Source organism: Streptomyces sp. S.PB5 (genome assembly GCF_030403745.1).
GTDB lineage: Bacteria > Actinomycetota > Actinomycetes > Streptomycetales > Streptomycetaceae > Streptomyces.
Window position 1 is genome coordinate 114,066 of the sequence record NZ_JAQMWP010000016.1, and the last position, 55,514, is coordinate 169,579.

60 protein-coding genes and 4 pseudogenes (1 of these 64 only partly in view) are annotated in these 55,514 nt (G+C 69.8%); 33 read left to right on the forward strand and 31 right to left on the reverse strand.

Translation table 11 applies throughout. The features are described 5' to 3' along the window. Positions 1-557: 557 nt before the first annotated feature. From PH203_RS35410 to PH203_RS35425, 4 genes are all read left to right on the forward strand, one after another. The gene (locus PH203_RS35410) at positions 558-809 is read left to right on the forward strand and encodes a DUF2933 domain-containing protein (RefSeq protein WP_289925458.1); all 252 of its coding nucleotides are present in this window, start codon (positions 558-560) and stop codon (positions 807-809) included. 201 nt (positions 810-1,010) lie between these two features. After that, the gene (locus PH203_RS35415) at positions 1,011-1,712 is read left to right on the forward strand and encodes an isoprenylcysteine carboxylmethyltransferase family protein (protein WP_289925460.1); all 702 of its coding nucleotides are present in this window, start codon (positions 1,011-1,013) and stop codon (positions 1,710-1,712) included. Positions 1,713-2,155: 443 nt separating this feature from the next. Beyond that, complete coding sequence (locus tag PH203_RS35420) at positions 2,156-2,317, forward strand: ATP-binding cassette domain-containing protein (RefSeq protein WP_289925461.1); 162 nt, start codon at positions 2,156-2,158, stop codon at positions 2,315-2,317. Between the two features lie 33 nt (positions 2,318-2,350). Next, complete coding sequence (locus PH203_RS35425; protein WP_289925463.1) at positions 2,351-2,644, forward strand: hypothetical protein; 294 nt, start codon at positions 2,351-2,353, stop codon at positions 2,642-2,644. On the opposite strand, the gene PH203_RS35430 is transcribed toward PH203_RS35425, so the two are convergent. Both PH203_RS35430 and PH203_RS35435 read right to left on the reverse strand, forming a co-directional pair. After that, positions 2,638-4,119, reverse strand: a complete 1,482-nt coding sequence (locus tag PH203_RS35430) for an MFS transporter (RefSeq protein ID WP_289925465.1) — start codon at positions 4,117-4,119, stop codon at positions 2,638-2,640. The two genes, PH203_RS35425 and PH203_RS35430, sit on opposite strands and share 7 nt — an antisense overlap. Then, positions 4,116-5,689: pseudogene (locus PH203_RS35435) on the reverse strand (MFS transporter). Before PH203_RS35435 ends, PH203_RS35430 begins: the two are co-directional and overlap by 4 nt. A 47-nt stretch (positions 5,690-5,736) precedes the next feature. Between PH203_RS35435 and PH203_RS35445 the strand changes: the two are divergent. After that, positions 5,737-6,402, forward strand: a complete 666-nt coding sequence (locus PH203_RS35445) for a TetR/AcrR family transcriptional regulator (protein WP_289925469.1) — start codon at positions 5,737-5,739, stop codon at positions 6,400-6,402. Positions 6,403-6,550: 148 nt separating this feature from the next. Then, on the forward strand, positions 6,551-7,243 hold the full coding sequence (locus PH203_RS35450) for a transposase family protein (RefSeq protein WP_289925471.1): 693 nt from the start codon (positions 6,551-6,553) through the stop codon (positions 7,241-7,243). A gap of 31 nt (positions 7,244-7,274) precedes the next feature. Here PH203_RS35450 and PH203_RS35455 read toward each other — a convergent pair whose 3' ends face one another. Further along, positions 7,275-7,952 carry a DUF2202 domain-containing protein gene (locus PH203_RS35455; RefSeq protein WP_289925473.1) on the reverse strand — a complete coding sequence of 226 codons (678 nt, stop codon included), beginning with the start codon at positions 7,950-7,952 and terminating at the stop codon, positions 7,275-7,277. Between the two features lie 174 nt (positions 7,953-8,126). Here PH203_RS35455 and PH203_RS35460 point away from each other — a divergent pair, with 174 nt between their 5' ends. The 10 genes from PH203_RS35460 (at position 8,127) to PH203_RS35505 (ending at position 16,696) form a co-directional block, all read left to right on the forward strand. Next, the gene (locus PH203_RS35460) at positions 8,127-8,822 is read left to right on the forward strand and encodes a response regulator transcription factor (RefSeq protein WP_289925474.1); all 696 of its coding nucleotides are present in this window, start codon (positions 8,127-8,129) and stop codon (positions 8,820-8,822) included. Beyond that, positions 8,812-10,299: a HAMP domain-containing sensor histidine kinase gene (locus tag PH203_RS35465; protein WP_289925475.1), complete on the forward strand. Its 1,488-nt coding sequence runs from the start codon at positions 8,812-8,814 to the stop codon at positions 10,297-10,299. Before PH203_RS35460 ends, PH203_RS35465 begins: the two co-directional genes overlap by 11 nt. A 68-nt stretch (positions 10,300-10,367) precedes the next feature. After that, a complete protein-coding gene (locus PH203_RS35470; RefSeq protein WP_289925476.1) occupies positions 10,368-10,694 on the forward strand; it encodes a rhodanese-like domain-containing protein in 327 nt (108 codons plus the stop codon). Positions 10,695-10,741: 47 nt separating this feature from the next. Then, positions 10,742-11,971, forward strand: coding sequence for an FAD/NAD(P)-binding oxidoreductase (locus PH203_RS35475; RefSeq protein ID WP_289925477.1), 1,230 nt, complete (start codon positions 10,742-10,744; stop codon positions 11,969-11,971). A 125-nt stretch (positions 11,972-12,096) separates the two neighbouring features. After that, entirely contained in the window at positions 12,097-13,482 is a 1,386-nt protein-coding gene (locus PH203_RS35480) for an MBL fold metallo-hydrolase (protein ID WP_289925480.1), read from the forward strand. 86 nt (positions 13,483-13,568) lie between these two features. After that, positions 13,569-14,150: a rhodanese-like domain-containing protein gene (locus PH203_RS35485; RefSeq protein ID WP_289925483.1), complete on the forward strand. Its 582-nt coding sequence runs from the start codon at positions 13,569-13,571 to the stop codon at positions 14,148-14,150. Further along, complete coding sequence (locus tag PH203_RS35490) at positions 14,147-15,067, forward strand: sulfite exporter TauE/SafE family protein (RefSeq protein WP_289925484.1); 921 nt, start codon at positions 14,147-14,149, stop codon at positions 15,065-15,067. Before PH203_RS35485 ends, PH203_RS35490 begins: the two co-directional genes overlap by 4 nt. 262 nt (positions 15,068-15,329) lie before the next feature. Then, on the forward strand, positions 15,330-15,590 hold the full coding sequence (locus PH203_RS35495) for a three-helix bundle dimerization domain-containing protein (RefSeq protein WP_289925485.1): 261 nt from the start codon (positions 15,330-15,332) through the stop codon (positions 15,588-15,590). A 94-nt stretch (positions 15,591-15,684) separates the two neighbouring features. Beyond that, positions 15,685-16,290: a class I SAM-dependent methyltransferase gene (locus PH203_RS35500; protein ID WP_289925486.1), complete on the forward strand. Its 606-nt coding sequence runs from the start codon at positions 15,685-15,687 to the stop codon at positions 16,288-16,290. A 115-nt stretch (positions 16,291-16,405) separates the two neighbouring features. Continuing rightward, positions 16,406-16,696, forward strand: coding sequence for a hypothetical protein (locus tag PH203_RS35505; RefSeq protein WP_289925488.1), 291 nt, complete (start codon positions 16,406-16,408; stop codon positions 16,694-16,696). On the opposite strand, the gene PH203_RS49770 is transcribed toward PH203_RS35505, so the two are convergent. From PH203_RS49770 to PH203_RS35520, 4 genes are read right to left on the reverse strand one after another with little or no spacing between them, the layout of a single operon-like run. Further along, on the reverse strand, positions 16,584-17,078 hold the full coding sequence (locus PH203_RS49770) for a PIG-L family deacetylase (protein WP_354671292.1): 495 nt from the start codon (positions 17,076-17,078) through the stop codon (positions 16,584-16,586). The genes PH203_RS35505 and PH203_RS49770 overlap by 113 nt on opposite strands. A gap of 1 nt (position 17,079) precedes the next feature. After that, positions 17,080-17,553 (reverse strand): DsrE/DsrF/DrsH-like family protein, encoded by a 474-nt coding sequence (locus PH203_RS35510; protein WP_282703837.1) that lies wholly within the window; start codon positions 17,551-17,553, stop codon positions 17,080-17,082. A gap of 30 nt (positions 17,554-17,583) precedes the next feature. Next, positions 17,584-17,901 (reverse strand): TusE/DsrC/DsvC family sulfur relay protein, encoded by a 318-nt coding sequence (locus PH203_RS35515; protein WP_289925490.1) that lies wholly within the window; start codon positions 17,899-17,901, stop codon positions 17,584-17,586. Between the two features lie 17 nt (positions 17,902-17,918). After that, complete coding sequence (locus PH203_RS35520) at positions 17,919-19,160, reverse strand: FAD/NAD(P)-binding oxidoreductase (RefSeq protein WP_289925491.1); 1,242 nt, start codon at positions 19,158-19,160, stop codon at positions 17,919-17,921. Positions 19,161-19,435: 275 nt separating this feature from the next. On the opposite strand from PH203_RS35520, the gene PH203_RS35525 reads away from it, so the two are divergent. From PH203_RS35525 to trxA, 3 genes are read left to right on the forward strand one after another with little or no spacing between them, the layout of a single operon-like run. After that, complete coding sequence (locus PH203_RS35525; RefSeq protein WP_289925492.1) at positions 19,436-19,888, forward strand: OsmC family protein; 453 nt, start codon at positions 19,436-19,438, stop codon at positions 19,886-19,888. After that, entirely contained in the window at positions 19,885-21,591 is a 1,707-nt protein-coding gene (locus tag PH203_RS35530) for an aminotransferase class V-fold PLP-dependent enzyme (RefSeq protein WP_289925493.1), read from the forward strand. Before PH203_RS35525 ends, PH203_RS35530 begins: the two co-directional genes overlap by 4 nt. Positions 21,592-21,642: 51 nt before the next feature. Then, positions 21,643-22,014 carry a thioredoxin gene (gene trxA, locus PH203_RS35535; RefSeq protein ID WP_289925494.1) on the forward strand — a complete coding sequence of 124 codons (372 nt, stop codon included), beginning with the start codon at positions 21,643-21,645 and terminating at the stop codon, positions 22,012-22,014. A gap of 51 nt (positions 22,015-22,065) precedes the next feature. Here the strand turns inward: trxA and PH203_RS35540 are convergent, their stop codons facing one another. Further along, a complete protein-coding gene (locus PH203_RS35540; protein ID WP_289925495.1) occupies positions 22,066-22,653 on the reverse strand; it encodes a rhodanese-like domain-containing protein in 588 nt (195 codons plus the stop codon). A gap of 81 nt (positions 22,654-22,734) precedes the next feature. Between PH203_RS35540 and PH203_RS35545 the strand changes: the two genes are divergently transcribed. Further along, positions 22,735-23,022 carry a metal-sensitive transcriptional regulator gene (locus tag PH203_RS35545; RefSeq protein WP_289925496.1) on the forward strand — a complete coding sequence of 96 codons (288 nt, stop codon included), beginning with the start codon at positions 22,735-22,737 and terminating at the stop codon, positions 23,020-23,022. 18 nt (positions 23,023-23,040) lie between these two features. Here the strand turns inward: PH203_RS35545 and PH203_RS35550 are convergent, their stop codons facing one another. The 3 genes from PH203_RS35550 to PH203_RS35560 form a co-directional block, all read right to left on the reverse strand. Next, the gene (locus tag PH203_RS35550) at positions 23,041-23,787 is read right to left on the reverse strand and encodes a sulfite exporter TauE/SafE family protein (protein ID WP_289925498.1); all 747 of its coding nucleotides are present in this window, start codon (positions 23,785-23,787) and stop codon (positions 23,041-23,043) included. After that, a complete protein-coding gene (locus PH203_RS35555; protein WP_289925499.1) occupies positions 23,784-24,176 on the reverse strand; it encodes a rhodanese-like domain-containing protein in 393 nt (130 codons plus the stop codon). The genes PH203_RS35550 and PH203_RS35555 overlap by 4 nt, the downstream gene beginning before the upstream one ends. Before the next feature lie 69 nt (positions 24,177-24,245). Continuing rightward, positions 24,246-25,607, reverse strand: a complete 1,362-nt coding sequence (locus PH203_RS35560) for an MBL fold metallo-hydrolase (RefSeq protein WP_289925500.1) — start codon at positions 25,605-25,607, stop codon at positions 24,246-24,248. A gap of 171 nt (positions 25,608-25,778) precedes the next feature. On the opposite strand from PH203_RS35560, the gene PH203_RS35565 reads away from it, so the two are divergent. Then, entirely contained in the window at positions 25,779-26,192 is a 414-nt protein-coding gene (locus tag PH203_RS35565; RefSeq protein ID WP_289925501.1) for a DUF302 domain-containing protein, read from the forward strand. Positions 26,193-26,349: 157 nt separating this feature from the next. Here the strand turns inward: PH203_RS35565 and PH203_RS35570 are convergent, their stop codons facing one another. The 11 genes and pseudogenes from PH203_RS35570 to PH203_RS35620 form a co-directional block, all read right to left on the reverse strand. Then, entirely contained in the window at positions 26,350-26,553 is a 204-nt protein-coding gene (locus PH203_RS35570) for a hypothetical protein (protein ID WP_289925502.1), read from the reverse strand. A gap of 8 nt (positions 26,554-26,561) precedes the next feature. Next, positions 26,562-27,494, reverse strand: coding sequence for an ornithine cyclodeaminase family protein (locus PH203_RS35575; protein ID WP_289925503.1), 933 nt, complete (start codon positions 27,492-27,494; stop codon positions 26,562-26,564). Next, a complete protein-coding gene (locus tag PH203_RS35580; protein ID WP_289925504.1) occupies positions 27,491-28,618 on the reverse strand; it encodes an aminotransferase class I/II-fold pyridoxal phosphate-dependent enzyme in 1,128 nt (375 codons plus the stop codon). The genes PH203_RS35575 and PH203_RS35580 overlap by 4 nt, the downstream gene beginning before the upstream one ends. A gap of 45 nt (positions 28,619-28,663) precedes the next feature. After that, the gene (locus tag PH203_RS35585; RefSeq protein WP_289925505.1) at positions 28,664-29,653 is read right to left on the reverse strand and encodes an aldo/keto reductase family protein; all 990 of its coding nucleotides are present in this window, start codon (positions 29,651-29,653) and stop codon (positions 28,664-28,666) included. Further along, positions 29,650-31,737, reverse strand: coding sequence for a molybdopterin-dependent oxidoreductase (locus PH203_RS35590; protein WP_289925506.1), 2,088 nt, complete (start codon positions 31,735-31,737; stop codon positions 29,650-29,652). Before PH203_RS35590 ends, PH203_RS35585 begins: the two co-directional genes overlap by 4 nt. Then, positions 31,734-32,657: a diaminopimelate epimerase gene (gene dapF, locus PH203_RS35595; RefSeq protein ID WP_289925507.1), complete on the reverse strand. Its 924-nt coding sequence runs from the start codon at positions 32,655-32,657 to the stop codon at positions 31,734-31,736. Before dapF ends, PH203_RS35590 begins: the two co-directional genes overlap by 4 nt. A gap of 20 nt (positions 32,658-32,677) precedes the next feature. Further along, positions 32,678-33,379, reverse strand: a complete 702-nt coding sequence (locus PH203_RS35600) for a 2OG-Fe dioxygenase family protein (protein WP_289925508.1) — start codon at positions 33,377-33,379, stop codon at positions 32,678-32,680. Between the two features lie 27 nt (positions 33,380-33,406). Next, on the reverse strand, positions 33,407-34,453 hold the full coding sequence (locus PH203_RS35605) for an iron-containing redox enzyme family protein (protein WP_289925509.1): 1,047 nt from the start codon (positions 34,451-34,453) through the stop codon (positions 33,407-33,409). Between the two features lie 256 nt (positions 34,454-34,709). Beyond that, complete coding sequence (locus PH203_RS35610; protein ID WP_289925510.1) at positions 34,710-35,723, reverse strand: EamA family transporter; 1,014 nt, start codon at positions 35,721-35,723, stop codon at positions 34,710-34,712. Positions 35,724-35,964: 241 nt separating this feature from the next. Further along, on the reverse strand, positions 35,965-36,306 hold the full coding sequence (locus PH203_RS35615) for a Tn3 family transposase (RefSeq protein WP_289925512.1): 342 nt from the start codon (positions 36,304-36,306) through the stop codon (positions 35,965-35,967). Further along, positions 36,296-37,021, reverse strand: a pseudogene (locus tag PH203_RS35620) (RNA-guided endonuclease TnpB family protein); the annotation flags it as partial. The gene PH203_RS35615 and the pseudogene PH203_RS35620, both read right to left, overlap by 11 nt. A gap of 2 nt (positions 37,022-37,023) precedes the next feature. Here PH203_RS35620 and tnpA point away from each other — a divergent pair. The 4 genes and pseudogenes from tnpA to PH203_RS35640 all read left to right on the forward strand — a co-directional run. Beyond that, positions 37,024-37,346 (forward strand): annotated as a pseudogene (tnpA, locus tag PH203_RS35625) (IS200/IS605 family transposase); the annotation flags it as partial. Between the two features lie 789 nt (positions 37,347-38,135). After that, complete coding sequence (locus PH203_RS35630) at positions 38,136-38,327, forward strand: hypothetical protein (protein WP_289925513.1); 192 nt, start codon at positions 38,136-38,138, stop codon at positions 38,325-38,327. Positions 38,328-38,329: 2 nt separating this feature from the next. Beyond that, positions 38,330-38,605, forward strand: coding sequence for a hypothetical protein (locus tag PH203_RS35635; RefSeq protein WP_289925514.1), 276 nt, complete (start codon positions 38,330-38,332; stop codon positions 38,603-38,605). Next, positions 38,602-38,799 (forward strand): hypothetical protein, encoded by a 198-nt coding sequence (locus tag PH203_RS35640; RefSeq protein WP_289925515.1) that lies wholly within the window; start codon positions 38,602-38,604, stop codon positions 38,797-38,799. Before PH203_RS35635 ends, PH203_RS35640 begins: the two co-directional genes overlap by 4 nt. A gap of 226 nt (positions 38,800-39,025) precedes the next feature. Here PH203_RS35640 and PH203_RS35645 read toward each other — a convergent pair whose 3' ends face one another. Next, the gene (locus PH203_RS35645; protein WP_289925516.1) at positions 39,026-43,498 is read right to left on the reverse strand and encodes a CHAT domain-containing protein; all 4,473 of its coding nucleotides are present in this window, start codon (positions 43,496-43,498) and stop codon (positions 39,026-39,028) included. Positions 43,499-43,972: 474 nt separating this feature from the next. On the opposite strand from PH203_RS35645, the gene PH203_RS35650 reads away from it, so the two are divergent. After that, positions 43,973-44,824 carry a hypothetical protein gene (locus tag PH203_RS35650; protein WP_289925517.1) on the forward strand — a complete coding sequence of 284 codons (852 nt, stop codon included), beginning with the start codon at positions 43,973-43,975 and terminating at the stop codon, positions 44,822-44,824. 15 nt (positions 44,825-44,839) lie between these two features. On the opposite strand, the pseudogene PH203_RS35655 reads toward PH203_RS35650, so the two are convergent. After that, positions 44,840-44,980 (reverse strand): annotated as a pseudogene (locus tag PH203_RS35655) (IS5/IS1182 family transposase); the annotation flags it as partial. A 267-nt stretch (positions 44,981-45,247) separates the two neighbouring features. Between PH203_RS35655 and PH203_RS35660 the strand changes: the two are divergent. From PH203_RS35660 to PH203_RS35685, 6 genes are all read left to right on the forward strand, one after another. Beyond that, the gene (locus tag PH203_RS35660) at positions 45,248-45,427 is read left to right on the forward strand and encodes a hypothetical protein (RefSeq protein WP_289925518.1); all 180 of its coding nucleotides are present in this window, start codon (positions 45,248-45,250) and stop codon (positions 45,425-45,427) included. 5 nt (positions 45,428-45,432) lie between these two features. Beyond that, positions 45,433-45,771, forward strand: a complete 339-nt coding sequence (locus tag PH203_RS35665; RefSeq protein ID WP_289925520.1) for a metalloregulator ArsR/SmtB family transcription factor — start codon at positions 45,433-45,435, stop codon at positions 45,769-45,771. Further along, positions 45,768-46,244: an ATP-binding protein gene (locus tag PH203_RS35670; RefSeq protein WP_289925522.1), complete on the forward strand. Its 477-nt coding sequence runs from the start codon at positions 45,768-45,770 to the stop codon at positions 46,242-46,244. Before PH203_RS35665 ends, PH203_RS35670 begins: the two co-directional genes overlap by 4 nt. A 32-nt stretch (positions 46,245-46,276) precedes the next feature. Next, entirely contained in the window at positions 46,277-46,432 is a 156-nt protein-coding gene (locus PH203_RS35675) for a DUF6126 family protein (RefSeq protein ID WP_289925524.1), read from the forward strand. Between the two features lie 231 nt (positions 46,433-46,663). Further along, positions 46,664-47,161 (forward strand): hypothetical protein, encoded by a 498-nt coding sequence (locus PH203_RS35680; RefSeq protein ID WP_289925525.1) that lies wholly within the window; start codon positions 46,664-46,666, stop codon positions 47,159-47,161. 19 nt (positions 47,162-47,180) lie between these two features. After that, positions 47,181-47,435: a pyridoxamine 5'-phosphate oxidase family protein gene (locus tag PH203_RS35685; RefSeq protein WP_289925527.1), complete on the forward strand. Its 255-nt coding sequence runs from the start codon at positions 47,181-47,183 to the stop codon at positions 47,433-47,435. Here the strand turns inward: PH203_RS35685 and PH203_RS35690 are convergent. From PH203_RS35690 to PH203_RS35720, 7 genes are all read right to left on the reverse strand, one after another. Beyond that, entirely contained in the window at positions 47,414-48,898 is a 1,485-nt protein-coding gene (locus PH203_RS35690) for an NADH-quinone oxidoreductase subunit C (protein WP_289925529.1), read from the reverse strand. The two genes, PH203_RS35685 and PH203_RS35690, sit on opposite strands and share 22 nt — an antisense overlap. Positions 48,899-48,902: 4 nt before the next feature. Next, the gene (locus PH203_RS35695; protein WP_289925532.1) at positions 48,903-50,465 is read right to left on the reverse strand and encodes a proton-conducting transporter membrane subunit; all 1,563 of its coding nucleotides are present in this window, start codon (positions 50,463-50,465) and stop codon (positions 48,903-48,905) included. Next, a complete protein-coding gene (locus PH203_RS35700; RefSeq protein ID WP_289925534.1) occupies positions 50,465-51,145 on the reverse strand; it encodes a hypothetical protein in 681 nt (226 codons plus the stop codon). Before PH203_RS35700 ends, PH203_RS35695 begins: the two co-directional genes overlap by 1 nt. Continuing rightward, a complete protein-coding gene (locus tag PH203_RS35705) occupies positions 51,142-52,098 on the reverse strand; it encodes an NADH-quinone oxidoreductase subunit H (protein ID WP_289925536.1) in 957 nt (318 codons plus the stop codon). Before PH203_RS35705 ends, PH203_RS35700 begins: the two co-directional genes overlap by 4 nt. Next, the gene (locus PH203_RS35710; protein WP_289925539.1) at positions 52,098-54,125 is read right to left on the reverse strand and encodes a proton-conducting transporter membrane subunit; all 2,028 of its coding nucleotides are present in this window, start codon (positions 54,123-54,125) and stop codon (positions 52,098-52,100) included. Before PH203_RS35710 ends, PH203_RS35705 begins: the two co-directional genes overlap by 1 nt. Then, entirely contained in the window at positions 54,122-54,604 is a 483-nt protein-coding gene (locus PH203_RS35715; RefSeq protein WP_289925541.1) for an oxidoreductase, read from the reverse strand. Before PH203_RS35715 ends, PH203_RS35710 begins: the two co-directional genes overlap by 4 nt. A 182-nt stretch (positions 54,605-54,786) precedes the next feature. Continuing rightward, on the reverse strand, positions 54,787-55,137 hold the full coding sequence (locus PH203_RS35720; RefSeq protein ID WP_289925542.1) for a metalloregulator ArsR/SmtB family transcription factor: 351 nt from the start codon (positions 55,135-55,137) through the stop codon (positions 54,787-54,789). Positions 55,138-55,352: 215 nt separating this feature from the next. Here PH203_RS35720 and PH203_RS35725 point away from each other — a divergent pair, with 215 nt between their 5' ends. Next, positions 55,353-55,514, forward strand: partial view of a hypothetical protein gene (locus PH203_RS35725; RefSeq protein ID WP_289925543.1) — the 5' portion only. It continues 24 nt past the right edge of the window; only the first 162 of its 186 coding nucleotides appear in the window; the start codon lies at positions 55,353-55,355; the stop codon falls past the right edge of the window.

Below are 55,514 nucleotides of genomic sequence, written 5' to 3' on the forward strand. Positions count from 1 at the left end.
AGGGGGGCCGGAACGTCCATGACCACATGCCGGGCATGTCGTCGGGCATGCCCGTGTCGGACGGATGGGCTGAGGCCAGCGGCAGCGCCACCTTCGTGCGTGCAGCGGCCGTGGCCGTGCGCGGGTGGCGAAGCTGACTCCGTTCTTGGTTCCGGTGGCGAACGTCCCGACCTCCGGGGCCGAGGGCAGCCTGCCGCCGAAGGAGTCCGGCAGCAGTGTGCGGGCCCGGTCGTCGGCTGCCGTGCTGGGGCCCGGTCGCTCGATGGCGGCGAGGGCTTGACGGACCGTCACCAGGTCCTGCCGCCCCTGTCCCTGCCGGCCCAGAACCCGCCCCCGCGGCGCCAATGCCCAGCTGTGCCCAACCGACCGCGCAGGCGCTGCCGGCGAGCGGGCCCCAGGGGTGGGCCGAACAGCCCTGGACGAAGGGACCCCCGGCAAGCCAGAGGCCCGCTCGGCCCCTGCCCACGCAGCACCCGCAGGAGCAGGCTCAGCAGTATCCACAGATACCCGGTGGAGGTATACAAACAACCCGGTAACGGGCATCCAAGGAGGACGCCATGCAGCACAGGAACTTCGGCCTGTACGTGATCGCCGCGGCGATCCTCGTCGTGGGACTCGTCGCGCTGGGGGCACCTCTGAGCACCCTGCTGTTCCTGGCCGTCTTCGCCGCCTGCCCGCTGATGATGATGTTCATGATGCGCGGCATGCACGGAGGCGACGGCCACGACCAGCACAGCGGCCACGAAGGTCACCAGCACGACGACCGCCCCACCGACGACAGCCAGGACCGGCTGCACAAGCGCCTGTGACCGGCCCTCGCGCCGGGCCCGGGCCAGGGAGGCGGTGAGGTGCGATCACCACGCTGATCGGCGCGCTGCTGTTCGTACTGGTGATGGCCGGTCTCGTCCACGACACGGTGCGACTGCTGACCGGCCGGATCGACGCCGTCACCCACCGCCGTCGAATGACCGGCCTCGTTCACCGCACGCCCCCCTCTCAGGGAGTTCGTCATGGCTGACGCCGCCTACGGCCTCTGGCCGCTGGTGATCCTCAACACCATCCTGTTCATCGTCTTCGCCGCCAGTCTGTTCCACCCCAAGACCAAGCGGGACTGGCGGGCCATGGGCGCCTATTCGGCGTTCCTGGTCGCCCTGTTCACCGAGATGTACGGCACCCCGCTGACCATCTATCTGCTGGGCAGCTGGCTCGGCTCTCAGTTCCCGCTCCTCAAGGACACCCACGCGGGCGGCCACCTGTGGAACGACCTGATCAACTGGCAGGGCGACCCGCACCTGAGCCCCTTCCACCTGGCCTCTTACGTCGGGATCGGTGTCGGCTTCTGGCTCATCGCCACGGCCTGGAAGGTCCTGCACGAAGCCTCCCAGCACAACCGCCTCGCCACCACCGGCCCGTACGCCTGGGTGCGTCACCCTCAGTACGACGGCTTCCTGCTCATCATGATCGGCTTCCTGCTGCAGTGGCCGACCATCCCCACCGTGATCATGTTCCCGGTCCTGGTGGTGGTCTACGTTCGTCTGGCCCGCAGCGAGGAACGTGAGGTCGCCAAGGAGTTCGGCGACGACTGGGCCGCCTACGCCGTTCACACACCCGCCTTCTGGCCCCGCTTCCGCCGCCTCGACCAGCCGCACCACCGCCCCACCGGTACGTCCGCCCATAGGCCCGGCATCCGCCCGCCGACGGCCCGAAGGTGACCTGTCATGCAACCCCTGGCCTGGACCCTGGTCACGGCGCAGATCCTCACCACCGTCGCCTGCGCCATGCACCTGACGCGGCGCCACCGGAACGCTCCCACCGAGTTCCCGCGCACGATTCACCGCACGGCCCCGGTCCTGCTCCTCACAGGCATGCTGCCACTCCCCGCTCTCCTCCCCATCGACGCACCCGCCCTGCTCTGGGCACTGTGGGGTGCCGGTTACACCACCGCCGCCCTGGTCCATACCGCCGCGGACACCCACCGCGACCTCCCCCATGCGCAGGCAGCACAGCCCGGTCACCCGGCACGACGAGCATGCGAGAAGAGAGGCGAGCCGCATGAACGCCGACACACTCTCGGGCACAGGCTCCACATCAGCCGCAACCACCGGCGGCGCGCTCCTGGAAGCCCTCGGGATCGAGAAGGCGTATCCGCGTTGGAGTGTGGCCGTGGCGCCGCCGGGCCGAGGTGCTGCGCGGCGCCGACGTGCCCCTTGCACCCGGCGAGGTCGTGAGGCTGGTCGGTGAGAACGGCTCCGGCGAAAGCACCCTGATGAAGATCCTCGTCGGCGCGCTGGCCGCGGACGCCGGCAGCGTGTCGTAGGCCGGGCGGCCGGGCTACTGCCCGCAGGAACCCGTGGTCTACGGACGGCTCACCTGCGACGACCACTTCGAACTCTTCGGCCGCGCCTACGGAATGACGGGCGAGACCGCGCGCGAAGCCCGCAGGGGCCTGTACGCGGCGCTCGGCTTCGAGCGTTACGCGGCCACCCGCGCCGACCAGTTGTCGGGCGGCACCCTCTCCAAGCTCAACCTGGGCCTGCCGCTGCTGGCCGATCCCGACGTGCTGCTCCCCGCCAAGGCAGGGCGCCCGGACACTTCCGGCCGCCCTCACCGACCGCGTCCTGGTGAGGGCGGCCGTCGTCAGTGAGCCATGACCGGCCCCTGCGCCGGGTCCGGGCGCCCCTTCGGCAGGAGCAGCGCGCCGAGGGCGGCGGTCACCGCCGCGATGACCGCGCAGGCGGTGAAGGCGTTGTCGAAGCCGCTGGTCCCGGCCCCCGGGCCAGCCGCGCCGCCCTCCAGGCTCGCCCCGGCGATGGTGGAGATGACGGCGACGCCGAGCGCCGCGCCCAGCTCGTGCGAGGTGCTGACCAGTCCGGACGCGAGCCCCATGTCCTGGTGCGGCAGCCCGTTCATCGCGGCCGTGGTGGCACAGACGAAGGCGGTACCCAGTGCCAGCGACAGCAGCGCGAACCCGGGCACGAGGTCGGTCCAGACGCCGCTGTCGGCGTCCAGGCGGGTCAGCAGTGCCGCCCCTGCAGCGGTCAGGGCGAAGGCGAGAACGCCGACGGGCCGCCAGCCGAGCCGGGCGACCAGGTGAGAAGCGGCGTGCGCGCCGAGGGTGATGGCCACGGCCACCGGCAGGAACACGAGCCCCGTCTTCAACGCGCTGAACCCCAGGACGTGTTGGATGTAGAAGGAACTGAGGAAGAAGCTCGCGATCAGCAGACCAGACGCTGCCAGCATCACCACGCTGCCCCCGACGAGCGAGCGGCGCGCGAACAACGCCAGGCGTACGAGGGGTTCGCGCACCCTCCGTTCGATCGCGATGAAGCCGGCTGCCGCGAGCGCGGCACCGATCAGCGGGAGCCAGGAGCCGACCGCGTCGAAGCCGTCATCGCGGGCCTGCACGAGGCCGTAGATCAACAGGCCTGGCGCGGCGGTGAGGGTGAGCGCACCCGGAAGGTCGAGCGAAGAGCCCGTACCCGAAGGGGAAGACAGGGAGGGCGCGTTGCCCAGCAGAGCCGGTACGCCGAAGAGCGCGACCAGCCCCACGGGAACGTTGATGAAGAACACCCACTCCCAGCCCGGCCCGGACACGAAGACCCCACCTAGCAGCACACCCACGGCGGAGCCGGCGCCTCCGATCGCGGCCCACGCGCCGAGGGCCTTGTTGCGGTCGGGGCCGTGGAAGAGGGCCGTGACGATGGCCATCGCCGCCGGTGACATCAGCGCCGCGCCGGCGCCTTGGGCCGAGCGGGCCGCGATGAGCATGCCCCCGCCCACGGCGAGTCCGGAGGCTATGGAGGCGGCGGTGAACACCGTGAGCCCGGCGAGGAAGGCGCGCGGTTTCCCGATCGTGTCCGCGAGCCGTCCGCCGAGCAGCAGCAGACTGCCGAAGAAGAGGGTGTATGCGGTGACGACCCAGGTGAGTCCCGAGCCGGTCAGGTCGAGGTCCTCACCGATGGTCGGCAGGGCGACGTTGATGACGGTCACGTCCGCGATCAGCATGAACTGGGCGAGGCAGAGCAGGGCCAACAGCCGCCACCGGTGGGGGTGTTCGGCGGAGGCGGGCGGCTCGTGCGGGTGCGGATCCGAGTGGGCTGTTCCCGGTGCGTGGCTCATGACTGGTCTCCCGAGTCGTCGGAGTGGATACGGCGTGGCGCGAGGACGAGGACGCTCAAGGCGCCGAGCAGGGCTATCGAGGCGGTGGTGAACATGGCCGGGCCGAGTCCCGCGGTGAACGCGTCCCGGGCAGCGCGTGCGACGGCGGCTCCCGCCTGCTCCGGCAGCCGTCCGGCACCAGTGAGTGCCGCCCCGAGCGAGTCGTGCGCGGCCGCCTCCTCACCCGGACCGAGCGCGCTGCGGGCGAGTTCGCTGCGATAGCGGTCGGCAAGCACACTGCCGGTGACTGCGCCCCCGAGCGCCGCGCCGAACTGAATGGCGGTGCTGTCGACCGCCGGTCCCACGCCCAGAGCACGCCCCGGCAGCGTGCCCACGATGGCGTCGGAGGTGGATGTGATGACGAATCCGGCGCCGGCGCCCAGCACCACGACCGCTACGAGAACCCGGCCGTAACCGTCACCGGTGTTCGTCGTGGCGAACACGGCCAAGGCCGCGGCCACCAAGACGAGTCCGGCGGCTGCGACGTACCTCAGTCCCAGCCGCTGCACGAGCGCCCCTGCCATCGGCCCGGCCACCAAGAGGGCCAACGCCATGGGTCCGAGCCGCCAACCGGTCTGCGCGGCCGAGTAGCCGAGGTTGAAGTGCAGATGCTGCACAAGGACGAAGAGCGTCCCGATCATCGCGAACGCCCCCAGCATGATCAGCGCCGCCCCGACGGTCAGACCGCGATGGCAAAGGATTCCCAGCGGCAGCAAGGGACTGGCGGCACGCCGCTCCCACCGCACGAACACCACGACAAGCACAGTGGCCGTGCCAAAAGTGCCGAGAACCAGTGGATCGGTCCACCCCTCGCCCGGCGCCCAGATGATCGCCCACAACAAGAAGGCGGGCCCCGCGACGGACAGCAGCGCGCCCAACAGGTCGAGCCTGCGCCCACGCACGGCGGGTACGGCAGGAACCAGCAAGGCTCCGGCGACCAGCCCGGCGGCGCCGATGGGCAGGTTCACCAGAAAGACCGAGCCCCACCAGAAGTGGTCCAGAAGGCACGCGGCCGGCGCGGGGTCGATGACGGTGGCGACGCCCACGGCGGCCGACCAGACACCGATCGCCTCGGTGCGCTCGGCGCTGTCCGTGAAGACGGTTGCGACGATCGCGAGCGTGGCAGGCATGATCAGCGCCTCGCCGATCCCCATGGCACCGCGAGCCACCAGTAACTGGGTGACCGATCCGGCGTAGGAGGCCCCACCGAGGCCCCGGTGAACAGCAGCAGCCCGGCCAGGAAAACCCGCTTGCGGCCGAGCCGGTCGGCGAGCCCGCCGCAGAAGAGCATCAGCACGCCGGCGAGAAGGGCGTAGATGCCGACGATCCACTGCAACTGACCTGCCGAGGCCCCGAGTTCACCCACGAGCGCGGGCAGCGCGACGTTGAGGACCGTGGTGTCGAGTCCGACGACGAGGAGGCTCACGCCGAGGACGGCCAGGACCAGCCAGCGCCTACGCGACGCCGGCGCAGGGGGCGGGATGGACGGGCGGACGACGACATCACTCATGAACTGCACAGTACAGTTCATCTAATCTGAACTCAACTGTTCAGTTCACTTGAGGCTACGATACGTCCATGGATCACGAGGCAGCCGCCAGCAGACGCCCTCCCTCCGGAGTGCGAGCCGAGCAGAAGCGCGCCGCGATCGTCGAGGCCGCGCGCAAGACCTTCCTCAAGGAGGGATTCGCCGCCGGCGTGGACCTCATCGCCGCCAACGCGGGCGTGTCCAAGGTGACGATCTACAACCACTTCGGCAGCAAGGAAGCCCTGTTCACCGCCGTCATCGCGGACGCTCTCGACGCACCGCTCGGCGCGACGGTGGTGGCCGCGATCGACCGTCTCGCCGACGCAGACGACCTGCGCCAGGCCCTCACCGAAGCGGCCCAGGCCTGGGTCAAAGGTGTTCGGGACAACCCCGACGTCCTGGCCATGCGCAACCTCGTCACTCGGGAACTGCCGCGCTTCCCCGAGCTCGGCAAGGCCTGGCAGCATCAGGCCCCCGGGGGTCATCACCCAGCCCTGGCCGCCGCGCTGCGGCAGTTGGAGGCCAAGGGCCGGCTCACCATCCCCGATCTGGAGGTGGCGATCATTCAGCTCTACTCACTGATGCTGTATCCCCACCTGGTCTTCAGCGCATACGGCACCGAGCTCGACGCGAACCTGAGCGACCGGTTGATCGCGCATGGCGTGGAGATGTTCCTGAGCCACTACGCGCCAAGTGATCCGAGCCCGGTCCGCTGACTCGGGCACGGTACCCATGGGGGATGTTCACCCAGGCCGCCGATTCACCGGTGATGATGAGGATTCTTGGAAACGGGTCTGGCGACATCTCGTGACGGTCACGATCGACACCGGGTAGCGATCGCTGCGGAGCGGGAATGCCCTGGTCATGCGGGACTTATCCGTACTGAAGGAGGCTCTGCTGCCGGAGGCGGTGGGGCTGATGCTCGACCGGTTCACCGACACGGACGGGCTGGTCGTGGTCGAAGCCCACAGTTCTGTCGGGGAGGTGGCGTGTCCCGACTGTGCGGAGGCCTCCCGGCGGGTGCACAGCCGGTATCAGCGCCGCCTCGCTGAACTGCCCGTCGGCGGGCGGCGGTTGGTAGTCCGGCTGATGGTACGCCGGTTCTTCTGTGACACCGCGGACTGCCCGCGCCGTACGTTCGTCGCGCAGGTCGAGGGCCTGACCTCGAAGTATGCCCGTGCCGGGCCTGGAGTGAAGGGGTGGTGGCGGGCCGTCGCGCTTGCGGTGGGCGGCCGTCCGGGGACGCGGTTATGCCGCGTCCTGGCGGCGCCGACCGGACGGGCCCGGCTGTTCGGGCAGCTGCAGGCACCAGCCGTTCCGTCTCACAGTCCGCGGGTGCTTGGCATCGACGACTTCGCATTCCGCCGGTCCCGGACGCATGGGACCACCATCTTGGACGTCGAGCAGTCCACGGTCATCGACGTACTGCCGGACCGCGCCAGCGAGACCCTTGCCGCCTGGCTGACCGCACACCCCGGGCCCGGATCGTGTGCAACCGGTTTCCGACGACACGCGACGAGCGCGGCCGACCACACCCGGCCGGACGACCCGGTCTGAACACCACACATACGAACCCGACATCACCTCCCTATTCCGCGGCGATCCAGTGCTCGAACGCCGCCAGGTGCCGCTCGGAGGCGGCGAGCAGGTTGGTGTACACCTGGCGCGTGTCCGGGGCGGTCAGCCCGGACAGCGCCTTTTTCAGAGCGGCGATGTCCTCGGTCTCGACCGTGCGCCCGGCCTTGAGGGCCCCGGACAGGCTGTCCTCGCCCTGCTTCAACAGCCGGTCGTAGGTGGCCTGCACGGCCGGGTCGGTGAACTCACCGGCCGGCTTGCCGGCGGTCGGGTCGGTGACGTCGTAGCGGTCCAGCAGGGTGCGCACGGCGCTCAGGTGGCTGGTCTCTGCCGCAGCGATCCGTTCGAAGACATGTACGTCGTAGCGTGCGGCGAACGCGGTGTAGAGGTCGTGCGCGAGTTTCTCCTCTTCCGCCATGTCCGCCAGCGTGGTCTTCTGGGCCGCGGTCAGGGTGCCCTGCGCGGCGAGGGCGGTGTAGCCGGTGCAGCTCCCGTCGTGGCGGGCATCGTGCATGCCCTCACCGTGCCGTTCGGCGTGGTGCTGACGGCCCGTCATCGTCTGCTGCTGCATGGTGGTGCCCGGCGCCGGGGTGTCGTCGGTGCCCGCCGCCACCGCGCCGCCGGCCAGCACTCCGCCGATGGCGAGCATGCCCGCGGTGACAGCCGTCGCGATCCTGACGTTGCGCTTCATGGCGAACCTCCTCGAATCCGCGGGAGCGTCCTTGCGTTCCCGCACCGTCACCGTCGCGCCCGGTCCTGCAGTCGTCGTGCGCTGCGTGTGGAGACGGGATGGAGACGACCGCCGGGCGGGTTGGGGCTGTTCGGCCCCTCGCGGGGGCGGACACAGGACGCGTAGATGTGGGACATGGCCGCCACCGTGCTCGTCGTCGAGGACGAGAGGGAGATCCGTGACCTGCTGCGCCGCTACCTGGAGCGCGCGGGGTACGGGGTGCTGACGACCGGCTCGGGTGCGGAGGCGGTGCGGCTGCTCGGTGAGCCGGGGATCGATCTGACGCTGCTGGATCTGGGGCTGCCGGACGTGGACGGGGACGAGGTGCTGCGCGAGGCGCGCGAGCGCGGCCGGGTGCCGGTGGTGGTGCTGACCGCGCGTACGACCGTCGAGGATCGTATCCACGGGCTGCGGCTGGGCGCCGACGACTATGTGACCAAGCCGTTCAGTCCCACCGAGGTGGTGCTGCGAGTGGGTGCGGTGCTGCAGCGGGTCGGAGGTACGGCGACGACGGCGGCATCCGTCGTGTCGTACGGCGACGGACGGCTGCGGATCGACGAGGCGCGGCACGAGGCGGTACTGGATGGCTGTTCCCTGGAGTTGACGCCCACCGAGTGGGGTCTGCTGACCGCGCTGGCTTCGGTGCCCGGTCGGGTGTTCTCGCGCTATGAGCTGGTCAACCGGGTGCGCGGCTATGAGTTCGCCGGGTACGAGCGGACGATCGACTCGCATGTGAAGAATCTGCGGCACAAGCTCGGGGAGGCCGGCACCGACCTGGTGGTGACTGTGCTGGGCGTGGGCTATCGGCTGGGGTGGTCCCGTGACCCGTGAGCCCGGGTCGCCGCGCTCCGGCGTTCGGCCGGCCGGCGGGCTCGGCCCGCTCGGGCGACGCCTGTTCGCCGCGTTCGCCGTGGTGGCGCTGGCCTCCGTGGCGCTGCTGACGGCCGCGGCGCTCGTCGGAACCGACCGCGGGCTGAGCAGCGCCCACCAAGCCGACCGGCAGCGCACCGCCGACCGGGTGGCCGCGGCGGCAGCCGACGCCTACCGGACCGGGGGCAACTGGTCGACGGCCGACCTGTCGGCGGCGCGATCCCTCGCCGCGGGCGCAGGGGCGGTGCTCACGGTGCGCAACGCGGACGACGAGACGATCTCCGGCGGCTCCGGATCCGAGTCCCGGGACGAGCACGGCATGCCCGGTTCGGGGCAGGGGCAGCACGGGCAGGGCATGGGCTCGGGCCCCGGTGCGAACGCGCTCGTGGTGGTCGGCGGCCGCACCGTAGGCTCCGTGCACCTGGCCTTTTCGGCCGGCTCCGGGTCGGCGGGTCTGTCCGTCGCCTGGGGCTGGGTGGCCGCGGCCGCCGTCGGTGCGCTGGCTCTGGCGCTGGGCGTGAGCTGGTTCGTCACCCGGCGCCTGACGGCTCCGGTCGTCCGGGTCGCCGCGACCGCGCGTGCGCTGGCCGCCGGGGACCGCAGCGCCCGGGCCCGGATCGACGCGCCCGGTGAACTGGGCGACCTCGCCCGCGCCTTCGACGCCATGGCCGACGACGTGGGCCACGCGGAGCAGGCCCGCCACCGCCTCGCCTCAGATGTCGCCCACGAACTGCGCACGCCCCTGGCCTCGTTGCAGGCGGGGCTGGAGGAATTGCGCGACGGCTACACCGAGCCGGCCCCGGACCGTCTGGCCTCGCTCCACGACCAGACCCTGCGGCTGGGCCGCATCGTCGACGACCTCGGGAAACTCGCCGAGGCCGAGTCCGCCCGGCTGTCCCTGCACCTGGCCGAGGTGGATCTGACGGCCCTGGCCGAGGCCGCCGTGGCCGAACGGGAGGCCGAACTGCGCACCGCCGGGCTGACCGTGCACACGGTCCCCGGCCCCGCTCCCCTGCCGGTGCGCGCCGACGCCGACCGGCTGCACCAGGCGCTCGGCAACCTGCTCAGCAACACCGCCCGCCACTGCCGTCCCGGCGACACCGTCACCGTCACGACGTCCGCCACGCCCACCGAAGCTCTCGTCGAGGTAGCCGACACCGGCCCCGGCATCCCCGCCGACGAGCTGCCGCACGTCTTCGACCGGCTGTGGCGCGGGGCCCGCGCTCGTGCCGGAGGCGGCAGCGGCATCGGTCTGGCCGTGGTCAAGGAGCTGGTCACCGCCCACGGCGGCACGGTCACCGCGGTCTGCGGACCGGGCGGCGGGACACGGATGACCCTCCGGCTGCCCAGGCCCGCGTCGCGGGGATCCCGACTCGGTCCGGGCTCCGTCGACGAGCCGCGAGTTGCCTCTCGGGCAAATACCCCCAGGGGTATTTGACGCCGCTCTCCGGACCGCCGTACTCTCGGCGACAAGATACCCCCGGGGGTAATTGAGGAGGCAATGAAGTGGCTCGTGAAGTGACACAGGAAGCGTTCGTGGCGGACTGGGCCGACGGCGCACTCGTCATCGACGTACGGGAGGCGGACGAATACGCGGCCGGGCACGTGCCCGGCGCGCGCCTGATGCCGCTGCGCACCGTGCCCGCCCGCTGCGGCGAACTGCCCACCGACCGGCCGGTGTTCGTGATCTGCGCCAGCGGCAACCGCAGCAAGACGGCCGCCGACCAGATGACCTCCCGCGGCATCGACGCCTACTCCGTCGTCGGCGGCACCGGCGCCTGGGCCCGCGCCGGACGTCCGGTCGCGGCCGGTTCGCACGAGCACGCCGCCTGATCCCCGTCCGACACCCGCACACCGGCCAGCCGGAAAGGAGCCCCGCCTTGGCCGCCACCCCCTCTCCCGCCAACTCCCCGATCTCCGGCCGTCACCGTGTCGCCGTCATCGGCGGCGGCAGCGCCGGCATCAGCGTCGCCGCCCGCCTGCGCCGCGCCGGCGTCAGCGACATCACCCTGATCGAACCGTCCGACACGCACTGGTACCAGCCGCTGTGGACCCTGGTCGGCGGCGGCCAGGCACCTCTGCGCAGCACCCGCCGCCCCGAAGGGTCGGTCATCCCGGACGGCGTCCGGTGGATCCGCCGCCGCGCCGTGGCCGTCGACCCGGAGGCCCGCACAGTGAGCCTCTCCGGCGGCACCGAACTCACCTACGAACACCTGGTGACGGCACCGGGTCTCCAGCTCGACTGGGACGGCGTCCCCGGCCTCGGCGAGGCCGTGGGCCACGACCGGGTGAGCAGCAACTACGCGCCCGAGTACGCCCCGCGCACCTGGGAGCTGATCCGGCAGATGCGCTCGGGCACGGCCGTCTTCACGCACCCGGCGACACCGCTGAAGTGCGGCGGGGCCCCGCAGAAGATCGCCTACCTGGCCGCCGACCACTGGCGCAAGCGGAAGGTCCTGGACCAGATCCGCATCGTTCTCGTCATCCCCGATCCGGCGATGTTCAAGGTGCCCGCCTGGTCACAGGTCCTGGAGAAGGTGGCCGCCCGGTACGGCATCGAGGTGCGGCTACGCGCCGAGATGACCGCCGTCGACGGCGACGCCCGCGAGCTCACCGTCACCGACCATGCGAACGGCACCAAGGAGACCATCGGCTACGACCTGCTGCACGCCGTGCCGCCGCAGAGCGCACCCGACTGGGTCAAGACGAGCCCGCTCGCCGACCCGGCCAGCCCGCAGGGCTTCGTCGCGGCCGACAAGCACACCCTCCAACACCCGTCGTACGACAACGTCTTCGCGCTCGGCGACGTGGCGAACCTGCCCACCTCGAAGACCGGCGCCGCGGTACGCAAGCAGGCCCCGGTGGTCGCGGCGAATCTCCTCGACGTCATGAACGGCCGTTCCCCGTCGCACCGGTACGACGGCTACACGTCCTGCCCGCTGGTGACCGCCCGCGACCGGATGCTGCTCGCCGAGTTCGACTACGACCTGAATCCCACCCCGTCGTTCCCGCTGCTCGACCCGTTCAAGGAGCGGCGCACGATGTGGCTGCTCAAGCGGTACGGCCTGCCGCCGATCTACTGGCACGGCATGCTCACCGGCCGCCTCTGACCGGTCGGCCCGGGCATCCCCCGACCCGGGCCGACCACTCCCCCTGCCCCCGACAAGGGCGGACCACAACCTTCTACATACCCCCTGGGGTATATAGCCCCGACCGACATGGAGGTCACCCGACCATGCTCTTCGCCCAGTACTACCTCGACTGCCTCTCCCAGGCGTCCTACATGATCGCCGACGAGAGCACCGGCAAGGCCGTCGTCGTCGACCCGCGCCGCGACGTCTCCGAGTACCTCACCGACGCCGCCGAGCACGGCTTCACCATCGAGGCCGTCATCAACACCCACTTCCACGCCGACTTCCTCGCCGGCCACCTCGAACTCGCCGACCGCACCGGCGCCTGGATCGGCTACGGACAGCGCGCCGAGGCCGAGTACCCCATCCGCAAACTGACCGACGGCGAACGCATCAGCCTCGGCGACGTGCAGCTGCAGATCCTCGAAACCCCCGGGCACACCCCGGAGTCGATCAGCGTCCTGGTGTACGAGCACACAGGCGACACCGTCCCCTACGGCGTCCTCACCGGCGACGCGCTGTTCATCGGCGACGTCGGCCGGCCCGACCTGCTCGCCTCGATCGGCGTCACCGCCGACGAACTCGGCCGCATGCTCTACGACACCATCCAGCACAAACTGATGGACCTCCCGGACGCCGTCCGCGTCTTCCCCGCCCACGGCGCCGGCTCCGCCTGCGGCAAGAACCTCTCCACCCAGCGCCAGTCCACCATCGGCGAACAGCGCGCCACCAACTACGCCTGCCGTCCCATGAGTGAGGAGAAGTTCGTCCAGCTGGTGACGGAGGGCCAGCCGTCCGCACCCGCCTACTTCGTCTACGACGCCATCCTCAACCGCAAGGAACACGGCCTGTTCGACGCGGCCGCCGCACCCCGGCCCCTGTCGGTGGAGGAGTTCATGAAGCGGCGTGCGGCCGGAGCCGTCGTGGTCGACGCCCGTTCCCCGCAGGACTTCGCACCCGGGTACCTGCGCGGCTCGGTCAACGTGCCCGCTGACGGCCGCTTCGCCGAGCAGGCCGGCATGGTCGTCGCCCCCGAACAGGACGTCGTCGTCATCGCACCGCAGGACCGCGAGGAGGAGGTCGTCACCCGACTCGCCCGGATCGGCTTCGACAAGGTCGGCGGCTACCTGCGCGAACCCGAGGGCGCCTTCCCGGCCCTGGCCCACGAGATGGAGCAGGCCAGCCGGCTGACCGCCGACGAGCTGCGCCGCCTGCTGGACGGCGACGAACCTCCGCTCGTGCTGGACGTGCGCAACACCGCCGAGCGCGAAGAGGGCTTCATCGAGGGCTCACTGCACATCCCGCTGGCCGAACTCGCCCGCCACGCCGACGAGATCCCGGCCGACCGGCCCCTGGTCGTGCACTGCGCGGGCGGCCACCGCTCCTCCATCGCCGCCAGCCTGCTGCGCCACCAGGGCCGCACCGACGTCTCCGACCTGCTCGGCGGTTACGGCGCCTGGCTCGCCCTGCCCGCGTCCGCCGACGTCTGAACCACCGCGCCCCTCACTCCGGGCGGCGGCAGACGGGAATCGGCCGCCGCCCGCCCCAACCCGGACACACACCAAGGAACCCAGCGATGACCATCCATGCCGACAAGCCACGACTCGATCCCGCCGCCCTGCGCGACCTCACCCGGGACGGGGAGGGCCCGCGTCTGCTGGACGTGCGCACGCCCGGCGAGTTCCGCACCGCGCACATCCCCGGCTCCTACAACGTCCCCCTCGACACCCTGCGCGAACACCGCGCCGAACTGCGCCACCACCTCGACGAGGACGTCATACTCATCTGCCGCTCCGGTGCCCGCGCCGCCCAGGCCGAACAGGCCCTCGCCGAAGCCGGACTGCCCAACCTGCGCGTCCTCGACGGCGGCGTCATGGCCTGGGAGTCCGCGGGCGGCCCGCTCACCCGAGGGCCTGAGCGCTGGGATCTGGAGCGCCAGGTGCGGCTCGTCGCCGGAGTTCTCGTCCTGGTGACCGGCCTCGCGGGCGTGTTCGTACCCGGACTGCACCTGATCGGTACCGCCGTCGGCGGCGGGCTGACCGTCGCCGCGCTCACCAACACCTGTGCCATGGGCATGCTGCTGTCGAAGCTGCCCTACAACCGCGGCCCGCGCACCGACCTCGACACCGTCGTCGCCGTCCTGCAAGGCACTCCATGATCGCCGCCATCATCGCCGCGTCCCTGCTCATCGGGGTCAGCCTCGGCATCCTTGGGGGCGGCGGGTCCATCCTGACCGTGCCCATCCTGGTCTACCTGGCCGGCATGGAGACCAAGCAGGCCATCGCCACCTCCCTGTTCGTCGTCGGCGTCACCAGTGCCGCCGGGGTCGTCTCCCACGCCCGTGCCGGACGCGTCCGCTGGCGTACCGGGCTGCTGTTCGGCCTGGCCGGCATGACCGGCGCCTACGCGGGCGGACGGCTCGCCGAGTTCATCCCCGGCAGCATCCTCCTGCTCGCGTTCGCCCTCATGATGATCGCCACGGCCATCGCCATGATCCGGGGACGGAGGCGGGCGCCGAAGAAGGTCCACCACGAACTCCCCATCCTGCACGTGCTGTTGGACGGCATCGTCGTGGGCCTGGTGACCGGACTGGTCGGCGCCGGCGGAGGCTTCCTCGTCGTTCCCGCGCTCGCCCTGCTCGGCGGGCTGCCGATGACCGTCGCGGTCGGCACCTCTCTGCTGGTCATCTCCATGAAGTCCTTCGCGGGCCTGGCCGGTTACCTCGCCAGCGTGCACATCGAGTGGGGCCTGGCGGCCCTCGTCACGGCGACGGCCGTCGTCGGCAGTCTGCTCGGCGGCCTGCTCGCCGGGCGCATCCCGCAGGACGCGCTGCGCAAGTCCTTCGGCTGGTTCGTCGCCGTCATGGGCATCTTCGTCCTCAGCCGGCAGACCGGCTCCGACCTGCGCCACACCCTGCTCACCAGTCCCTGGACCTGGGCCTCCGCAGCCGCGGCGGCGGGCATCGCCTTCAGCTGGTACATGCTCAGGCGCTCCGACCGAACACCGGAGCAGCCGGGCGACGCCTCGGCCGTGCCGGGCGACGAAAGCCCGGACCTCCTCGCCACCCGTCCGTGAGGACGGGAGGTGAAAGCCATGGACGAGAGAACGGACTCGTGAGTCGAGGCGCTCGTTCGGCTACGGCGGGCCCAAGGACAGCTGGCCGCGGTCTCCCACGCCCTGGACCGGGCCGGCTTGAAGACAGTCGCGGACGGCATTCGCCAGTGCCTCACCGAACGGCAGCGGGGGCACGTCCCGCCGCTGAGCGAGGCCGAACCGGAGAAACTGTTCCTGACGCTCGCCTGAACAGAACCCCGTAGCCCATTCCCGGGGGCGCAAGGTGATCTCCCGCGCCAACAACACCGACTGGGTCGGCCGGCCGGGCAGCCACTGCCCCGACACCGCCCGCGAGGGCGTCCGGACGCGGCTCATCCGCCCGTTCCCGGGCATCCCGTCCGAGACACTGGCGAAGGCGGAGGCGTTCACGTGCTTCGCGGACGCCCACGTACGGCACTACGTTCCGGTTCTGGCCTTCAAACGCGCCGCGGAGCAGTTGTCCCTCTGCCTCCCCACCCGGGGCGAGGCAGAGGGTGAGCCATGAGACGTATCTGCTCGGCGGGACGATCCAGAGGACCAGGACGACGGCGACAGCACGGGCAAGAATTCAACCCACGCACAAGAGTGAGGTGCACTCGATGGACGCAGCGGGCTGGGACGAGCGGTACCGCGGCAGCGAACTGGTCTGGAAGGCCGAACCCAACCGCTTCGTCGAGCAGGAGCTGGCCGGTCAGGAGCCGTCCGGGCGGGCGGTGGACCTCGCCGCCGGAGAAGGACGCAACGCCGTCTGGCTCGCGGAGCGCGGCTGGGAGGTGGACGCCGTCGACTTCTCCGCCGTAGCGCTGGAGAAGGCCGAGCGGCTGGCCGCCGAACGTGGTGTGCGGCTGCGTACCGTCCACGCCGATCTGACGCTCTGGACGGCCCCGAAGGCGATGTACGACCTGGCCCTGATCGCATATCTGCATCTGCCCTGGCCGGAGATGACCGAGGTACTGCTCCGGGCAGCCACGGCCGTGCGCGGGGGCGGGACCCTGCTGCTCGTCGGCCATCACGCGGCCAACCCCGAGCGTGGGTACGGCGGCCCGCAGGATCCGCACGTGCTGTACACCGCCGAGCAGGTTGCCGACCTGTGGCGGCCCTACGCCGACATCCTGCGAGCCGAGACGGTCACCCGGCCGGTGACCGACGCCGAGGGCAACAGCCACACGGCCCTCGACACGCTCGTCCACGCCGTACGGCGATGACCCGGGGGAACAACGCTGCGCCGCGAGACGCTGTCACTTATACCCCTCTGGGTATTCAAATCGCAGTCGATACCCGCTGGGGCTGTTACCGACCCAGCCGAGGAGCGTGAGGACGATGGCGACGGCAGGACGTGGCCGGCCCTCCACGGGCGAGGACAGCCGCCTCGTGACCGGCTGCGGGCGCAGGATCGCCGTGCGGTGCCTGCGGCTCGCGCCCGCGGAGCGGCCCATCAGCCGGGTCGCCCTCGACGTGGGCCCCGACCAGGGCGGCGAACCGGGCGTGTGGGCGGCACTCACCGCCGACGAGGCACGTGACCTGGCCCGCCTGCTCCTCCTGCACGCCGACCTGGCCGAGCGCGGCACCGAGCCCGCCGGGCCGACGCGCGAGGACTCCCCCTCCACCTGACTGGCATGACAGGCGATCGCACGGCGCTGCCGCTAGCGCGGCACCGGTTCGCCACGTGCCGCGGCAGGGTCCACGCCACTACGGCGGCCCCTGCCCCGCGGGCGGCGAACAGCGCGGCTCTCATGGCTCGTTGATGATCCCGGTGCCCGGTCACACCCCCTGTGTCGAGCACCAGCAGGTGGGTGGGGCACTGCTCGCCGATGAGGCGGGTCACCTCCGCAGCGAGCCGGGGCACGGGGACGTTGTCGAGAGCGCCGTCCAGGTGACCGGCCAGTTCCACTCGCTCGACACCCAGTTCCCGTGCCGCGCAGGCGAGTTCGCCCGCCGGCACGCGCCGTATCCCGTCCGGCAAGCCACGCCCGGCAGCTGTGCTGCCGGCCATCTCAGGTGTAGATGATCTGGCCGCCGGCCGCGTGCTCGTAGAACTCTCCGACGGTGATGATGCCCTGGACCTGCTCGACGAGGTCGTCCTTGTCGAGTTCGAACAGGTCGACGGACGCCTTGCAGGCGTAGATGCCCGCACCGGTGTCGGCGATCATCTCGATGAACTCGGGGATCGGCGGGATGTCGAGCTTGTCCATCTTGCGTTCCATGTAGCGGGTGACGAGGTCGGGGACGCCCGGCATGCCGCCCAGCAGGGTCGGCAGGTGCAGGCCGGGGTTGCCCACGGTGGCGAGCTTGATGTGCTCCCAGCGCTTCTTCGTGATCGCGTCCAGGCCGAAGAAGGTGAAGAACAGATCGGCCTCGATACCCTCGGCGCGGGCGCCGTTGGCCATGATCAGGGCCGGGTAGATCCCTTCCAGGGACCCCTTGGAGACGATGATGGAGACCTTCTCGATCGTGGCGGTGTCAGCCATGACGGCACGCACTCCTTCGTATCAGGCGTATCAGATGCAGCCGCGGGGCTTGGGAATGCCGGCGATCTTCGCGGCGGTCTTCGCCGGGCCCTTGGGGAAGAGCTGGTAGAGCTCCTTGACGCCGACGCCGGAGGTCTTGCCCAGCACCCGCACGGTGGGGCCGGTGCCCTTGGCCGCGTACTGGGCGCGCATGAAGCGGATGACGATCCAGTGCCGGTCGGTCAGGGTGTCGATACCGAGTTCCTTGGCGATCTGTTCGGCCATGGGCTCGCTCCACCGGCCGGGCTCGGTGAAGAAGCCTTCCTCGTCGACCGGGACGGGGGTGCCGTCGTAGGTGGCGGTGGGCATGACGGTGCTCCTTCGGTTCAGGCGTGGGTGTGGTGCTTGCCGTGCTCGGGCATGGCCGAGCTGATGCCGGGCAACTCCCGGCCGGGCAGCAGGCTGTGCCAGTACAGCCACTCGAAGGCGAGCTTGCCGAGGTGGTTGGCGTGCGACTCCTTGAGCAGCGGCAGGCCGACGGCGGCCGGGAAGTGGCCGGGCAGCGGTTCGGTGTCGTAGTTGAAGTCGATGAGCAGGGCCTTGTGGAAGCCGGTCTCCACGAAGCAGTTGGCGTGCCCGTCGTAGGAGGCGTCCAGCGGCTGTCCGGCCAGGAACCGGCCGATGTTGTGCACCAGTACCTCGCCCTCGAAGTGGGCCACGGACCCGGCCTTGGAGGCCGGCAGGCCCGCCGCGTCACCGATCGCGAACGCCTCGGGGTGGTCGGGGTGTTGGAGGGTGTGCGGGTCGACGGGGACGAAGTCCAGCTCGTCGCCCAGGCCCTCGGAGCGTGCGACGTACTCGGCGCCGCCGTGCAGTGGGACGACGACCGCCAGGTCGAAGGGCACCTCGCGTTCGTCGTACGACACGAGCCGGCCGCCCGGGCCGTCGACCTCGCCGAGCGTGAACTCGGTGACCAGCTCGATGCCCTTCTCCTTCAACAGCCCGCCCAGTGCCTTCGCGGCGACCGGCTTGGTGAACGCGCCGTCGAGCGGCGTGGCGTACGTCAGCTCGACCCGCTCCCGGATGCCGAGTCGCTGGAAATACCAGTCGGCTAGGAACACGAACTCCAGTGGTGCGACCGGGCACTTGAGGGGCAGGTCGGCCACGTCGATCACGAGCCGGCCGCCGTCGAAGCGCTCCAGCGCATGGTGCAGACCGACGGCGCCGGGCAGGTCGTAGAAGGTGAAGACCTTCTCGCCCCAGCCGGGCCCGGTCAGTCCCTCGGTCTCCTGCGGCAACAGCCGGGCTCCGGTGGCGACCACGAGGACGTCGTAGGACAGCCGGATGCCATCGGCGAGGTGCACTGTGTGCGCGTCCAGGTCGACCCGCTCGATGCGGGCCTGCTTGTAGTCGACGGCGGTGTTCAGCTGCCGCGGGCGGGAGCGGACGAGGTGATGCGGCTGGGCCAGCCCGAAGGGGACGAACAGCAGTCCGGGCTGGTAGACGTGGTCGTCGTCCTGGTCGACGACCGTGATCCGGAAATCCCGCTCGTCGTACGTGCGTTGCAGGCGGTTGGCCGTCATGGTGCCGGCGGTGCCGCTTCCGAGGATCACGATGTGTTTGCCCATGCCTCCACTGTCATGCGGGAAGTGGGGGCGAGGCATGGGCCGCTGGTCCCCGGCCGAGTACCCACCGGGGTATGTCTTCGGCCGGACTCACTGGCCTCAGGACTCATTTGCCCGCCGTGAACGCCCTGATAAAATACCCAGCAGGGTATACGGCCGCGAAGCCAGGTACGAGGGCCGAGCGGCCCCCGCGCACCCCGTCGGCCCCTCACCCCGCCCCCGCACTCAGCGGTCGACTGGAATCCGGAGCAGCCGACACGAGCGAGAGGGGCTCGGCCATGACCGGCAGCACACCGCAGACGCTCGGCACGAACCGCCCGCACCCCATGGACGTGCATCGCCTCGAGGTCATCCACGTCGACCGGGGCGCCTGCACGGTGGATGTCCGCGAACACCGCCTCCGGGTCGACCAGCCCGCCGAGGCGGGCGGCACGGACACCGCGCCCACCCCCACCGAGCTCTTCGCGGCGTCGCCGGCTACCTGCGTGGCGTTCTACGCGGGCCGCTACCTGCACCGGCACGGTCCGCCCCGCGCCGGCCTGCGCGTCCGTACGGAGTTCGTCACGGCCACCGACCGCCCGGCGCGTGTCGCCTCCGTGCGCCTTGTGATCGTTCCGCCGCCGGAGCTGCCCGAGCAGCGCCGCGCGGGCCTGCCGGCCGTGGCCTCGCACCGCACGGTCCACAACACCCTCCACCAGCCGCCCGAGATCGACATCGAGCTGGAGCCATGAGTACGACCTCCCTGCCGGCCGTGTCGGCGCTGCTGGAACGCATTCGCGGCGGTCTGATCGGCGACGATGAGGTGCTGGACGGTCCCTATGGCCCGATGCGCATCGTCTACGCCGACTACACCGCTTCCGGCCGCTCACTGGACTTCGTCGAGGACTTCGTCGAGGACTTCGTCCGCGAGCAGGTGCTGCCGCGCTACGGCAACACACACACGGAAAGCTCCAGCACCGGGCTGCAGACGACCCGGCTGCGCGAGGACGCCCGCCGGATCATCCGCGACGCGGTCGGCGGCACCGAGGACGATCTGGTGATCTTCTGCGGTTCCGGTGCCACCGCCGCGGTGAACAAATTGGTGGGCATCCTGGAGCTGCGCCGCCCGGACCGGCCGCCGCCGAACGAACGACCGGTGGTGTTCGTGGGCCCCTACGAGCACCACTCCAACGAGCTGCCCTGGCGTGAGTCGGTCGCCGACGTCGTGGTCATCGACGAGGACCCGGACGGCCACATCGACCTTGCCCGGCTCGAGGCGGAACTGCGGCGGTACGCCGAGCGCCCGCTGCTGATCGGCAGCTTCTCCGCCGCCTCCAACGTCACCGGCATCCTCACCGACGCCGACCGCGTCGCGCGGCTGCTGCACGCGTACGGCGCCCTGTCCTTCTGGGACTACGCCGCGGCGGCACCGTACGTCCCGATCCGGACGGCCGAGAGTGCTCCGGGCGCCGGGGACCACAAGGACGCGCTGTTCCTGTCCCCGCACAAGTTCGTCGGCGGCCCGCAGACCCCGGGCGTGCTCGTCGTCCGGCGGGAACTGGTGCGCAACCCGGTGCCCACTGCGCCCGGCGGCGGCACGGTCTCCTTCGTCGATCCGCTCGGCCACCGCTATCTCGACGACCTGGTGGCCCGCGAGGAGGGCGGCACCCCGGCGATCGTCGAATCCATCCGGGCCGGGCTCGTCTTCGCCCTCAAGCAGGCGGTCGGCACCGACACCATCCAGGCCGCCGAGGAGCGCCACTGGCGCCGCGCCCTCGCGGCCTGGGAGGGCAGCCCCGGCATCGAGATCCTCGGCAACCACCACGCCCGCCGCCTGTCCATCGTCTCCTTCCGCATCCGTCACGGCGCACGCTCCTACCTGCATCACAACTACGTCGTCGCCCTGCTCAACGACCTGTTCGGCATCCAGGCCCGCGGCGGCTGCTCCTGCGCGGGCCCCTACGGCCACCGCCTGCTCGCGATCGACTCCCCCACCTCCCACGCCCTGCGCGACGAGGTCGTCCATGGCTGCGACGGCATCAAACCGGGCTGGGCCCGGGTGAACTTCAACTACTTCATCAGCGACACCGTCCGCGACTACCTCATCGACGCCGTCGAACTGATCGCCACGCACGGCCACCGGCTGCTTCCCGACTACCGCTTCGATGCGCACACCGGACAGTGGCGCCACCACAGCGGCCCCGCCCAACCCCCGCTGCGTCTGACCGACGTGCGCTTCGGCACCGACGGCCGGATCACCGCCCCGGCCGTCGGACACCGCCGGCTGGGCGAGGCGGCACTGGCCGGCCAACTCGCCCGTGCCCGTGCGGTGCTGGCGGCCGGTCCCGACCACCTGGACGACGGCCCCACCGGACTGCCGGCCGACTTCGAGCGCATGCGCTGGTTCCCGCTGCCGCCCGTCTGCCTGGAACAAACCCGCACCGGGTCCGGTTGAACCGAGCAGACGAAGATACCCCACCGGGTATATGAGAGGAGAGGGAACCCCATGTCGACCGTCGAACTGACCAAGGACAACTTCGAGGAGACCGTCACCGGCTCCGACATCCTGCTGATCGACTTCTGGGCCGCCTGGTGCGGACCGTGCCGGATGTTCGGCCCCGTGTACGAGAAGGCGTCAGAGCGCCACCCGGACATCGTCTTCGGCAAGGTCGACACCGAGGCACAGCCCGAACTGGCGGAAGCCTTCCAGATCTCGTCCATCCCCACGCTGATGGCCGTCCGCGAGCGGACCGTCCTGTACGCGCAGCCGGGCGCGCTGCCGCCGCAGGCGCTGGAGGAGCTCATCGGGAAGATCCGGGCCGTCGACATGGAGGACGTGCGGCAGAAAACCGCCGCGGGCTCGGCGGAAGCGAACTGAGAGCTCGGGGCACCCGCGGCGCCTGTGCGGGTGCCCGGGACCGTGAGGGGTTCAGCGGCTGCGGAGAGCCGTGAGTGCGGCGTCGAGATCGGCCGCGCGCGGGCGGTTGTGCGGCAGCCTGCCGAGCACGGCCGCCATGCCGCAGGTGTCGGTGAGGGCGGAGAAGACCAGACCCCCCGCGACACCGGCGCAGACGAGCAGGAGGGCCGGATGCACCAGCAGGCCGAGGACCAGGCCGAGGAGCACCAGGGCGCCGGCCGTGAACCGGACCTGGCGCTCCATGCTCCAGCCGGCCCGCGTGTCGCAGGCCGCTGGTGTGTGCAGGTCGTGCCCCTCGGCGGCCCAGGCGCCGGTGCCGCCGGCGAGGGTCGTCGTGGTGATGCCCTGCTCGGCCAGGAGCTTGCAGGCGTTCTCGGAGCGGGCGCCGGAAGCGCACACGACGAGGACGTCGCCGCGCTCGGCGGCGTGCCGTATCTCCGGCAGCGCCCGTCGGACGTGGTCCAGGGGGATGTTGAGGGCGCCGGGCAGGTGGCCGGAGGCGTACTCGGCGGGTGTGCGCACGTCGATGACGGTCAGCTCGTGCAGCCGCGTGCGGGCCTGCTCGGTGCCGAAAGCAACAGGGGCGGGGGTGTCGGTCATGACAGATGTGATCCTTAATGGTCGCCGCCGTCCCGAACCGGGACGTACAGTACCCCTAGGGGTATTTTTCGAGGAGTGATCGTGGAACTGGAACTTGAGGGTGCGGACCTGAAGGCCGTACTGAACCGGCTGCGGCGCGCGCAGGGTCAGATCTCCGGCGTGATCCGGATGATCGAGGAGGGACGCGACTGCGAGGACGTCGTCACGCAGCTTGCCGCCGCCTCGCGCGCCCTGGACCGGGCCGGCTTCGCGATCATCGCGACGGGCCTGCAGCAGTGCGTGACCGACATGGAGTCCGGGCGCAAGAACGGCGAGGACCCGCAGGCGATGCGCGCCCGCCTGGAGAAGCTGTTCCTGTCCCTGGCCTGACGTTGCCCGCCGCGGCCTTCACAGCACCGCGTCGATCAGCATGAAGGCCGCGACCGCCAGCAGCACCAGGGCGAAGATCCGCTGAAGTGTGTGCCCGGAGACCTTCAAGGCCAGCCGCTTGCCGTCCCAGGCACCGAGAATCGCGGCCCCGATGAACGGGCCGACGACGGCCCAGTCGAGCCCCTCGACCGTGCCGGCCCGCATCGTCAGCGCGGCCAGCGAGTTGACGGTGATCACCAGCAGGCTGGTGCCCACCGCATTGCGCATCCGCATACCCAGCGCACCCACCAGCGCCGGCACGGCGAGGAAGCCGCCGCCGACACCGAGGACACCGGTGACCGCGCCCAGCCCGGCTCCGGCCCCCGCTGCCCGCCCCGGACGCACCGTCACCGCATCCTCCACGGCCGGCCGGGAGCGCAGCATGCGCAAGGCGGCCACTCCCGCGACCACGGCGAACCCCGCCGTCAGCACGGCCTCCGGGATACGTCCGGCGAGCGCGCCGCCGAGCATCGCCGGACCGATCCCGGCCGCCGCGAACAGCAGCCCCGTACGCCCGCGCACATTGCCGTCGCGGGCGTGCGCGACGAGAGCGGTGACCGAGGTCAGCGCGACGATGACCAGGCTCGCGGTCGTCGCCCCGACCGGACTGAAGCCGAGCAGGTAGATCAGTGCCGGCACGGCCAGAACACTGCCGCCGCCCCCGAGCGCGCCGAGCGCCAGGCCGATCACGGCCCCGGCGCCCAGGGCGAGGACGACAGCGCTCACGTGACCGTGCCGTTCTGTCCGCGCCCGTCCACCACCGGCAACCCCACTCGGACCCAGTCCCGCATCCCGCCGATCACATCCACGGCCTGCGAGCCGCGGGCAACGAGCAGTTCGGCGGCCTGCCGGGAGCGATTGCCGGAACGGCAGATCACGACCAAGGGCCGCCCCTGCGCACGGACGGGCAGCCCCGCCCCGGCGGCCAGCGCCGACAGGGACAGGTGCACGGCTCGCGGGGCATGGCCGGCCTGCCACTCATAGGGCTCGCGCACGTCCAGCAGTACGGCGTCACCGCCGCCGTCACCACCGCCGCCGTCGTGCCCGGTGCGCAGGGCCGCCTCCTGCACGCTCACGCGCCCTGGGCCGCTCCGGGCCCGTCGAAAGATGCTCATCTTGGTTTCTGGCTCCTGTTCGTCACATCGTCCGGGAAGACCGGCGGGCCTCTGCGGCGTCCGGTGCCTTCAGGGAGTCCGGAGGGCGAGGCCCGCCTTTTCGGCCCCGTCGAAGGAGTCGTCAACGGCGACGACGTCCCGGCCGGCGGCGTCCAGCAGGGAAGCGGCGATCGCGGCGCGCATGCCGCCCGCGCAGTGCACCCACACCTGGCCCTCGGGGACCTCGCCGAGACGGCCGTGCAGGGTGTGGATCGGGATGTGGACCGAGCCCTCGACATATCCGCCGGCCCGCTCCGACGCCCGGCGCACGTCCAGGACGACCACGTCCGCGGACCGCCCGCCCAGATCGGCGAACGTGGCCCGGCGGAAGGAGGCCGGCGCCTCGCCCTCGCGGACCCAGTCGGCCGGCCCACCCGTGGCCGCAGCGGCCGGACGGTCGATGCCCACCCGCACCAACTCACGCTGAGCGGCGGCGAGTTGCTCGGGTGAGTCGGCAAGCAGGGTGACCGGCTTGCCCCACGGGATCAACCAGGCGAGATAGGTGGCGAGCTGCCCCTCCGCCTCAAAGTTGAAGGAGCCCGCGACATGCCCCCGAGCGAACGCGATGCGGTTGCGCAGGTCCACCACCCACTCCCCCGCCGCGAGCCGCGCTGCGATCTCCTCGGCATCGGCCGTCGCGGGCGGGGTCAGGTCGACGGGCGCGGGTCCGGCGGCGTTGGCCGGGCCCATGTGCGTGTAGTAGGCGGGGACGTCGTCCAGGCCCGCCAGCAGCTCGGCGACGAAGGCGTCCACGTCCCGGGTGAGCGCCTCGTTGGAGACCTTCTCCTTGCCGATGGTCGTGTCGCTGCCCTCGGCCTGGGACGAGGAGCAGAAGCTGCCGAAGCCATGGGTGGGCAGCACGGCCGTCTCGTCGGGCAGTTCGGCGGCCAGCCGGTGCGCGGAGGCGTGCTGGGCGCGGGCCAGGTGCTCGGTCATCCGGGGCTCGACCAGATCGGGCCGCCCGACGGTGCCGATCAGGAGCGAGCCGCCGGTGAACACCGCGAGCGCCGCCCCGTTCTCCTCCAGCACGTAGGAGGTGTGGTGCGGGGTGTGCCCGGGCGTGGCCAGCGCGCGCAGAGTCAGCCCGGCGCCGGCATCGATCTCCGTGCGGTCGCCGTCGTGCACCGGCATGCGCTCGAAGAAGACGCGGGCCCCTGCGGGCACGAGATAGGCGGCGCCGGTGATGCGGGCGAGCTCCAGGCCGCCGGTCACGTAGTCGTTGTGCACGTGCGTCTCCACCACGTGGGAGATCCGCACCCCGCGCCGGGAGGCCGCCGCGATCACGCGGTCGAGGTCTCGCGGCGGGTCGACCGCGACCGCAGTCCGCTCACCGCCCGCCAGGTAGCTCCGGTTGCCGAGCCCCGACACCTCGATCGTGTCGACGAAGAACACGAGGTACTCCCTTCCAGCGAAGATTTACCCCGGGGGGTATATATTCGACCGTAGCACGAGTACCCCAGGGGGTATTTTCAAGGGCGAGGAAAGCCCGGGGAAACACCGCACGAGCACCTCGCACACGGCCGGACATCCGTCCCGCGCGAGTCGACGAGAAGGGCCACCGCCATGCGTTACGACCGCACCGTCCGCGTCGACACCGACTTCGCCACCACCGTGGAACGCGTCCGCGACGCCCTCGCGGAACAGGGCTTCGGCATCCTCACCGAGATCGACGTCACCGCCACCCTCAAGGCCAAGCTCGGCCGCGCCGCAGAGGACATCGAGGACTACGTCATCCTCGGCGCCTGCAACCCGGCCCTCGCTCACCGCGCCCTGGAGACCGACCGCTCCATCGGCCTGCTGCTGCCCTGCAACGTCGTCGTCCGCCGCGACGGCGACCGCACCGCCGTACAGGCCCTCGACCCGAACACGATGGTCTCCCTCACCGAACTCGACGCCCTGCGCCCGGTGGCAGAGGAGGCCACCCGCCGCCTCGAGGCCGCCCTCACCTCACTCACGGCGGCGGAACCGACCGACTGACGGCGCTCCGAGTCACCGCAGGCCCGACAGCGACCCCTGGTCGACGCCTACCACAACCCGGCCGGGAGGAGCCCAGACCTCACCACGAGAAGGACCCGACACCAGGAGTAGCACCTGGTCGCGCCGAACGAACCCGTTCAGCACGCTGCCGCACTGATCACCGCTCGGCCGCCTCGTCGGCCGGTTCGCCGAGCTGCTCGGCCAGCTGGAAGAGCGCGGGCAGGGCGCCGGCGACGGCAGCCCGGTCGGCGCCGTCGAGGCCGGCCAGAGCCGCGTCCATGCGGCGCTCATGGGCGGCAGTCCAGGCGGCGAGCCGCTCACGCCCGGCCAGGAAAAGACCGGCATCGAATTCCAGCCGCATTTGTGCGCTTATGAGGACCCGTCGACGGCGGCAGCGGCCACAACCAGGTCCTGCCATGACATGCCCACACTCTTGAAAAGCTTTGGCCTCAGGGGCCTGACGTTCACAGCTCCGCATACAAGTTCGGACAAGTTGCCTGCGATCGCCTCAGTACCGATGTCGCCGGAGCGCAAAGGGATCAGGATGTCGCCTGCCTCGCTCAGCGCCGCGGCGCGCGCTTCGACGACCACTGTGGCCCGGGCGACGAATTCGGTGTCCACCTCTCGGGCCGTCGGTTCGTGAGACCCGATGGCTGCTACCACCGTGTGGGATGCGATATCGGTGGCCCGGAACAGGGGCGTACGCGATGTCGTGCAGCAGGCCACGATGTCGGCGGTCGCGACGGCTTCCGAGGGGACCGTCTCTGCGTCCAGGCCGGCCTTCCGGCAGCGCTCGACCAGATTCGCTGCCTGCTCTGGGCGACGCGTGACGACACCGACCGAGACAATGGGGCGCACAGCCCGGATTGCCTCCACGTGGCCCCATGCCTGTGGTCCGGCCCCGAAGACGACGAGCCGTGCGGCATCCGGGACCGCCAGGTGGTCCACGGCCACGGCGGAAACCGCGGGGGTGCGCAGCAGGGTCAGGGCGGAGCCGTCGATCAGGGCTGTCGGGCGGAGCGTGGCCGCGTCCATCAGGAGGTAGGAGGCGATGATGCGTGGCTGCCCGCGGGCGGGGTTGCGGGGTGCGACTCCAGCGATCTTCACTCCGGTGTAGGAGGATGTCGTGGAGGGCATCAGCAGCAGCTGGCCCGCGTCGACGTCGAGCACGGTGCGGGGGATGTCCGCTTCGGGGTCCAGCCCTGCGCGCAGGGCTTGTTCCACTGCTTGGATGGCTTGTGGCATGGGCAGCCGCCGTGCTAGTTCGTCGGCGTCGATCAGGGGCAGTGCTGAGGGGTTCACGCACTCAGTTCCTTCAGGACATGTGAGGTCTTCTCCAGAGCGGCTGCCAGTTGGGCCGGTTCCTGCCCGTAGGTGAACCGCAGGTGGTGCTCGGTTCCGAAGTGGGCGCCGGCGCCGACCAGCACGCCGCCGCGGGCATGCAGTGCCTCGGCGACTTCGGTGCTGGACAGGTCCAGGTGGTAGCGGACGAAGGCCAGGGAGGTCGCCTGGGGCGGCACGGCCGAGAGTAACTGCTCATGGGAGGCGATCCACTGCTGCATCTGGGTCCAGCTCTCGCGGAGGAAGCCGCGGTAGCGGTTCAGCAGCCGGGTGCGGGTGACGGGAGTGAGCGCCAGTTCCGCGAGGGCCATGGCCGGGCCGGCCGCGGAGACGGTGGTGTATTCGTGTCGTTGGCGAAGTTTCGGCGTGAGCGTGGGTGGTGCGATCAGCCAGCCGAGACGCAGACCTGGCATGCCGAATGCCTTGGAGAGGCTGCCGACGCACACGACTCGGTCGTACCGCCCCCAGAAAGTGGGACTGGCCTCCTCGGTGTGGAGTTCGGTGCCGCGGTGCACTTCGTCGGAGAGGATCCATGCGCCTACGCGGTCCGCGATGGAGACGATCGCGCGTATCTCCTCATCGGTGAGGATGGTGCCCGCCGGGTTGTTGGGGGTTGTCACCGAGATGGCTCGGGTGTCCGGGCGGACCACGTCTGCCAGCGCGTCGATATCGGGGCGCCAGCCACGCTGCGGGTCCAGTGGGAATTCCTCGACAACGGCGCCCTGGTTGAGGGCAGCGCCCCAGACCTGGCGGTAGCCGGGTGACATCGTCACCACATGGTCCCCGGGTCGGATGAGGGTCTCGACGGCGACTGTGTTGGCCTCTGCCGCCCCGACCGTGACGATGACCTCCGAGGCGTGGTCCGCGCTCCCGGCGTGCCACTGCGCTATCAGCGCGCGCAACTGGTCGGTGCCGCAGGTCGGGGGGTAGCTCAGCTCACTGTCGAGGAGCCGGCTCAGCGACTGTTCACTGTCCACGAGGTCGCGCAGCCGGATCGGCCGACAGCCGCTGTCGGCCAGACTGTATGTGGCCGTGGCTCCCAGTCGCCCCTGCCATTCCAGCAGTTCGAACGGGGTGAAGGTCATGGATATCCTCAGGGATTGGGCGGAATGTAGACGGTGGAGGCGGGGCTACTCGGCGCTGTCCACCTTGGCTGGATCACGTTCGACGACCGGGTCGAGGGCGGAGTCGATGCGGCGCATCAGCGTCGGCTCGATGCGCAGGCCCGCGGCCTTCGCGCTCTCGCCTATCTGCTCCGGCCGGGAGGCTCCCACGATGGCCGCGGCGACGTTCGGGTTCTGTAGCGTCCAGGCGAGTGCGAGTTGTGCCTGGCTCAGGCCCAGCTCCTGAGCGATGGGGGTGAGCTGCTGCACCCTCTCCAGCACCTCGTCACGCAGGAAGGTCTTCACCCAGCCGGAACCCACCTCGTCCGTGGCCCGCGATCCCGTCGGCGGAGGGTGCCCGGGCCGGTACTTGCCGGTGAGCACACCTTGGGCGAGCGGCGACCAGACGATCTGGCCGATTCCCTCTCGTTCGCACAGGGGCACGATCTCCTCTTCGATGACACGCCAGAGCATCGAGTACTGGGGCTGGTTGGACACGAACCGGTCCAGGCCCAGTTCGCCGGCGAGTTTCATGGCCTGTGCGATCTGGTCCGCGGTCCACTCCGAGACGCCGATGTAGAGGACTTTGCCTTGCCGGATGAGGTCGTCGAAGGTCTTGAGGGTCTCCTCCAGCGGTGTCCGGTGGTCGAAGCGATGCGCTTGGTACAGGTCGACGTAGTCGGTGCCGAGCCTCGTCAGCGAGCCGTTGATGGCCTCGGTGATGTGCTTGCGGGACAGGCCGCCGTCGTTCGGTCCGGGACCGGTCGGGAAGAACACCTTGGTGGAGATCACCAGGGACTCACGACGCTGGCCTTTCAGTGCCTTGCCGAGTACGGCCTCGGCGGCGGTGCCCGCGTATACGTCGGCCGTGTCGAACGTGGTGATTCCGGCGTCCAGCGCCGCGTGGACGCACTGGACGGCCTGGTCATCGTCGATCTGGGCGCCGTGCGTGAGCCAGTTGCCGTAGGCGATCTCGCTGACCTGAAGTCCGCTACGACCCAGTTGCCTGAATTTCATCCGTAGTCCTCACTGCTGTCATCCCCGCGCGGAGGCAGGAGTGTGATCCGCACACGGTTGTCGTGGAAAACCGCTCCGCCGCCCATGTCCGCGTCCCGCTCGTCGACGGTGGCGTTCGGGCCGGAGCCGTCAGTCAGCTTGGGCCAGTGGCCCTTGGTCGTCATGGCGACGCCTGGGCGTACGACATCGTCGATCCTGGCCAGGGCCTCAAAGGCGCCTCGGCTGTTGGCCACCTGGACGCGGTCACCGCTCGCGATGCCGCTCGCCGCGGCGTCCTTCGGGTGCAGCACGACATACGGCGGGCCGGCCCGGCGTCGCAGCGCCGACTTGTTCCCGAAGATGGTGTTGAGGAAGAAGTGGTTCGCCACGGAGAGGAGGACGAAGGGGAACGACTGTGCCAGCCGGGTGTCGTGCGTCTCGGTCGCCGGAACGTATCCGGCCACGGCGTCGAAGCCGTCCGCCTGGGCGGTCTCTGAAAGGAATTCGAGTTTCCCGCTGGGGGTGGGGAATCCGTTCGCGAAGGGCACATGACCCTTCGGGTAGGAGAGCCGCGCCCATCCTCTGTCGCGCAGTGTGTCCACGGTGATGCCGGTCAGGGACGGGTGCCGGGAGTCGAGGAGTTCGCTCGCCAGTTCCTCGTCGCTGGCGTACAGCGCCGGTTCCGTCAGTTCCATGGCCCGGGCCAGGCGCCGGAAGGTCTCGGTCGTGGACAGACACTCCCCGGGCGGGGCGACCGCCGGTTCGTTCCAGGTGATGTACAGATGGCCGTAGCCGTCGTGCACGTCCAGGTGCTCGGGCTGCATGGTGGCGGGCAGCACGATGTCCGCGTAGTCGGCGGTGTCGGTCTGGAAGTGATCCATGACCACCGTGAAGAGGTCTTCCCGGGCCAGGCCCTGGCGGATTCGGTTCTGATCGGGGGAACTGGCCAGCGGGTTGGCGCCGTAGACGATCAGTGACGTCACAGGCGGATCATCTGTCTCCAGCAGCCCTTCGGCCAGCCGCGTCATGGACAGGCTCCGAACGGGACGGCTCAGCAGGTCGTCCCGGTAGAGGGCCTCGCGGTTCCCGCCGAAGTAGCCGTCGGTTGAGTAGAGCAGACCGCCGCCGGGTCGCCGCCAGTCCCCGGTCACGGCGGGCAGGCAGGCGAGGGCTCGCAGGGCTGTGCCACCCCCGGCGTGACGCTGAATGCCCTGCGATACCCGGATGGCGGTGGGCCGGCTGCCCGCGATGCGCCGTCCGAGCCGGATGATCTCCTCCTCGGTCACCCCCGTCTCCTGTGCCGTGCGCCGCGGGGTGAACTCCAGCACTCTCTTCCGGAACGCTTCCCATCCCACGGTGTAGGTGTCCAGGTACTCGTGGTCCTCGGCACCCTCTTGGAGAACCGCGTGCATGAGGCCCAGGGCGAGCGCCGCGTCCGTGCCCGGAAGGGGCGCGATGTGCTCGTCGGCCTGGGCCGCCGTACGGCTGCGGATCGGGTCGATGACGACGACATGTGCACCGTCGTGCCGCGCGCGCTGGATCACCTTCCACAGGTGGTGGTGAGTCGTGAGGGGATTACTCCCCCACAGCAGGATCAGCCGGGAATACAGCAGATTCTCCGGGTCGATCCCGGTACTGGTGCCGAGTGTGTACTGGAGTCCGGCGAGACCGGCGATCGAGCAGATCGTCATGTCGTGGCGCGAAGCGCCCAGTACGTTCCAGAGCCTGCTGCCGGCCCGCCCCTGAAGCCCCTGAAGAAAACCGAGGGTTCCGGTTCCCTGGTACGGCCAGATCGCCTCGCCACCATGGCGTTCGATGGTCTCCGTCAGCCGCCGCGCGATCTCACCGAGGGCACTGTCCCAGCTGATGCGCTCGAACCGGCCCTCGCCCTTGCGGCCGATGCGCCGCAGCGGGTGCAGCAGCCGGTCGGGCGCGCGGGTGTGCTCCAGGAACTGGTTGACTTTCACGCACAAGGTGCCCCTGGTGTAGGGATGGTCCGGGGTGCCGCGCAGCGCGATGGCCTCACCGTCTTGGACCGTCACTTGCCAGCTGCAGCCGTCCGGGCAGTCCAGCGGGCATGCTCCGGGGACTTGCGTGATACTCATGGGCCCTCGCTTCCAGACGACCCCGGCGCCGCGCGCCGGGCGGCCAGCTCCGTGCGCAGCGAGGGCGAAAGAACGCCCCGCATCACCTCCCGCGCGGTTCCGGTCAGGCTGACCCGGCCGTCCCGTGCCACACTCACCTCGACGTCACCCCCGGGCATGCGGACTCTCACGTCCCGGCCGACGAAGCCGCGCGCGTGTGCCGCGGCCGCCGCGGCGCACGCGCCGCTCCCCGAAGCGGGCACATGGCCGGCGGCCCGCTCCCAGACCACCGCATCCAGCGTGTGGTCGTCGTGTACGCGTACGAACTCCACGTTGGTGCCCTCGGGATAGCGGGAATGCCAGGCCAGAGCGGGGCCCAGGCGCTGAGCCAGTTCCCCGTCGATCCGGTCCCTGAACACGACGGTGTGCGGAACGCCCAGGTTCAGGTCGGTGACGGTGACCACCGTGTCCGGCCCCTGACCGGCGAGGGGGACAACAACGCCACCGACGCCGCTGTCCCCCTCGCCCTCCACGGTGGTGAACCGCGGCAGCCCCATGTCCACGCGCACCAGGCCGTCGGCGAAATCCACGATCCGGACCTCCGCGTCGCCGCCGCGTGTCCGAATCGCGAACGGCTTGCCCGCACGCCACTGCCCGACGTGGTGCTCGGCGAGGTACAGGGCGAACATGCGCAGTCCGTTGCCGCTCATCCCGCACTCGCTGCCGTCCGCGTTGAAGATGCGCAGCGATACCGGGGTGTCGGGCCTGGGAGGTTCCAGCGGCCCGAGGAGCAGCCCGTCCGCCCCTACTCCGTAGTTCCGGTCGCAGAGCAAGCGGACGGCCTCGGGGGCGGGCTCAGCGCCAAGGACCGTATCGCCGCATCCGGGGTCGACGAGCAGGTAGTCGTTGCCCAGCGCCTGGTACTTCACGAAGTCGCCCATGAGCCGACGGCTGCGGCGGGTCAGTTCTTCGGGCGGTTGGCGAGGGCCGCCTCGTCGTGCTCGTCGCCGTACCACTTGTCCTTCCAGCGGGAGAAGGCGACGATCACGATGTCCCGGTGGCCGGGCCCGCCGTCCGCGGAGGTCACGTCCGTGACGTCGTGCTGGAGCGCCTTGTCGTCCAGGAGGACGGCCTGCCCGGCCGCCAGTGTGCCCGTCCAGAACGGCGCGTCGGCGCCCGGCTTCCACAGACGGGTCTCGCTTCCCCCGACGTTGTTCCGCCGCAGCACGGCGATCATGACGTACTCGTGTCCGTCGTGGTGCACACCCTCCGGAGTCAGCGGTCCGGGGCGCTGGCCGTCGGCCCTCGTGCGGTTCTGATGGACGTTGATCTGCCAGTCCTCACCGCGGTCCAAATCCATCGCGTCCGCACCGAGTGTGATCATCGGGGTGAAGTCGGCGAGGATGGTCTCGTACGTGCGGCGCATACCACCGCCCACCTTGTTGAACTGCTTGTACGTGGTGTAGTCACGCTGCGGTAACTTCTCGTAGAGCCAGCCCTTGTCGCGTCCGGGTTCCGGCGTGAGCCGGTACTGAGCGAACCGTTTGAAACGCGTGCCGTTGCCCATGTACGGGTCGAGCGGGAGGTCTTCGTAGCTCTGGAGCATCTCCGGCGTGGCCGGAGGGAAATCGATGATCGAGAATCCTTGAGGGCCGAGTGCCATGACGCGGAGCCTTTCCTGTCAGACCGGTCAGTGAGCGGCGAGATCGGGCATGCGTTCGTCGAGGTAGCGTGCGGAGGAGTTGAGCCGCCACAGTGTTCCTCGGGCGATCGCGCGCCGCATGCGCTCCGACTCAGCAGCCGGGACGACCACGTTGTGGAACCAGCCGGCCGCGTGCCGGGAGTCGATGGTGATGTGCAGCTTGTGGTACACGATGCCGACGTCGGGCAGTCCGAGCCGCTCCCAGGCGTGCACGACCTGCACGAAACGGTCGGGCGCCAGCCACTCGGTCATTCCCAGGAATCCGACGGCCTCCGGGTACAGCTGCCGGTAGCGGCAAAGAAGCACAGCGAGATTTCCGGACAGAAGCGCGTTGGCGGTGAGTGACCGCTCCAGCTCGTCGGCGGGAATTTCGAAGACCCCGAAGATCTGGTTGAAGAGATGGGTGTGGACCTGTGACGGGTCCCCGTTTCCCATCTCGTCCCAGAAGTTCTCGGCTATCTCCATCTTCGCGGCGCCGCTGGTGCCGACCTGCATCATGGCGAGAAGATCGTCGAATCGCCCGTCGACGACCGATTCCTGGATCACATAGTTCCGCAGGTCGTCTTCCGTTGCCTGATTTCGGATGAACTCCCGGTAGTACGGGTGCTTGTAGACCCGGTGCTCACGGGCAAGTTTCTTCAGCCACGGAAGGAACGCGGAGGGGTCCGTCGGCGCGGCATCGAGCATACCGGGCTCCAGCATGGCGTCTTCGGTGGCCATGGTGGCCTGTTCGAGCAGACGGAGCACCTCTTGAACGACCACGGAACCTTCGGCGGTAGGCGCCTCGGGGAGTTGCGTCGAGAGCCCGTAGATACGGGAGAGCAGCAGTTGCTGGCCGTAGAAGGCTCCCTGATCACCGGCTGTGGACTGCGCGTTGAGTTCGCTGACGGCTTTCCGGAGATCCGCCCGCTCACCAGTGGTGAGTGACGCATCAAGATCCTGCGCGGAACGATTCAGCAGCGAGGATATCTCCTCAACCACCGGATAGATCTCCACGCCCGTTTTCTGATCGAGTAAGTGAACTTCTGTGCTCACACCGCCTCCTGTCGTATGCCAACTCTCCATGCCAGCGGCATTACCGGCATGGTTACCTGCGGAACGCTAACTTCTCTGTTGTTCAAGGAGCTACATCACAAGGGGAGATTGACGTAACGAGAGGTCTTGACGCAGCTGGTATAAGGATGCGTGGCCACTGAACGTTGATGGCGCGATGCGCATCATCCGCCATCGGTTGTCATGACGGGCGACGGCCTCAACGGCCGCCGCCCGCCTTGTGCATGCTGCTTGGGCGTCAGTCCTTCGTCGGCATGGCCCGGCGCGACTGGCGCTGACCGTGGTCAGCACCTGGGTCGGACGTCCTTCGGGAAGCCGCTCGGCCAACCCCCTCGTCAGCGGCGAGGAAGAGAACCGCGAACAGCAGCAGGGCCGTGCCTGTGAGAACGATCGCGTTGAGCCGCTCATCGAAGACCAGGATGCCGATGACCGCCGCGGTGAGCGGCTCGACCAGGGCGACCACGGACGCCGTGGTCGCCCGTACGGCGCCGAGGCCGGCGAAGAACAACGTGTACGCCAGGGCTGTAGGCGCAGCCCCCAGGTAGAGGATCAGAGCCAGGGTCCATGCCGGTCGCTCCATGCCGGGCAGCAGGCCCTCCAGCAGAGCCATCGGCAGAAGGCAGACCGTGCCGACCGCGAAACCTGTGACTGTGGACTCGAACACGCCACCGGCGTTCTCCCGACCGGAGAAGCGGCCCAGCAACGTCACGCCCGCGTACCCGGCGGCGGAGAGCAGCGCGTATCCGATGCCCAAGAGGGGAGCCGGGCCAGTGCTCCCATCAGCGCCCCCCATCAGCAGCACCAAGCCGACAACGCCGCTCGCCACCGCGGCGGTTCCGGCGACGCCGGTGCGCTCGCCCAGCGTGAGCCGGGCTCCGACCGCGACCAGCACCGGACCCGAGCCCAGGGTCACCACCGTGGCCACGGTCAGCCCGGCCTGCTGCACGGAGGCGAAGTAGGCCGTCTGGTACACCGCCAGCCCGAAGCCTGTGATCAGGGCCCGCCGCGGGTTCGCCGCGAACGTCGCACGCAGCGACAGCGCCGTCTCGGGCCGCCGAGACCGTCGCACCAGGTGAGCTACCAGAAGTAGCCCGAGTCCGGTCAGGAACCGCCAGAAGGAAACAGAGATGGGGCCGATTCCGCCGACGTCGTACAGTTCAGCGGCCACCGCACCGCCAGTGCCCCACGCTGTGGCCGCAATCGCGACGTAGAGAACACCCTGCCGAACGGGCAGGGCAGAAGAGGACTGCAACTGAGGTCTCCTCGATTGATTGCCATCACGATGTCTCCGTGGGCAACCCGCGCAGCCACCCCGGTAACCCCGGGATGGCTCTGCATGACTGCCCGCCTTAAGCGGCGGGCGGCGGAGGCGTCAGAAACAGCTGCATGTGATCACCTTACCCGGCCATGGGCAGGCATCCCAGCATGGGCCGGACCTGCCCACCGCTCGGGGACAGGTCCCCGCGTTCGACCTGCGCGTTCTTCAAGCACTGTCAGAGGCCATCCGCAGGAAGGCGAAGCGCGCTGTCGTACGGGCCGGGCGGGATGTGGAGGGTGGCGGTGTCGTAGTCGCCGAAGCGCAGCACGTTGTCCCTGCGGTGCGGGCTGAGCGCGGCGATGTCGTCGGGGCTCAGCTCCCAGCCCTGCGCGGCCATCTGACGCAGTGTGTCGGTCATGTCGACGGTGGTGGAGAAGATGCTGTTGGCCATCAGGTCGAGGAACTTGACCGCTTTCTCCTGGAGTTCGGGGTCGCGGGAGCGCAGTTGACTTGCGCCTCGGGTTGAAGCCCGGGGATTCTGGCCTTCTCGACTGATTGCTGTGCCGCTACGCGGCACGGTTTCCGGTCGGGAATCCGTGGCTTCCTGTTTCTTCGCGCCGTGCCGGGATTGCTCCTGGTCTTACCGGCGCTCCGCAGGCTGACACCGCCAGTCCGGCGGCCGTTTTCACGTTGAGTGCGGCGTTGGTGTCGCGGTCGTGGACGGTGCCGCAGGCGGTACAGGTCCATGCCCGGACGTGGAGGGGTTTGGGTCCGTCCACGGCGCCGCAGGTGGAGCAGGTCTGGGAGGTCGGGGTGAACCGGCCGATGGTGACCAGGGTGCGGCCATACCGTTGCGCCTTGTACGCGAGCATGCCGAGGAACGATGCCCATCCAGCATCCTGCACCGACTTGGCCACCCTGGTGCGCGCGAGTCCTTTCACCGCCAGGTCCTCCACCGCGATTGCTTGGTTCTCGCAGATCAGCTTCGTGGAGAGCTGGTGGTGGAACTCACGGCGCGCGTCAGCGACCTGGGCGTGGGCGACCTTCAGGCGGGCCTTGCTGCGGTTCTTGGATCCCTTCTGCTTGCGGGACAGCTGCTGCTGGGCCTTCTTCAGCTTCTTGATGACGGTGACGGAGGTGGGGGTGGTGGGCAGGGTGCGGGACCATTTCACCTTCACCGCGCCGATCTTCGGCAGGTTCAGACGGCCGGCGTCCGTGATCCTCCAGCGGGCGTTGGCGGTGAACCGGATCGACTGCCGGGCGTCCTTACGGGACTTGAACCGAGGCGGGCCCGTTCCGGCACAAGGTGTTCACCGATACCCACTTGAGGCGGATCGAGGAGATCATGCGCTCGGTGTGTACGGACTTCGAGTGCGAACTGGTGGAGTTCGACGGTGAGGACAACCACGTCCACCTGCTGGTCAACTTCCCGCCCAAGGTCGCCGTGACCAAGCTGGTCAACTCCCTCAAGGGTGTTTCCTCCCGCGTCTGCGCCAGGAGTTCCCCGACCTGGTGCGCCACTACTGGCGGGCCAACAAGCTCTGGTCCGGCTCCTACTTCGCCGGCACCGTCGGCGGCGCCCTGCTCTGCGTGGTCAAGGGGTACATCGAACAGCAGAACCGGCCCGTGCGAGCATCGCCCGGCTCCGCCTGGACGGCCTCGCGACGCTCCCCGCCACGGGTGATGAACACACCATCCGGCTCCGCCGGACAAGAACCTGCGACGCTCCGCGCCGCAGCCATCACATTCCCTTCACCACCGGGCTGAAGCCCGATGCACTGCGAATGAATCCCGGTAGCGACAAGGGTGCCTGCAGCGACGTGGTGGGGCGGGACAGGCAGCACGGCGACCACCGCTCGGTAGGGGCCACCGGCTCTCCTTGAGGTGAGACGTGGGCTTTGCTCACACCTCAACAGGCCGGGTTCTGACCCCGTTTTGACCACGGGACAGGCAAGATCTTTTTGAATACATGGGGGACCGACCACCTGGCCATGAGGCACTGGGTTTCCCCTTCATTAAGGTACACTCACAGCGCCGAACCGTACCGTGGTGACACTTCCTTTGATCTCCGCGAGATCGCCCTTTATCGATCAAAAGTGACCACCGAAGCGATCGATCGGAATGCACTATTCCAATTAATGGCCACCGAGATGGTCAGGTCGGCACCGTCTATCCCTTTTCGGGTTGCGAGTGGCTAGACTTCTCGTGGTTGCCGTGTGGCGCGATCCCATGCGCCTGCCGACTGCACTGGGGGGCCTGGTGAGCAGTGAAATCGAACTAGTGAGGACGGCGGCTCAGGATCTGTCCGACACAGTGCGCCGAATAGTCTCTGAATGGCGCACACAGCACGCAGTGGACACAGAGGCAATCAGGCAGATCAGGGCCCGATCACAGACCTTGATAAACGTGAGCATCGGGCAAGGCCTTGGTGAACTGAATCGCGTCACCCAGGAAGAGATCGAAAAATTTGCGCTGCAGTTGCAGAACAGCTCCCTTCCTGACAGTTCGAGGGACCGGGCAGCCACACGACTTCTCCAGCTGGAGACTCTCCTTGAACGCAACATCGAGGATTACTACGAGAAGGTCCGGAGGATCTAGCCATGGCGCCGTCCAGCAGGCGGAGGCCAGCTGGTCAGGGCGATGGGAATCCCGTCGAACGGCCCTTTGCCTCCACCGATGACCACCCGGCCGACGACCTGGCTGTTCGTATGCTGATCATGCTGAGCGAGTGGAAGATACACCACAACCTCGGCCACTTGTCCGATGAACTGGTGCTGCGTCGCGCGCTTTCCGTGATCAAGAATCTTCAGCGGCTCTCCGAATTGGGTGGAGATCTACATTTGAACGACCCTTCGACATTCAGAAAAGGACGGTGATTGAACTGCTCGGCATCATTGCGGGTGTGATTGTGGGCAGCGCGCTGTCGGCGCGGCGGGACATGGTCCGCGAGGAGATCGAGTACCAGATGCTGCGGCGGGCCGCTGTCCGGGCCGAAACGGAACGAGCGTTGCGTCGGGCCCGGGAACTGGGGCGTGAGGCACGCGAGGACATCGAGGCTATCGGACCCTGAGAATGTCTCATGGATGATCCAGGAACGGCAGTCGCGGGGGATCCTCCCCGTGCCTGGGGGCTCCCGCCAGGGATTCAGCGAAGTCACGTGATGCCCCGGTTTGCGCTCGTGATGTCCCAGAAGGTGAGGGACGCCGAACGTCCACGAACTCGTTGGTACTGCCGGAAGTTCGAGCCTGACATAAAGGCCAAGGAAGCTCGATGGGCATCCGGACTTGCGAGCCTGGTCACGGGCCGATGTGGATGTATGGCGCCCACACGGTGAGCTGGTTCGGGTGGCTCTTACGCATGTGCAGGAGAGCCTTGTGGAGTGCTTCGGCGACTGACCGTGGGGCGGCTGTCCCGCTGTGTCGGAGTGCCGTGTAGACCTGTGCGGCGACCTCTGGGGAGGTCGAATCGTAGATGCTCCATAGTGTTGCGATGACGTGGCGGAACCCGATGGTGGCCAGTGCCGCGGCCAGGTGGATGGACTCATCGAGGAGGCCTGTGCCGCCGATGGCGGTCTGGCAGGCGGAGAGGAATGCCAGCTCGGCCTGGGAGGATGTCTGCTCGGCCATGTCATGGACGGTGAGCATCCCGTCCGCCAGGAAGAGCCCGCCTCTGCTCGGGCGTGAGAAGTCCTGTCCGCCGTGGCAGGAGAAGTGTGCCCACGTATGTCGGGGCAGTTCCTCCAGAGCCCGCTGTCGCGTGGCCTGGTCTCTGGTCACCAGCGTGTACTGGGCTGGGTGGGCAGCAGCGATGCGTTCGACCTCGGGCACCGCTTGAGGCAGGTGGTGCTGGTGCGGTGCGTCGGGAACCGCCATGAGCAGGAGCCGGGGGGCATCGTGCGGCGCAGGGCGTTGCCGCGCTCGGATCAGTGCCCGAAGTGTCGGGGTGTAGGACGAGACGACGTGGTCGATGACCGCAGTTGTCTCCGTGGCGGGACCGGCGGCGTGCAGGGGAAAAACCGCCAGCGGGCCGGTCGGACACCACCACACCCGCCGCTGGGTGGACGTTTCGGAATCGGGGAGACGGTCCAGGACCGGGGCGGTGACCGCGGTCCACAGCCAGTCCAGTGCGGCCCTGATACGCATCCGGGCCTTGACCATCTCTCCCAGTGCGCCGCTTGCGGCAGCGTCCTGGAGTTGCTGGAGTGCGTGGATGTAGTCGTTGGCCCGGAGTGTGGCCTGCTCCTCGTCGGCTGCCTGACTGAGCCGTACGACGACAGGCGTGCCGCGCTGCGTCATTATGATGGCGTCGCTGCGGTACGAGCTGATGTTGAGAACGATGACCGGTCCTTCGGCCGCCGCTCGCGTGAGCCGGTGGTAGGCGGGTGCGCTCAGGAAGTCTTCGAAGCCGCGCAGGTTGCGCACCCGCGTCAACAGGCGGTCCCGCTCGTGGGCGAGACGGACCCGGCGGTCGTCGTCCTTCACAGAGGTTGCGGGGTGCGGCAGGCCGGCTGTGTCGGCGGTACTGCTGGTGTCTGTGGAGGACAGGGCGCGCAGCGCGGCATGCACCTCGTCGAGTCGTCGGGCCAGCGCCGGGGCGGCCTGTGCCAGGTCGTCGAGGTCCGTGGTCACGTCAAGGGCGAGATTCCATAGAGCGGAGCGCCCTTGTTCCAGCAACTCGACCGCCAGGCAGGGATCGTCGCGCTGCAGTGCGCAGGCGGCCGCGTCCCGGGCGACTCCGGAAGCGTGAGCAAGTCGGTACTCCTGATCCGTACGACGCAGTCCGGGCCATGCCAGTTGCCCGTACAGGTCGAGCGCCCTGCGGAATCCTTCTACGGCGGTATCCCATTTCCCAGCCGAGGCCGCGGTGTTGCCCCAGTAGGCGGCAGCGTCGAAGCGTAGCTGAGCGGGGGCCGCATCGTCGGCACACACCAGGCGCCAGGCATCGATGGCCGACGCGAGGTCCTTCGGACGTCCGGCCGCCCGATAGCGCTGCCAGCAGGCCATGGCCAGGCTGTACGTCCACTGCGCACGGTCCCCCGCCTTGCCGGGGCAGGCTGCAGCCTTGAAGGCAGTGTCGACGCGGTCATCGAGGGCGCCGGCGTCGCCGGTGAGGCGATACAGCTCACGCAGCAGCTCGGCGCGGCTTTGGAGCACGTCACCTTCAGGCGGTCCGGCCGTCAAGGGATCCAGGACGCGAAGGCCCTCGCGAACCGTGTCCGCGTTGTTGTCCAGTCCGGCCTGGATGTGGAGGTGATCGGCCAAAGCGATCCGCATACGGCGTTCATGGGCCGTTCCCATGGCCAGCTCGAGCGCCTCGCGGGAAAGAGCGAGGGCTTTGCGTCCGAGGGTGTGGTCGTCGGTGGCGAGGGCGCGCCGCATCCACGACCGTGCCACGTTGGCCAGCCGACCGGGGCGATGAGGGTGGCGCGGTGACGTGGCATCCAGGGCCTGCTCATAGAGCTGAGCTGCCTCATGGTGATCGGACTCGGAGCCGAGGCGGCCGGCTCGGTAGACGAGAGCATTGGCCAGATTCACAAGACCTTCGATGCGCCGTTCACGCCCCGTGGAGAGGCTCTCACGGTATGACTCGATGCCCGCGTTCAGATCGTCCAGCGCTCCCCGCCACTCGAAACGGATGATCCGTGAGACGGCGAGGTTCATGTGGCACCGTGAGGCGTCATCCGGGTCGCAGGATCGGACCGCCTCTTCGTGGACCGAGACGGCCTCGTCCAGCACGGCCGAGTCTCCGGTCTTGTTCGCCTGGGCGGCGAGCGCGCTGCCGAGACTGCTCAGCCGGCCGGCGCGGCGAGCCGGCTCAGTGGTGGCGTCAACGGCCTTCCGGTGGAGGGCGATCGCTTCGGTGAGGCTGTCTTCGTTGCCTGTGATCTCTCCACGGATCGCGAGCACCGCACCAAGAAGGTTCATCGCCGCCGGGTTCTCCGGAGAGGCGTGCAGTGCTTCACGGTAGGCCGCGACCTGGTTGTCGAGGTCGGTGAGGTCGGCCCGCGTCTGGTAGCGCAGTTCCAGCGCCTGACCAAGCTTCTCCTGGCGGGAGGCGCGTTGGGGATGCTCCGCGGGGGTCAGCGCGGTGGACTCTTCAAGTGCGCGGATCGCATCGTCGATGTCCTCGATGCGGCCGTTCAGCCGGAAGCGGCTCGTCAGCAAGGTGCCCAGGTTCGCCTGGAGCGAGGGGAACAGCCGGGTGCGGTGATCGGCAGACAGGACGTCACGGTACAAGGCGATGGCCCGGTCCAGCATGCCGGGATCGGGAGGCTCGGAGCGGCGGTACATCACCCCTGTAGCCACCGCCTCGTTCAGCTTCGCCGTCGACCGCAAGGGATCACCGGCAGGAAGCTCACGCAGCACCTGATCCAGCAGGAGAAGGGCACGCCGGGCGTCGGATGCGTCGCCGTTGCATCCGGCACGGCCGACGAGGCCGCTCGCAAGGGAGACCCGCGCCGCGGCTGTGCGCGGGTCGTCGGCGGGCAGTGCCTCCAGGGCCGCCTCATAGTGACGGACCGCCAGGTCGTGGCCGACGGAATCACTCTCGCCCGCGCGCGCCGAGTACAGCGCTGCGAGGTTTTGCAGTGCGGCCCAGCGGTCGGATCCGGTGATGTCCGGCCCGTCCGAGGCACCGGACGCACCGGAGATGTCGGCCCAAGCCTGCTCCGCGAGCGGGATGGCGGCCTCCAGATCGGCGGCGTCCTGGGTGAGGAGGAAGCGCTGCACCCCGATCTCGGCTTGGACGGCCCGCAGCCGGGCGTCGGCTTGCGGAAGCTCGGTGAGTACGAGTTCCGCCTCGCGGAGAACGGTCAGGACATTGGTGGTCCGGCCGTCCTTGAAGTACAGCAGCAGGGCACGGACCAAGTGAAGGGCATGTTCGGCTCCATCCTCGGTGTGAGAGCCGGACTTCCACGCTGTGCGCAGTGCCGACGCTGCGGCATCGAGGTCGGCGGGGTCGTGGCTGCGCTGCCAGCGGGCCAGAAGAGCCATGCCCAGCAGATGGTGGGCGCGGGTCCACACGCCGTTCTGCGTACCCGGCGCCGGGAATCCGGTGCAGGCTCGGAAGAGGCCGATCGCCTCGTCCAAGTCTTCCGGGCGCCCACTCGTATCGGCTCTGGCCTGCAATGCCTGGCCCAGGAGCGACTCGGCTATGCCGTGCAGGTGTTGTGGGGAAGGCAGAGCGACGCCTGCTCTACCGGCGGCCACCGCGCCGTCCAGAGCGTCTGGGTCGTGGCCCTCTTCGTACCGGCGCCTCAGCAGGTCACAGAGGTTGACGTGAGCCCGGCGGCGCTCGTCCTCGTCGGAGGCATATAGTCCGACCCCCGCGAACAACTCCGCGGCAGCGTGGGGGGCGTCGCCGGGGAAGTCGGCGGGCGGCGGATCCTGGGCCAGGAGGACCGCGAGATCGAGGGCATCCCCAGGGTCGTTGAAGGCCATCACCCGCCACATCAGCGGCTCGGGAATCTCCAGTGCGTCCCGGACCTCGGGTGACGAGGCCTGCCACAGTGTGGCGAAGCACCGTACGGCCATGTCGAGTTCGCGTGGGCCGTCAGTCTCCGACGTCTGGCTTCGGTACCAGCGGAACCAGCCCAGCAGGTACAGATCGCTCCATTGAGATGCGTCGTCCGAAGCCGGTTGCGCCCACAAGGACGTGAGCTCCTCGGCGGCGCGCACCGCTTCAGCGTCGAGTATGACCGTGTCGTCGTGGCGCTGCGTGTAATCGTTCAGACGCCTGGTCAGTTCCGCCCGGAGCTCTGCCCCCGTCATACGGCACCCCCGTCCTTCTTCGACAGTAGAAGGCGGCTGAATGATTGTCATCTGGCCCGGAACCGCTGCTGGGCTCTAGGCTTATCGGTCACGGGCGAGGGGCGAGCGGGGGCGGCCGGTGGACGAGCGAAGTGCGCGGGCACTGCTCTGCGCGGAGCTGCCCCAACTACAGCGTGCTGCCAGAAGCGAGGGATGGAACGACCTGCTGGAACAGGCCGTGGTGCTCGTGCTCGGCGAGGGCACTGCCTTCGACGCGTGGCGGCTGCTGGGAGCGGACCCCGAGCGGCTGGACAGCCGGGGAAACGGGTCGGGGTTGCCACCCCTTCCCGGGCCGAAGGCAGCACACGTGATCCCTGGCCAGTACCGCTGCCCCGACCGGGCGTGCCCACGGCAGGAAGTTCGCGACACCCAGGGACGCGTTCCGGTGTGCTCGCTCACTGACACACCGATGATTCCGCTGGCAGGGCCATAGCCGTGCCCGGCTCGTTCTTCTCGGAACTGGGCAAACGACTCGCTGAGCGGTGGCTGACCTCCCTGATACTGCCCGGCCTGCTCTTCGTCGTCGCCGCATGGAGCGCCGGCGTACTCGGGAACCGGCGCGCTCTGGACCGAGCGCGGCTGCTCGACGCAGCCGAGCAGTCCATGAAGCCATTGGAAGCGGGCACCGGAAAAGCACTGGTCACAGTTGTCGCGGCGCTGTTTCTCGCCACGATCACAGGCCTGACCGTGAAGGCCCTCGCTGGGGCGATCGAGATCATCTGGACCGGACAATGGCGGGGTCCCTTCCGGCCGCTCGGAAGGCACCTCACCAACTGGCGAAGGAATCGCGAGGAACACACCCGGCCCGCCGGCCTCGATGTGCCAGATGGTTACCGTCCGGCCGCCCCGACCTGGATGGGGGATCGCCTCGGTCTGGTCAGGAAGCGCGTGGACACTGAATACGGATGCTCGCTCGATCTGGCGTGGCCACGCTTGTGGCTGCTCCTGGACGACACCGCACGCGCTCCCGTGAACGATGCCCGCCGCCGTTTGGGCGAAGCGGCAGCGCTCGCAGCCTGGGGCGTGATGTATCTGTCACTCGGGACCGTGTACTGGCCGGCGGCCGCTGCCGGGGCTTCGGCGTTCCTCGTAGCGTGGCGTAAGGGTCGGGCCGCAACTGATGCCTTTGCCGCACTGGTTGAAGCAGTGGTCGACCTGAATATTCGTGCGCTTGCCGAAGCCTTGTCCCTACAACCCGCTCCAGGACGGCTGCCCCGATCGATCGGTGTACAGATCAACGACGTTCTGGACAAGGGCACCTACATACGCACGACACCGCTCGGCTGACCGTTCTGCAGGTTTCAAGCGGCGCGGTGACTCGATGCCTTTGCGGGCGATGCGGTGCAGGATGCCGCGCCCGCGTAACCATCGCCGCAGGTGGTCGTAGTCGTATCCCTTGTCGGCGTGGAGGTTTGCCGGTCTGCGCCGTCGGCGTCCTCGCCGTGGACGTGGTCTTCGACCTGCGCGGCTGCCCGGTTCCGGCGCGGTCAGCGCGCCGGTCTTGGCCAGAGCCGAACCGGCCGGTCCGACCGGCCGGTCCGACCCCGTCGTCGCGCTCCGACGCGGCAGCAGCGGCTCATGCCATGCATCTTCGTCGGGACAGCCGCGCGTCGGGCCACAGAATCTCGGCGGGACTCGAATCCGGTACTCTTGAAGAGTTCTTCAATTCACTAGTTGCCTTGCTGAGCAGGCCACAGAAGGAGGTCCGCCGTGGGCGGGTTCACCGAGGCCGCGCGCCGGCGGGTCCGCGCGGCGCGCGCCGCGCTCACGACCGCCCTGGAGGCCGAGGACGCCTATGCGACCGCCGTCGCACAGGACGAACTCGATGACGCTGTGCGCCTGGCGCACCGGCATGGCATCGACGTCGGTGTGGAGGCTGAAGAGGGATGATCAGGGTGCCGGTTCCGTTGTACGAGGCGAAGGCGGAGTTCTTCCGGATGCTCGGGCATCCGGTGCGCATCCGGGTGCTGGAGCTGCTGCAGGACGGCCCGAAGCCGGTGCGGGACCTGTTGGCGGAGATCGAGGTCGAGCCGTCGAGCCTCTCGCAGCAGCTGGCGGTGCTGCGCCGCTCCGGGATCGTCACCGCCACCCGCACCGGATCGACCGTGGTCTACGAACTGGCCGGCGGCGATGTCGCCGAACTGCTGGCAGCGGCCCGGCGCATCCTGTCCGTGCTGTTGTCCGAACGCCAGGACCTGCTTGACGAACTGCGACGAACAGAAGCAGCGCGGTGACCGGCGGCGCGCACCGGTTCCGGATGCCGTGGCACCGCGGCCGCCCGGCCGCGGCCATCGAACACGCCCGGCCGCCGGTACGGCGGCACATCACCTCGGTGCCGGTGGGACCCGACGCGGTACGCGAGGCCCGGGAAGCGGTGATCGGGCACTTCGCGGAGATCGGCGTCACTCCCGAGTCCTCCTTCGCTGACGCGGTACTGCTCACGGTCAGCGAGCTGGTCACCAATGTGCTGCGGCACGCCCCGCACTCTCCGCTGATGGACGTGGGGATGACGGCCGCGGCCGGTCAGCTGGTCATCAGCGTCGCGGACGCCGAACCACGCCTTCCGGACCTCACCTTGGAGGGCATGGGCGCCGGGCTGCGGATGGTGGCGGACCTCGCTGCCGACTACGACGGCGAACTGAGCGCCGAGCCCGCCCTCGACCACGAAGGCAAAGTCGTCCTCGTCCGGTTCGAGATACCCCTGTAGGCGCACACGGCAGGACGAGAGAAGGCAAGGGCATGGTGAACGACGCCGAGCAGGACACGCCCCGGGATGCGGAGAGCCAGAAGGAACGCGGTGTCGCACTGCGCGCCGGCTTCTACATCTTCGGCACACACCTGTTCGCCGGCTTCGTGTGGCTGCTCTTCCACCTCGGCGAACACGTCTCGAAGTAGCGGAAGCCGACACATCCGCAAGGACCTGTCGGCCCTGATTCCACCCCCGGTCTGCCCTGGCGTGCCGTACTCCTGTCTGGAGACGATCAGGTTTGCCCGTGGGTGGCCACCACTCCCCCGGACCGCCATCCACGGGACTGCGACACATACGATCATGGGCGCTGGTTGAAGTCTCCTTCAAGTGAGCAGTTGCCATGACCGCAAGGTGACTACGAGAAGGGACGACCAGGAGTGATCGCTGTTGTGGGGCATCCCGATCTCACCGCACCGACGCTCGCGCTGCTGGAGGAGGAGCTGCGCGAGCGGCTGGCCTCCTTCGCCATGGCGGGCAGGGCTGGGCTGGTCCGTGCGGGTCGGGGGCTTCCGCTGGCGTTCGGTCGCGCCGCCCGCGAAGCGGGGCTGGCCCTGGTGACGGTGCTTCCGGCCCGCAACCGTGTGCCCGCGCCACTGGCCGAGCCCGACGGCAAGGCGGCCGGTGAGCTGCTGCTGTTGTCGGAACAGGTGCGACTGCTGGAGTACGACCCGAAGAGCCTCAGCTCGTGTGTGACCGCCGACGAGAGGCTGCTGCGGTCCTGCGCAGGCGTCCTGGCGATCTGGGACGGGTCGCCGTCGAGCGATCGGGACCGGACGGCGCACCTGGTGGCCTTCGCACGGAGTCACGGCCTCGATGTCGAGGTGCTCTGGCCGCGCGGGGCCAGGCATGAGGCCGACTGTGAGGTGTCGCCTTGACCACTCCTTCCTCTCCTGGGTGGGCTTCACCCACCAGGCGCTGCCGGTGATCCGTCCGGTCAATCACCTCGTCAGCGACGAAGGCGGCATCATCATCCGCACGCACGCCGGGGCCGCGCTGCCGACCACCGCGTCGGCGTCGGAGGTGGTGGTGTACGGGGCCGACCGCCTCGATCTCGACACCCGCACCGGCTGGAGCGTGGTGGTCACCGGCACCGCCAGCCGCGTGACGGACGCCGAGACGACGGCTGACTACAGGTCGTTGCCCGCGTAGGACAGGTTGAAGCTCTTGTTGGTCAGCGGAAAGTCCGGGACGATCGTGTCCGCCAGCGCCACCGGTAGGGCGGGCCAGTTGAAGAAGGACGGGTCCGCCGGCTTGACCCGGGCCAGCGTGCCGTCCGGGGCGAGTTCGATGCGGGTGGCGATGGTGCCACGCCAGCCCTCCACGAGTCCCACGCCCGTGCCCGGGCCCGCACCGGGCACGGGAGCCGGACCGAGGACGGCTGCAGATGCGGTGAGTCCCTCGGTGAACTGCCCGATCAGGGCGAGGGATACGTCGATCTCCTCAGCGCGGACCAGGAAGCGGGCCAGAACGTCACCGCTGTCGTGGACGGGCACGGCGAGCCCCATGTCGTCGTACGGCGTGAAGGGGTGGGCGATGCGTGCGTCGGCGGCCAGGCCACTGGCGCGGGCGACGTAGCCGAGGCAGCCGATGGTCCGGGCAGCGTCGGTGCGGAGGATGGCGGTGCCGGTGAAGCGGTCGTGGACGGTGGAGTGGGCGAGGGCGAGGTCGGTGATCTCGCGGATGTCCGCGCCGATCGCCTTCAGGCGCGCGGCGTCGGGCAGGGAGTGCAGGACGGCGCCGCCTGGGACGACGCCGCCGCGCAGGAGCCGGTGTCCGGTGATCTCCTCGTTGAGGCGCAGGAGTTGTTCGCGGACGCGTTGGGCGTGGGCGTTGAGGATGCCGTGGCCGACGTCGTTGCAGAGCATGCCGAGGTCGGCGACGTGGTTGTGGATGCGTTCCAGTTCCAGCAGCAGGGCGCGGGCGCGCTGGGCTTCGGCGGGGACCTCGGTGCCGGTGGCCTCTTCGACGGCGAGGCAGTAGGCCAGGGCGTGGCCGACGGCCGTGTCGCCGCTGATGCGTTCGGCGAGCGGGAGGCCGGCCGCGGTCGAGCGGCCCTGGAAGAGTTTCTCGATTCCTTTGTGGACGAACCAGAGGCGGGCCTTGAGTTTGAGGATGGTCTCGCCGACGACGGAGAAGCGGAAGTGTCCGGGTTCGATCAGTCCGGCGTGCACCGGCCCGACGGGGATCTCGTAGACGCCGTCGCCCTCCACCTCCAGGAACGGATACGGGCCCTCCTGCTCGCCAAACGCGGGAGGTGGTCCGGCATCGGGGCGCATCGGGTACCAGCCGCGCGGCCAGTGGAAGTGCCGTACAAGGCGACGTGGGAGTGGGTGGTCGAGGGGGACGATGCCGAACAGGTCACGCATCTCGCGCTCGAACCGGCCCGCGGCAAAGGAGAGATGGGCGAGGCTGGGTACCTCGGGCCGGGCGGGGTCGAGGCGTACGTGGAGTTCGGTGCGCGTGTCGGGCGGGCCGGCCACGAACAGGTACACCACGCGTGGCCCCCTCTCGTCGAGGTGCGCGGCGGCCAGGGCGAGCCGGTGGCCCTGGGTGAGCAGGTCCTCGGCGTGCTGGGTCAGTGTGGCGGGGCTGACCTGGTAGATCTTGCGCATGGTGTCAGTGGTCTCCGATCGCCTGGGCGGCGGCGTCCAGCAGGTCGGTGAGCGGGCCGGTGGCAACCCCCAGGGCGGCGCAGGCGGCCAGGCCCAGCAGCAGCGGCCATGCGGCAGACGGGTTGTCCTCGGCCGGTGTTCCCGGTCCCAGCAGCATCCGGGCCGTGCGGGTGGCCAGTGCGGCGAAGGCCACCAGGACGAGCAGCAGCACCGCCGCCGTGGCCCACCCCAGGCCGGCACCGGCAGCGAACCCGGCGCGTGCGATGCCCAGTTCGGACGAGAAGAGGCTGAAGGGCGGAAACGCCATCAGCGCCGCCACCGCGACCCCGAACGCCCCCGCCGACGCGGGAGCACTGGCCAGCAGCCCGCGCACCCGGCCGATTCGCGCCGTACCGGTGATCTGCAGAATGCGCCCCGAGGCGCAGAAGGCGACCGACTTGGCGAGCCCATGTCCGGCGATGTGCAGGAGGGCAGCGGACAGGGCGAGCGGGCTGCCGATCGCCGCACCGAGGGCGATCAGGCTCATGTGCTCCATGGAGGAGTAGGCCAGCATCCGCTTGTAGTCGCGCTGGGCCAACAGCAGGCCGACGGCGAGGGTGAGGGTGAGCAGGGCGATCCCCGCCAGCAGGGTCTGGGTGAAGCCTGGTCCGAGGGCGGCGTCGGCGATGACCCGGTAGCGCAGGATCGCGGCGAACGCGACGGACAACAGCACGCCCGACATCAGCGCGGAGACCGGGGCGGGGGCTTGGCTGTGGGCGTCGGGCAGCCAGGCGTGCAGCGGGACGAGACCGGCCTTGGCGCCGAAGCCGAGCACGATCAGGGTGATGCCGAGCCGGGTGACCGCCGGGTCGAGCCGGTCGGCGTGGGCGACCAGGGTGGGCCAGTCCAGCGCCCAGGCTTCGGCGATGCCGGCCTGCCGGGCCGCGTAGTAGATCAGGACGGTGCCGAGGAAGGCCAGCGCGATGCCGGCCGAGCAGATCACCACGTACTTCCACGCGGCCTCCACCGAGGTGCGGGTGCGGCGGTGCCCGACGAGGAACGCGGTGACGATGGTGGTCGCCTCGATCGCCACCCACAGCACGCCGAGGTTGGCGGTCACCACGGCCAGGCACATCGCCCCCAGAAACGCCTGGACGAGTACGTGGTAGCGCCACAGAGCCGGAAGGTGGGCCCGGCCCTCGGCCTGTTCAACAGCCAGGTACCTCGGTGCAAAGGCGCAGGCGATCAGCGCGACGGCGCCGACCACCAGCAGCATCCACGCGGTCAGCGCGTCCGCGCGCAGCAGCCCGGAGTACGCCGTCCGGGGGCCGTCGGTGACGACGGCCGACGCGAGCAGGCTCCCGCACAGGAGGATCACGGCGGGTGAGACGAGAGCCGCCCAGTGCGTCGGATGCCGCTGCGGGTCCTGGTCCGGTGCCTGCGCCACCAGGACGGCGCCCTGTGCTGACACCCGCGCCGCGGGGTGTGCCGGGGCGGCGGAGCGGGTGCGGAGTGCGGCGAGCGCGTACGCCCCGGCCACCAGCAGCGGTACGGCGGCGGGGGCGGTCAGCAGAACCGTGGCGTTCATCAGTCGTGCAGCTCCCGCAGGTCGTCGATGTCGGTGGTGCCGAACGCCTCGCGCACCCTCGTGGTGAGGATCTGCAGCACCAGCACGGCCAGCAACACATCGAAGGAGACGCCGAGTTCGACGATCAGCGGCACTCCGGAGGTGGCCAGGAAGGCGGTGGCGGTGATGCCGTTGTCCAGCAGCAGGAAGCCGACCACCTGGGCCAGGGCCCGTCTGCGGGTGACCAGGACGAAGAAGCCGATCAGGACGACGGCGAGGCCGACCGGCAGCGCGCGGGTGGCAGGAGTGGGGTTCAGTTCGGTCAACGGCCGGGCGACGGCGTAGGCCAGTAGCGTGAGCAGCGCCGCGGTCAGCAGGGAGGCGGCGACGTTGACCAGCGGCTGTGTCTCCCGCACCTCCTCTCGGTGCGCGCGGTCGGCGGTGATCGTGGCCAGGGCGCGGCGGATCAGATACGGCAGGACGCCCGCCCTCAGCAGTCCGATGCCGATGCCCACGGCGATCAGGTCCCACCGTTCCTCGTACGCGCCGAGCAGGACGGCGATCGCGGCGAGCGCGAGGCCCTGCAGGGCGAACACCCGCACGATCGCGGCCAGTTCGCGCCGCCACAGCACGATCACCGCCGCGAGCAGGAAGGCCCCACAGGCCAGGTCGAGGAGCTGGGTGTACAGGCCGTCGCTCATGAGGTTCCGCTCAGGAAGTAGGAGGCGGTCACCGCGAGCAGCGCCAGCAGAAAGGACCCGGCGAGCAGTTCGGGCACCCGGAACAGCCGCACCTTGGCCCAGAACACCTCGGCCGCCGCCAGCACCGCCCCCAGCACGGCGATCTTGGCCGCGAACAGGACGAGGGCCACCACGAGCACGCTCCACGAGGCGCTGGTCGCGATGCCCCACGGCACGAACAGCGAGGACAGCAGTCCGAGCAGCAGGGTGAGCCGCATCTGGGCGCCGAGTTCGACCAGGGCGAGATCGGGTCCGGCGTACTCCAGCACCATCGCCTCGTGGATCATGGTGAGTTCGAGGTGGGTGGAGGGGTTGTCGACCGGGATCCGCCCGGTCTCCGCGAGCACCGCGACCGCGAGCGCGGCGGTGGCCAGCAAGCCCGCCGGGGAGGCGAGGCGGGCCGGTTCGTCGACGGCGCCGGAGACGATCGCGGGCAGGTTGGTGGTCCCGGCCGGTATCGACAGGGCGAACACCGACAGCAGGATGGTCGGTTCGACCAGCGCGGCCACCGTCATCTCCCGGGAGGCTCCCATGCCGCCGAACGCGGTGCCGGAATCCAGCCCGGCCAGCGCCAGGGCCAGGGTGCCGAGCGCGATCAGCGCCACCACCACGATGAGGTCCGCGTGCCCGCTCACCGGGGTGTCGGTCGACAGCAGGGGTACGAGGCCGGCCGCGACCACAGTGGTGGCGACCAGCAGCGCGGGGGCGGCACGGAAGGCGGGCCCGGTGCCCACGGGGCTGATCGGTTCCTTGCGCAGCAGTTTGCGGATGTCCCGCCACGGCTGGAGCACGCCGGCGCCGGCGCGGCCCTCCAGCCGGGCCCGCACCTGACGCATCCACCCGGTCAGCAGCGGGGCGCCCGCGCCGACCACGACGACCTGGCCCGCCACGGCCGCGTACCCGATTGTGCTCATCACCAGCCCACCGCCAACGCCACCAGCAGGACGACCAGGCCGACGAAGCCGTAGCCGAGATAGAGATGCACGCTGCCGCCCGCCAGCCGCCGGGCCGCCTGCCCGGTACCGGCCAGCGCCCGCAGCACGGGTTCGTACAGCCGGTGCTCGATCCGGTCGGGCACCCGGCGCTGGAAGCGCACCCGCTCCACCAGGTACGACGACTCGCGCACCGGGGTGACGTCCACGTCCTGCTCCGGGGCGAGGACGTCGTCGAAGACGCGCTGCAGCGGCTCGGCGAACGAGGTCGCCGTATACGCCATGCGCGGGGTCGGCGCCCCGCCGCCGCAGTCCCACAGCCGGGCGTTCTTCCGGCGCCGTCTGCGGCCGTACAGCCGGGGCAGGCCGACGGCGAGCATCAGGGCTCCGGCCAGGGCGGCCACCACCCACAGCGGCGACAGCGTCGCGGAGATGTCCGCGAGCCGCACCCTCGATGCACCGCCCGACACCGCGCCGCTGCCGGGCAACCCGGTCGCGGACACCGCCCGGTCCAGGCCGTCGCCGAGCAGGCCGGGCACCACGGCCAGGGCCGCACACAGGGCCGCGAGCAGGCCCATCCCGGCGAGCATGAGCACGGGTGATTCCTTGGCCGCCGCGGCCGGTTCACTGCGCGGCCGGGCGAAGAAGCCGACCCCGAGCGCCTTCACGAACGCCGCCGCTGCGATGCCCGCCGACAGCGCGATCAGCGCCACCGACAGCGGCAGGACGACCGCCACCGCGACCCCCGGCACCTGAAGTCCGTGGATCAGGGACTGCAACAGCAGCCATTCACTGACGAACCCGTTGCCGGGCGGCAGCGCCACCGCCCCGAGGGCGGCGAGCGCGAACAGCCCGGCGGTGGCCGGCATCCGGGCCCGCAGCCCGCCCATCCGGTCCAGATCCCGCAGGCCGGTGGCCCGCAGCACCGACCCTGCCGCGCAGAACAACAGGGCCTTGAACGCCGCGTGGTTGACCACGTGCAGCAGGGCCGCCACCAACGCCAGTGCGGCCAGCGCCGGGTCGTCGTAGGCGGCGAACAGCCCGGACGCCCCCACTCCGATCAGGACCAGGCCCATGTTCTCGCTCGTCGAGTAGGCCAGCAGCCGCTTCAGGTCGGAGGCCATCGCCGCCTGCAGGATTCCGTACACCGCGCTGGCCCCGCCCACCGCCATCAGCCCCAGCCACCACCACGCCGGTCCGCCGCCGAGCAGATCGAGGCCGGTGCGGACAAGACCGTAGATGCCGAGGTTGACCATGGCGGCGCTCTTCAACGCCGAGACCGGGCTGGGGGCTTCGGGATGCGCGCGCGGCAGCCAGGCGTGCAGCGGCACCGCGCCCGCCTTCGACGTGAACGCGAGCGCGACCAGCACGAACACCAGCCCGCGCACGGTCGGCGACACGGCCTGCGCGCCGTGCCGCAGCGCGGCGAAGGTCTCGCCGCCCGTCTGCGCGGCGAACAGCGCGAACCCGGCGAGCAGCAGCACCAGCCCGAGGTGCGTCATCACCGCGTACCAGACACCCGCCTGCCGCACCGAGGCACGCTCCCGGTGCTCGGCGAGGACGAGGAGCAGCGAGGCCAGCGCCATCAGCTCCCACAGCGCCAGGAAGGTGGACACCGACGCCGCCACGGGCACCAGCACCAGGGTGAGCGCGAACAGCGGCAGCACCGCCTGCGCCGTACGCGAGCCGAGCCCGTGCGGCCCGTGCGCGTAGCCGATGCCGTACACCGCGACCGCGACCACGACGGCCCCCGCGACCGCCATGAACAGCCCCGCCAACGCGTCCACCGCCAGATGTACCCCGGCCAGCGGCAGCAGCCCGGCAAGCGTCGTTGCCCAGTGGCTTCCGCCCAGGGCGGCCACACCCGCCGTACCACCCGCCGCCCCCACGCCGACCGTCAGCACTCCGACGACCGGGACGCGGATCTTGTACGGCAGTCCGAGTCCGGCCAGCGCGCCCGCGCCGCCCAGCCCGGTGGCCGTCGCGAGGGCGGCCGCGATCACATTCACCGTCCGGTCACTCTCCGCAGGGCCGCCACGATCTGCTCCGGCTCCGGCGGGCATCCGGGCACGGCCAGATCCACCGGTACGACATCGGCGACGGCGCCCTCGACGCCGTAACCCCCGGCGAACTCGCCGCAGTTGATCGCGCAGTCCCCGACCGCGACCACCAGCCGCGGCTCGCCCATCGCGGCCACCGTGCGCCGCAGCGGCTCGGCCATGTTCCGCGTCACCGGCCCGGTCACCAGCGCCACGTCCGCATGGCGCGGCGAAGCCACCAGCCGCGCCCCGTACCGCTCGGCGTCGTACACCGGGTTGAAGGCCGCGGCGATCTCGATCTCACAGCCGTTGCAGGAGCCGGCGTCCACGCACCGCACCTGCACCGAGCCGCCGAACTCCCGTGCCTGCGGCGGGGGTTCGTCTTCCGGGCGCGGCGGCGCGGGCTCGGCCACCCGCCCGGTGGAACGGATCTTGCGCAGCAGGCCCATGACGCCTCCCTGAGCTGGTGAGGACTGTCCGCAGGTGACCAACAGGTCTTCCCACGTGTGGAGTTACGGGATTTTTCCGATGCTTTGCCCTGACGGCGTCCTACTGGTGAAGGCGGCCGCCTCCCGGCACCACAGAGCGCTGTCAACTCTCTCGGGAGACGGCCGCCGATCAAGGGCCGTCGCTACGACGGCGGTTTCCCCTCGCCCTGCGCGGCCTGGAGGTCGGCGAGCAGCTCGGCCTGTCCGCTCAGCACGCCCGACAGGATGGTTCGCGCGGTCCTGAGCAGCTCGGCGATGTGCGGGCTGGTCAGCGAGTAGTACACGGTCGAGCCTTCCTTGCGGGTCACCACCAGGTTCGCCCGACGCAGCACCGCGAGTTGCTGGGAGAGATGGGCGGGCTCGATACCGACCTCGGGCAGCATCTCGGCGACCGCGTGCTCACGCTCGCTCAGCAGCTCCAGCACCCGGATGCGGGCCGGGTGGCCGAGGGTCTTGAAGAACTCGGCCTTCAGTTGGTACAGCGGAGTACTCACCGTGCCGCCCCCTCTCCGATACGGCAGCAGGGCCGCACCAGCCGGATGTCGGTACATCGCATCCACCCACTCGTTGCGTACATGCGGTCATCCTCGCGTGCGGCATCCGATCAGGCCGAACTCGTGCCGGTGAACCAGATGGCCATGATCCAGCGATGACGACCTCAGGAATTGCTAACATTAGCAACTCAATATGTCGTGAGAGGGAGGCTTGCATGAGAATCACTCCGCTGCGAGGACTGGGCGTCACCTGGTTCAAGTGCCCGGCCTGCCGTCTCAAGTGCAGCCCCACCGCCGTAGGCCCGGACGACTCCTGCCCACGCTGCGGCCACGACCGCATGCTCAAGCTGTCCTTCGGCGGCAGGTCCGCCCAGCCG

Bases quoted from the DNA above. Each gene is read 5' to 3' on its own strand.
- PH203_RS35410 (WP_289925458.1), top strand. From the start codon at position 558: ATGCAGCACAGGAACTTCGGCCTGTACGTGATCGCCGCGGCGATCCTC.
- PH203_RS35415 (WP_289925460.1), top strand. From the start codon at position 1,011: ATGGCTGACGCCGCCTACGGCCTCTGGCCGCTGGTGATCCTCAACACC.
- PH203_RS35430 (WP_289925465.1), bottom strand. From the start codon at position 4,119: ATGAGCCACGCACCGGGAACAGCCCACTCGGATCCGCACCCGCACGAG.
- PH203_RS35445 (WP_289925469.1), top strand. From the start codon at position 5,737: ATGGATCACGAGGCAGCCGCCAGCAGACGCCCTCCCTCCGGAGTGCGA.
- PH203_RS35450 (WP_289925471.1), top strand. From the start codon at position 6,551: ATGCGGGACTTATCCGTACTGAAGGAGGCTCTGCTGCCGGAGGCGGTG.
- PH203_RS35455 (WP_289925473.1), bottom strand. From the start codon at position 7,952: ATGAAGCGCAACGTCAGGATCGCGACGGCTGTCACCGCGGGCATGCTC.
- PH203_RS35460 (WP_289925474.1), top strand. From the start codon at position 8,127: ATGGCCGCCACCGTGCTCGTCGTCGAGGACGAGAGGGAGATCCGTGAC.
- PH203_RS35480 (WP_289925480.1), top strand. From the start codon at position 12,097: ATGCTCTTCGCCCAGTACTACCTCGACTGCCTCTCCCAGGCGTCCTAC.
- PH203_RS35485 (WP_289925483.1), top strand. From the start codon at position 13,569: ATGACCATCCATGCCGACAAGCCACGACTCGATCCCGCCGCCCTGCGC.
- PH203_RS35490 (WP_289925484.1), top strand. From the start codon at position 14,147: ATGATCGCCGCCATCATCGCCGCGTCCCTGCTCATCGGGGTCAGCCTC.
- PH203_RS35500 (WP_289925486.1), top strand. From the start codon at position 15,685: ATGGACGCAGCGGGCTGGGACGAGCGGTACCGCGGCAGCGAACTGGTC.
- PH203_RS35505 (WP_289925488.1), top strand. From the start codon at position 16,406: ATGGCGACGGCAGGACGTGGCCGGCCCTCCACGGGCGAGGACAGCCGC.
- PH203_RS49770 (WP_354671292.1), bottom strand. From the start codon at position 17,078: ATGGCCGGCAGCACAGCTGCCGGGCGTGGCTTGCCGGACGGGATACGG.
- PH203_RS35510 (WP_282703837.1), bottom strand. From the start codon at position 17,553: ATGGCTGACACCGCCACGATCGAGAAGGTCTCCATCATCGTCTCCAAG.
- PH203_RS35515 (WP_289925490.1), bottom strand. From the start codon at position 17,901: ATGCCCACCGCCACCTACGACGGCACCCCCGTCCCGGTCGACGAGGAA.
- PH203_RS35520 (WP_289925491.1), bottom strand. From the start codon at position 19,160: ATGGGCAAACACATCGTGATCCTCGGAAGCGGCACCGCCGGCACCATG.
- PH203_RS35525 (WP_289925492.1), top strand. From the start codon at position 19,436: ATGACCGGCAGCACACCGCAGACGCTCGGCACGAACCGCCCGCACCCC.
- PH203_RS35530 (WP_289925493.1), top strand. From the start codon at position 19,885: ATGAGTACGACCTCCCTGCCGGCCGTGTCGGCGCTGCTGGAACGCATT.
- trxA (WP_289925494.1), top strand. From the start codon at position 21,643: ATGTCGACCGTCGAACTGACCAAGGACAACTTCGAGGAGACCGTCACC.
- PH203_RS35540 (WP_289925495.1), bottom strand. From the start codon at position 22,653: ATGACCGACACCCCCGCCCCTGTTGCTTTCGGCACCGAGCAGGCCCGC.
- PH203_RS35555 (WP_289925499.1), bottom strand. From the start codon at position 24,176: ATGAGCATCTTTCGACGGGCCCGGAGCGGCCCAGGGCGCGTGAGCGTG.
- PH203_RS35565 (WP_289925501.1), top strand. From the start codon at position 25,779: ATGCGTTACGACCGCACCGTCCGCGTCGACACCGACTTCGCCACCACC.
- PH203_RS35570 (WP_289925502.1), bottom strand. From the start codon at position 26,553: ATGCGGCTGGAATTCGATGCCGGTCTTTTCCTGGCCGGGCGTGAGCGG.
- PH203_RS35580 (WP_289925504.1), bottom strand. From the start codon at position 28,618: ATGACCTTCACCCCGTTCGAACTGCTGGAATGGCAGGGGCGACTGGGA.
- PH203_RS35585 (WP_289925505.1), bottom strand. From the start codon at position 29,653: ATGAAATTCAGGCAACTGGGTCGTAGCGGACTTCAGGTCAGCGAGATC.
- PH203_RS35590 (WP_289925506.1), bottom strand. From the start codon at position 31,737: ATGAGTATCACGCAAGTCCCCGGAGCATGCCCGCTGGACTGCCCGGAC.
- dapF (WP_289925507.1), bottom strand. From the start codon at position 32,657: ATGGGCGACTTCGTGAAGTACCAGGCGCTGGGCAACGACTACCTGCTC.
- PH203_RS35600 (WP_289925508.1), bottom strand. From the start codon at position 33,379: ATGGCACTCGGCCCTCAAGGATTCTCGATCATCGATTTCCCTCCGGCC.
- PH203_RS35635 (WP_289925514.1), top strand. From the start codon at position 38,330: ATGGCGCCGTCCAGCAGGCGGAGGCCAGCTGGTCAGGGCGATGGGAAT.
- PH203_RS35645 (WP_289925516.1), bottom strand. From the start codon at position 43,498: ATGACGGGGGCAGAGCTCCGGGCGGAACTGACCAGGCGTCTGAACGAT.
- PH203_RS35675 (WP_289925524.1), top strand. From the start codon at position 46,277: ATGGTGAACGACGCCGAGCAGGACACGCCCCGGGATGCGGAGAGCCAG.
- PH203_RS35690 (WP_289925529.1), bottom strand. From the start codon at position 48,898: ATGCGCAAGATCTACCAGGTCAGCCCCGCCACACTGACCCAGCACGCC.
- PH203_RS35695 (WP_289925532.1), bottom strand. From the start codon at position 50,465: ATGAACGCCACGGTTCTGCTGACCGCCCCCGCCGCCGTACCGCTGCTG.
- PH203_RS35700 (WP_289925534.1), bottom strand. From the start codon at position 51,145: ATGAGCGACGGCCTGTACACCCAGCTCCTCGACCTGGCCTGTGGGGCC.
- PH203_RS35705 (WP_289925536.1), bottom strand. From the start codon at position 52,098: ATGAGCACAATCGGGTACGCGGCCGTGGCGGGCCAGGTCGTCGTGGTC.
- PH203_RS35715 (WP_289925541.1), bottom strand. From the start codon at position 54,604: ATGGGCCTGCTGCGCAAGATCCGTTCCACCGGGCGGGTGGCCGAGCCC.